This window comes from Pseudomonas sp. HP_08, assembly GCF_055284095.1.
Genome location: NZ_JBTOQC010000024.1, coordinates 1 through 45204, shown reverse-complemented (window position 1 = coordinate 45204; position 45204 = coordinate 1). Strand labels below are relative to the sequence as shown.

Sequence of the window (45204 nt, the reverse complement as noted above, 5' to 3'; positions counted from 1 at the left end):
CGCCGTTTTCACATCTAACTCGTTGATCTTCAAGGAGTTTTCAGTTTCTTCCGCGGCGGGAATGGTGCGCATTATAGAGCGCTGAGACGGGGCGTCAACACTTAATTTCAAAATGCTGTCACTTATCTTCGAACCTTTAATAAACGCGGGATTTTCCGAGCGATAAAAGGAACGCGCAGGATCAACAAGAAAGCGCCGAGGCACGTATAGAGAGCCCACTCCTCAAGATCGGCGCGAACAATCCACAGCATATGCAACAGGCCCAGGATCAGAATCACGTAGATCAACTGATGAAGCCTTCTCCAGCGACGCCCAAGACGACGCTGACTATAACGGTTGGAAGTCACCGCCAACGCCAGCAGTCCAAGCAAGGCCAGTGCCCCGACAATAATGTAGGGCCGCTGCACCAGCTCCACACCCAACTGCCCCCAATCCATACCCAGGATGAACAATGCATACAGCCCGAGGTGCAGCAGCGCATAAGCGAAACACCACAATCCCAATTGCCGGCGCACCGCCATGCACCCCGCCCACCCGGTCAAACGCTGCAGCGGTGTGACGCTCAATGTGATCAGCAGCAGGATCAGCGTGCCCAGCCCCAGCCGGTCCACCAACACCTTTCCCGGGTCCGGCCCCAAGGCAAAGATCCAGGCCTGATAAAGCCAAAACACCGGAAACGCCAACGCCGCCAGAAAAACGCTTACCCGCCATAGTCCGTAACGCATCAGTAATCCTTGCGTAGATCCATGCCGCTATATAAGGAAGCCACCTCTTCGGCGTAGCCATTGAACATGTCGGTCTGCCGCACATTGGGACTGAACAACCCGCTGGGCAAACGCCGCTCTCGCGCCTGGCTCCAGCGCGGGTGATCGACCTGCGGATTGACGTTGGCATAGAAGCCATATTCGTTGGCCGCAATGCTCTGCCAGGTTGTACTCGGCTGCTCGCTGACCAGGCTGATACGCACGATGGACTTCACGCCCTTGAAACCGTATTTCCACGGCACCACAAGACGCAGCGGAGCACCATTCTGGTTAGGCAACTCGCGGCCATACATGCCAACGGCAAGAATCGTCAGCGGATGCATCGCCTCATCCAGACGCAACCCTTCGACATAAGGCCAGTCGATGAGAGCAAAGCCGGAACGCTGGCCCGGCATGGACTGAGGATCCTTGAGGGTTTCAAAACGGATGTAGCGAGCCTTTGAGGTCGGCTCGACCTGCTTGAGCAGGTCAGCCAGCGGAAAACCGACCCAGGGAATGACCATCGACCAGGCCTCGACACAGCGCAGCCGGTAGATACGCTCTTCAAGCTGATAAGGCTTGATGAAATCTTCAAGCGCGTAGCGGCCAGGCTTACCCACCTCGCCATCGATGACCACGCTCCACGGTTCGGTTTTCAGGGCGCCTGCATTTTTCGCAGGGTCGCCCTTGTCGGTACCGAACTCGTAGAAGTTGTTGTAGTGGGTCGCATCCTTGTAAGGCGTGATCGCCTCACCCTTGACCGTCACTGCCTGCCAGCGGGTCGCGCCGAGCTTGTCGGCAAGCCAGGCCGGCGCCTTGCTTGGGTCTACGTCAGGATACAAGGAAGGATCTGCCGCGCTTGCCCATCGAGGCAAGGCAGCGATCGCCCCCGCAGCCAGCGAGCCGCCCAGCAATGAACGACGGGAAAGGTAGATGGATTCAGGTGTGACCTCCGACTCGCGAGAGTCGGAGGTCGAGGGAAGCTTGATCAGCATGATGACTCCACGGCTTCGGTGACGGGTTCACCAATAGACCTCTGGAGTATGCAGAAAATCAGATCACTTGCGACGACGCACACGTAACAGATATTGAGCAGGACCTGACAGCGCGTAGCCCAGGAAAATCAGCAGCAGGATACGCGGCGGATCACTGAATACCACGGCAAACACCAGAACCACGACAAGGATGGCAACAAATGGCACACGGCCTCTGAGGTCCAGCTCCTTGAAGCTGTTGTACTTGATGTTGCTCACCATCAGCATGCCCGCCGCAGCGACCAGCAGTGCCACCAGGAAAGACAGCTTGGATCCCTGGATACCGAAATCGCTGAAGGCCCAGACCGTGCCCGCCACTACGCCGGCCGCCGCAGGGCTGGCCAGACCAATGAAGTAGCGCTTGTCGGCCTTGCCTACCTGGGTATTGAAGCGCGCCAGACGCAATGCCGCGCCCGCCACATAGATGAAGGCAACCATCCAGCCGACCTTGCCCATGTCGCCCAAAGCCCAGCCGAATGCCAGCAAGGCAGGCGCAACACCAAAAGCCACCATGTCGGACAGCGAATCGTACTCGGCACCGAAGGCGCTCTGGGTATTGGTCATGCGCGCCACACGCCCGTCGAGACCGTCGAGCACCATGGCGACAAAAATGGCGATGGCGGCAAACGCAAAATACTTGCTGGCACCTGCCGCATCCCCGGCGCTAGCGGCGCTCTGGGCACTCATGGAGCTGATGATGGAATAAAAACCGGCAAACAGATTGGCCGTGGTAAACAGGTTCGGCAATAGATAGATGCCACGGTGGCGGACTTTGCGCCCTTCGGCATCATGCCCCTCTTCCACGTGCTCATCGATCGGTAGCAGGCTTTCGGCGTCGGGACCCTTGTGGGTCTCCTCGGGACGTTCGCTCATGAAAATTACCTTGCAGCAGTTTGAAAAAGTTGGACAGGTGTCTGCCACGAGGGTTCGCCGGCAAACGATGCAGCTTTATACCAGAACAGAGTGCCGTTGACCTTCCAACACCGACCACGCGGCTGAACAGACGACGTTTCCTACTGCCCATAACGAAAAAACGCGGCCCATTGGCCGCGTTTTTTCAGACAACCAAAAACTTAGTTCTTGGACTTGTCGACGATCTTGTTCGCCGAGATCCAAGGCATCATCGAGCGCAGTTGCTCGCCGATGATTTCGATGCCGTGGGCAGCGTTGTTACGACGCTTGGCGGTCATCGATGGGTAGTTGGTCGCGCCTTCGCTGATGAACATCTTCGCGTACTCGCCGTCCTGGATGCGCTTCAGAGCGTTGCGCATAGCCTTGCGGGATTCTTCGTTGATGACTTCAGGACCGGTCACGTACTCGCCGTATTCGGCGTTGTTGGAGATCGAGTAGTTCATGTTGGCGATACCGCCTTCGTACATGAGGTCAACGATCAGCTTCAGTTCGTGCAGGCACTCGAAGTAGGCCATTTCTGGCGCGTAGCCAGCTTCGACCAGCGTTTCGAAACCGGCTTTGACCAGCTCGACAGTACCGCCACACAGAACGGCTTGCTCGCCGAACAGGTCGGTTTCAGTCTCGTCCTTGAAGGTGGTTTCGATGATGCCGGTACGGCCGCCGCCCACGCCCGAGGCGTAAGACAGAGCGACGTTCTTGGCGTTGCCCGAAGCGTCCTGGTAGATGGCGATCAGGTCAGGAATACCGCCACCCTTGACGAACTCGGTACGCACGGTGTGGCCCGGGGCCTTCGGTGCGATCATGATCACGTCCAGGTCAGCGCGCGGCACGACCTGGTTGTAGTGGATGGCGAAGCCGTGCGAGAAGGCCAGGGTTGCGCCCTGCTTCAGGTTTGGCTCGACTTCCTGCTTGTACAGCTGGCCCTGGAACTCGTCCGGGGTCAGGATCATGACAACGTCGGCAGCAGCGACAGCAGAAGCAACGTCAGTCACTTTCAGGCCGTGGGCTTCAGCCTTGGCGACAGTGGCCGAACCTTTGCGCAGGCCGATAGTAACGTCAACGCCGGAGTCTTTCAGGTTGCACGCTTGAGCGTGGCCCTGGGAGCCGTAGCCGATGATCGCGACTTTCTTGCCCTGGATGATCGAAAGGTCACAGTCTTTGTCGTAGAAAACTTTCATGTAAATCCCCTGTTATCTTGGCCGTTCAGGCCACATTGCAAATTGATCAGATGCTCAGCACTTTGTCGCCGCGGGCAATACCCGTTACGCCACTGCGAACTGTTTCCAGGATAGCGGCGGTGCCGATGGCCTGAATGAAGCTGTCCAGCTTGTCACTGGTACCACTCAACTGCACGGTGTAGACGCTGGCCGTGACGTCGACGATCTGCCCGCGGAAAATATCCGTGGTGCGCTTGATCTCGGCCCGCTGTGCGCCAGTGGCCTTGACCTTGACCAGCATGAGTTCGCGCTCGATGTGCGCACTCTCGGACAGGTCGACCAGCTTGACCACTTCAACCAGCTTATTGAGGTTCTTGGTGATCTGCTCGATCACTTCATCGTGCCCCACGGTGGTCAGCGTCAGACGCGACAGGGTCGGGTCTTCGGTCGGCGCCACGGTCAGGCTTTCGATGTTGTAGTTACGCTGCGAAAACAGGCCGACGACACGCGACAGTGCGCCTGGTTCGTTTTCCAGCAGTAGCGAAATGATATGCCGCATGATTATGTCCGCTCCGTCTTGCTCAACCACATATCGCGCATCGAGCCATCCTTGATCTGCATCGGATAGACGTGCTCGCTCACATCGACCTGGATGTCGACGAATACCAGGCGATCCTTCATGGCGAAGGCTTCTTCGAGCTTGGGCTTGAGATCCTTGAGGTCGGTGACACGAATGCCGACGTGACCATAGGCTTCGACCAGCTTGACGAAATCAGGCAGCGATTCGACATAGGAATGCGAGTGACGACCGCCGTAGCTCATGTCTTGCCACTGGCGAACCATGCCCAGCACGCCGTTGTTGAGCAGGATGATCTTCACCGGCAAGCCGTATTGCAGGCAGGTGGACAGTTCCTGGATGTTCATCTGGATACTGCCTTCGCCGGTGACGCAGGCCACATCGGCGTCCGGGAAGTTCAGCTTGACGCCCATGGCCGCCGGAAAACCGAAGCCCATGGTGCCCAGGCCGCCGGAGTTGATCCAGCGGTTCGGCTTGTCGAAGCGGTAGTACTGAGCAGCGAACATCTGGTGCTGGCCCACATCGGAGGTGACATAGGCATCGCCCTTGGTCACTTCATGCAGGGTCTCGATGACTTTCTGCGGCTTGATGATGGTGCCGTCGCCACGGTCATACGGGAACAGGTCGCCACCGGCGCGCCATTCATCGATCTGCTTCCACCACGCGGCAACTGCGGCCTTGTCCGGAGCCTGACCGATTTCCTTGTACGTGGCGACCATGTCGGTCAGCACGCTTTCAACAGGGCCCACGATCGGCACGTCGGCCTTGATGGTCTTGGAAATCGATGCAGGGTCGATGTCGATGTGGATGATCTTGGCATTCGGGCAGAACTTGGCGGCACCGTTGATGACCCGGTCATCGAAACGTGCGCCGACGGCCAGGATCACATCGGTGTGGTGCATCACGACGTTTGCAGTGTAGCTGCCGTGCATGCCCAGCATGCCGACGAACTGACGGTCAGTGCCCGGATAGCAGCCCAGGCCCATCAGTGTGTTGGTAACCGGGGCATTGAGCAACTGCGCCAGCTCGGTCAGAGGTGCAGAACCGTTGCCTATGACCACGCCACCGCCGGCGTAGATCACCGGACGCTTGGCGGCCAGCAGCATTTCGACGGCCTTGCGGATCTGGCCCGAATGACCACGAACCGCCGGGCTGTAGGAGCGCAGCTTGACCTTTTTAGGGTAAACGTATTCGAACTTCTCGGCCGGGTTGGTCATGTCCTTTGGCAGGTCGACGACCACAGGGCCCGGACGGCCGGACTGTGCCAGATAGAAGGCCTTTTTCAGGACTTCAGGAATCTCGCTCGGGTGCTTGATCATGAAGCTGTGCTTCACGATCGGCCGGGAGATACCGATCATGTCGGTTTCCTGGAAGGCATCGGTGCCGACCAGCGTGCTAGGCACCTGACCGGAAATGACCACCATCGGGATCGAGTCCATGTAGGCAGTGGCAATACCGGTGATTGCGTTGGTCGCGCCAGGGCCTGACGTTACCAGGACTACGCCGGCCTTGCCGGTTGCACGTGCATAGCCATCGGCCATGTGCGTGGCAGCCTGCTCGTGACGGACCAGAATATGGCTGACCGCCGGCTCCTGGAACAACGCATCGTAAACATGCAGGAGCGCGCCACCAGGGTATCCATAAATATGCTTAACGCCTTCGTCACGCAGGAAGCGGACGACCATTTCAGCGCCAGATAAAAGCTCCACGTTGTTCACCTCTAAAACGCCAGAATACCGTCCATGGGTGGACGGGTCTTAATAGGTTTACTGCCAAGCAGAGCATGAGCGACGGTGGTCGCCGACTACGTCAGCACTGACTGAGCAAGTATTGGGATGTTCCTGAGTGTTGCGGAACGGTCCCACCCAGCGCGAGGTAACGCGTTGCGGGTGTTACAGGTCGACGCGGATGTGCGCCTCATGATCTACCGAGACGGTCTGCTTCTGGCAGTCCCCCTACAGCGAACTTTGAATTGTTGTGATTCGTCCCTCTCAAGTCAAGCAATCCGTAAGCTTTCTTGCATGTTTCGCGATTGCCCTGTCGCCACCCGGACGATCAAACAGCGATGTGATAGCTTTCGCCCAGCACTGTTATTTCAAGGAAGCCACATGCGCAGGATGATCCTTTCGCTCACCTTGTCGATGGCGATGGGCCTCAGCGCCCAGGCCGCGCAAATCTACAAGTGGGTCGACGCTCAAGGGGTGACGCATTTCGATGCCACGCCACCGGCCGGCCAGCAGATCGCGCCCGTAGACATCCAGAAACCACCGCTGTCAGGCTCTGTCGCCACCCAGCCGGCACCGGAGCCCGATGCGCGTCAGCGGGCCATCGACAACAAGGTCAAGCAGGAAGTCAGCGACGCGCAAGCGAAGCGCAATGCCATGTGCGAAGTCATGCGCACCAACCTCGCCCAACTGAAGAACAACCCGCGCGTACGGGTGCCCGCTGAAGGTGGCTTCAAACGCCTGAACGAGGAGGAGCGTCAGGCGAAAATCGCAGAAAGCCAAAAAGCGATTGCCGATTATTGCAACTGAGACCTCCTGCCCCGCGGAGGTCTCGCCGGCTCAGCCTGCCTTACCGATCAACTGATCGAACTGCTCCAGCAGGCTCAGCAGGTTGCGTGCCTGCTCGGGACGATCGACATAAACCATCTCGGCCATTTCCCGAATCCCGGAAACCCGTGGCAACGGCAGATCCTGCTCAAGGATGGCCTTCATCTTCGGCAGAAAGATCCACTGCAGCCACTGCTCGAAAGACAGGGTGTCGACACTGAACGGTTCCTGGCTGGCCAGCGCCTTGGCGTCGGGGGCGGCGCTTTCCCACCATCCCAGCCCACGCAACTCTCGCTCGATCAACAACAGGTGGTCAGCCAGCGCAGGTAGACGCGCATCCATTACAGGTTAACCCGGGCTTTCTGGCGTGCCTGCGCAGCGCCGGCAGCATCGCCCTGCTTCTCGCGAGACTGCGCGATGATTTCCCAAAGGCTGGCCTGCAAGCTCGGACGGCCATTGGCGTAAGTCAGGGCACGGCGCGACAGTTGCTCGGCCTGGGCCGCATCACCCTGGGCCAGACGCACCTGGGCCAGACGGTAAAGCACCTGCGGCTCACGTGGCGCCACGCGCTGGGCGCGCTCCAGGCTCGACGACGCGCCATTGAGGTCGCCACCGCTTTGCTGTTGCTGCGCCGTGGTCAGCAACGCCAGCACCGGACCATCGAGCTGTTCGTCAGCCGACAAGGCACCGCGATTGGCATTGGATGGAATCCCGGTCGGTGCCGAAGGCAGGCTGTAGCTGCTGGTGTTCAGCGGCGCGGTGTCAACCGGAGGCTGATACGCGGGCGCTGTATTGATCGGTGCCGAATCGACACTGAAAGGCGCTTGCGCCGCCGGTGCCGAGTAGGTCTGGATACTGCCACTGCCGCCGGGCACCATGACCGTCACCCCGGAATCGGCGGGAACAGCCTGCGGTTGCTGCACAGGTGCCGTATTGGCGCGATAGCCCGTATTGCGCGGCGCGCTCACGCGCTCGCTGCTGGACACCCTGGAGCCCGAGTCCACGACCGGGATCGAGCCTTGCTGCACACTGGCGCACCCGCTGAGCACAGCCAGGGCGGTTACAGCTGGAATCCACCACTTATTCACATCAAACCCTCTTCACTTAATTCAACCAGCCCTTGATCCAGTCCATGACCGGCTCATCAGCGGCGGGGCTACCACAGGTTGCACCCGGCACCGGTTCACTGCCGCGAATATACGGCATCTGGACAGCATTCGGGCAACTGGCATCGGAGCCTTGTCCGGTGCCGGCATCGACCCAGGCCTGCACCACGTTGTCCGGCATGGCCATGTCCAGCGGCAACGGCTCGGCCTTGCGCATGAAGCTGGTCCAGACCTGCAACGCACCACTGGCACCGGTAAACGGGGTCTGCCCGTTATCGTCGCGGCCCATCCACACCACCGCCAGCACGTCCTGGCTGAAGCCTGCAAACCAGCTGTCACGCGAGTCGTTACTGGTGCCGGTCTTGCCCGCCAGATTCAGCGTTTTAGGCAATACGTTATAGACCGACTGGCCCGTGCCTTCGCGCATGACACGCTGCATGGCGTTCTGCACCAGATAGATCGCGCCCGGATCGAAGCGCTGCTGAATCTGGAACGGATAACGCTTGAGCGGCTCGCCTTCAGCGGTCAGCACACTGCGAATACCGCGCATCGGCGTATTGAAACCACCGCTGGCAATAGTCTGATACATGGTTGCCACTTCAACGGGACTCAGCCCGCCAGCGCCCAGCAGCATCGACGGGTACGCCGGCCATTCGCGGGTCACGCCCAGCTTGTTCAGGGTCTTGAACACAGTCGGCACGCCCAGTTCAAGCCCCAGTTTGGCGGTCGACAGGTTGTAGGAGTGCGCCAGGCCCTGATACAGGAAGATATTGCCGTGCGCCTTGCGATCGTAATTCTGCGGTTTCCAGATTTGCCCGTCGGCGCCCTTGACCTGGAACGGCTCATCGGCCACCCAACTGGTCAGCGTGTACTTCTGCGGCTGCTCCAGTGCGGTCAGGTAGATCGCCGGCTTGACCAGCGAGCCGATCGGGCGCACTGCATCGATGGCACGGTTGAAACCTGCAAAACCGGCCTTGCGGCTGCCGAGCAGTGCCTGGACCTCACCGGTTTCCGGGTTGGTCACCACCATCGCGGCTTCGACCTCATCAGAGCCCTTGCGCCCCGCCAGACGCTTGAACGTTTCGTCCATGGCTGCCTGGGATTTCATCTGCAGGATCGGGTCGAAACTGGTGAAGATACGCAGCCCTTCCTCGGTCAAGTCTTCATCGCGATAGTCGTCGCGCAACTGACGCTTGACCAGGTCCATGAACGCCGGGAACGAGCTGTCGGCCAGGCTGCCGGTGCGCGTGACACCGAGCGGCATTTTCTTCGCGGCCTCGACCACATCGGCCGGCGCCACGCCTTGTTGTGCCAGCAGGTCGAGCACCAGGTTACGCCGCTCCAGCGCGCGCTCCGGGTTGCGGCGCGGGTTGTAGTAAGACGGCCCATTGACCAGACCGACCAGCAACGCCACCTGATGCAGCTTGAGTTCCGACAACGGCTGGCTGAAGAAATACTGGCTGGCCAGACCGAAGCCATGCACCGCACGCTGCCCGTCCTGCCCGACGAACACTTCGTTCAGGTAAGCCTCGAGAATTTCCTGCTTGCTGTAATGCAGCTCCAGCAGCAGCGACATCATGGCCTCGGTCAGCTTGCGCGACAGGCTGCGTTCAGGGGTCAGGAAGAAGTTTTTCACCAACTGCTGGGTCAGGGTACTGCCGCCCTGACGCATTTTTCCGGACGAGGCATTGACCCAGATAGCCCGGGCAATCGATTTGGGCGAAACACCGAAGTGGCTATAAAAGTCGCGGTCTTCTACCGCAATCAGCGTGTCGAGCAAATATGGCGGCGCCTGATCGAGCTTGATCAGGATCCGGTCTTCAAGATTCTTCGGGTACAAGCCGCCGACCAGCAGCGGCTCCAGCCGCGCTACGGCCAGCTTGGCACCATTGGCCGAAGACAGGTCGGCAACGAAATCACCCGAGAAGCGCACGCGGATCTGCTGTGCGGGGTCGGTGCCTTCATAAAACTGAAAGCCGCGGGTGTTCAAGTCGACCGTGTTGCCATTCACAGCGGCAGCGCCCGGCCCGTTGGCCACGCTTTCACGGCGATAACCCAGGGCATCGAGTTCGATCAAAAAATCGTCGCGACTGAGTTTCTGGCCAACGAACAACTCCAGAGGCCTGGCATAGACCTTGGCCGGAATCATCCAGCGCTTGCCGGAAAACTTTTCCTGGACCTGCGCATCGAGGTAAATGGCAAAGCCGGCGATGATCACCACACCGACGATGCTGAGCTTGAGTGCCCAGCCCAGCCAGGTGCGCAGACGGCCGGAAGAGGGCTTCTTGGGGGTACGGGAACTACGGGATCGAGTCATGGGCGCGGATTATACGCAGTTTAGGAGGGTCTGTTGAGGTTCAAGCGCGGTCGCGCCGGCGCCCGTTTTGCCGCGAGGCAAGGCGCGAGCCGCAAGGTTTGGTCATTCCAAATGAGCGGCGAGTAACGCAGTATCGCGGCAAAACGGGCCCGGCCCTTCGGGTTGCGTGCCAAATTTCGCCAGGCTGTGTTGGAGGACTTGAAAAGGGAGTAACCATTTTCTGCGTCCTCCGCCTAACCTGGCGAAATTTGGCCCAGCAACGCGTCTCGCGCTTGAATCTCAACAGCCCCTCAGGATCGACAGACGCTCAGGCGAGCGGTTTGCAGCATTACGCCGAGCAGCCATAATGGCCGGCCTGAGCCATTTATTTTCATATCATTCATCAAGGATCGACCGTGAGCCAGTCACTGATCGCAGCCCTGCAAAACCCTGGCCTTTTCCCTCATCCGGTAGAGGGTTTTCAGGTCATCGAAACACACATTTCGTGGGTACTGCTCACAGGCCCCTATGTTTACAAGATCAAGAAACCGATGAATTTCGGTTTTCTGGACTTCACCACACTGTCGGCTCGCAAGCACTTCTGTAACGAAGAGTTACGCCTGAACCAGCGCCTCACCGAAGGCCTGTACCTGGAAGTCATTGCGCTGACCGGCTCGGTCGAGGCGCCACAACTGGGCGGCGACGGCGAACCGATCGAATATGCCCTGAAAATGCGCCAGTTCCCGCAAAGCGGACTGCTCAGCACCCTGCAAGCCAATGGTGAATTGACCATAGGCCATATCGACGAGCTGGCCAGCCAGATCGCCCACTTCCACCTTTCGGCCCCGAAAGTCGGCGCCGAAAACGAGCTGGGCTCGCCTGACAGCGTCATGGCGCCGGTCACGCAAAACTTTGAACAGATTCGTCCTTTCCTTAGCGAGAAGTCCGACCTGCAACAGCTTGAAGCTCTCAAGGCCTGGGCAGAGTCGAGCTTTGAGCGGCTCAAGCCGCTGTTGGTTCAACGCAAGGCCGAGGGATTTATTCGCGAGTGCCATGGCGATATTCACTTGGGCAATGCTGCACTGATCGATGGCAAGGTGGTGTTGTTCGACTGCATCGAATTCAACGAACCCTTCCGCATGACCGATGTGTATGCCGACATCGGCTTTCTGGCCATGGACCTTGAAGACCGCGGCCTCAAGACCCTGTCGCGACGCCTGATCAGCCAGTACCTGGAGCTGACCGGCGATTATCAGGGCCTGGAACTGTTCAACTTCTACAAGGCCTATCGCGCGGTGGTGCGGGCCAAGATCGCCCTGTTCAGCCTGCCCGCCGAGGCCGATGGTGTGCAACGCGCCGCCGCGCTGCGCCAGTACCGCAACTACGCCAACCTGGCCGAAAGCTACAGCGCCATCCCCTCGCCTTTCCTGGCCATTACGCATGGCGTGTCGGCAGTGGGCAAGAGCCAGGTTGCTCAACGCCTGGTGCAGTCGCTGGGTGCCATTCGCCTGCGCTCGGACGTTGAACGCAAGCGTCTGTTCACCGACAGCGACAGTGCAGAGCGCTATGGCGCCGAAGCTCATGAAGCAACCTATGCCCGCCTGCACGAACTGGCTGGTGTGGTGTTGCGTGCCGGCTTCTCGGTCGTGCTCGACGCCACTTACCTCAAGCATGCACAGCGTCAGGCTGCCGCCCGCGTTGCGCAGGCCTATGGCGTTCCGTTCCTGATTCTGGACTGCGAAGCACCGCAGGCCGTGATTGAAGGCTGGCTGCAACAGCGCCAGACCGAGAACAACGATCCGTCCGAAGCCACGCTTGAAGTGGTACTCGCCCAGCAAGCCAGCCGCGAGCCGCTGAGCGCTGAAGAAACCCTGCTGAGCAAGGCTATCCGCACCGATCTGAGCAGCGATCTGGACACGCTGATCGAGAACCTGCACCAGCGCCTGCCGGGACTCTGAAAATCGCGAGGCCGTTAAGCGGGTGACGCTTCACGGCCTCGCAATAGTGGCGATATAATGGCGCCATAAATCCAACAGCCCCGAGAATCACCATGAGCCAGCCCAAGCAAATCGACTCACCGCTTTATGTGTTGCTGCGCAAGGATGATATCGAAGGCTTCAACCAGGAAAGGCCGTCCAAAGGCACCCTCGACATGCGCGGCGGTGACTTCCGTGGCCTGGACCTGCGCAATCTGGACACCACCGGTATCGACTTCACCGATGCCTACTTTCGCTCGGCAGACCTGCGCGGTCTGGACCTGCGCGACAACCCGCTCGAAGGCGCAAGCATCGCCCATGCGCAGATATCCGGTGCGTACTTTCCGCCGGAGCTGAGTGCGGACGAGATTCTGATGTCGGTGAATTTCGGTACGCGGCTGCGCTACCGCACCCGCTGAAAGCACTGCTGAAAAACGCTTCAAAAAGAACTGTTGACTTAGAAATGAGAATCGTTATGATTATCACAACTGGTCGCGAGACTGGTCGGTAACCTGAAAGACCTTGGTTCGGACTCTCAGATTATCTCCTCATCAGGCTAATCACGGTTTTTGACCCGGCTCTTTGCCGGGTCTTTTTTTGCCTGCTCAAAAGTCATTACCCTCAAGCAATCCCAAGCGCGCCAACGAATCGCCCAACAAGCTCGAAGCGCCAAGACGGACGCGCTGCGGCGAAATCCACTGCGCTCCGAAACGCTGCCTGGCCAGCGCCAGAAACGCCTGGGCATCGACCACCGTGCGTAAACCGCCGGCCACCTTGAACCCAACCTGCCCGCCGATCTCGGCAATCGACTCCAGCATGATCCGCGCCGCCTGCGGTGTGGCCGGTGCCACCAGCCGGCCGGTACAGGTCTTGATGAAATCGGCCCCCGCCGCAATCGCCGCACGCGAAGCGATGCGAATCAGTTGCGGGTCGCGCAAGTCGCCGGTTTCCAGGGTGATGGTGAGTGGCGCCCGGCTGGTGCATTCGGCTTTGCAGGCCGCGACCAGTTCAGGGCCAATACCTGTGTTACCGGACAACAGCGCCCTGAACGGATACACCACCTCTACCTCATCGGCGCCCGACAACAACACCGCGCGGGTTTCCTGCACCGCCTGTTCGACATTGGCCCGCCCCGAAGGAAAATTGACCAGCCCGATCACCCGCACCTGCCGCGCCTGCAAACGGTCGAGAGTCGCCCGCGCCAGGCACACGAAGTGCGGGTAGACACAAACACCCGCCACCGGCCCGACCGGGGTCAGGGCGCTGCGGCAAAGGCTGACAATGCGTTGTTCGGTGTCTTCCTGGTTAAAGGCCAGCAGTTCCAGCAGGCTTATTGCCTGATGCGCCAGTTGCTCGTCATCGACGCTCATTGCATGTGCACTCCACTGCGAAAATCAGTCGAGCACGACAATAGACCAGCCATGGCCGTCAGAATCAGGCGGACCGGAGTATGGGAATCAGGCTACAAACACTCAGGAAACATCCGAAGGACCGTTAACGCGCAATCACCAGCGGGTGGCCCGATTCCGGATGCGGCTGCACCAGCACCTCCAGCCCGAACACGATCTTGAGTGCGGCAGGTTGCAGCACCTCAGCCGCTGTGCCCGCCACATGAACCCGCCCCTCATGCAGTAACAGCAGCCGATCACAGTAACGCGCCGCCAGGTTCAGGTCGTGAAGAATGACCATGACCGCCGCCCCGCGCCCGGCAAAACCCCGCACAGCTTGCAGAATCGTCTGCTGATGCAAGGGATCGAGCATCGACGTCGGCTCATCGAGCAACAGCGTGCAATCGCTGCCGCCCGGCCAGAGTTGCGCCAGCACCCGCGCCAGATGCACGCGCTGGCGCTCGCCGCCCGACAGCGCCGTATACGCGCGCTCGGCCAGGTGCAGGGCATCGCCGGCCTGCAACGCTTCACGCACCACCTGCGCATCGTGCTCATGCCCGGTGGCATGGGGCAACCGGCCCATGCCGACCACCTCATCGACCCGAAAGGCAAAGTCCAGGGTCGACTGCTGCGGCAACACTGCCAGCCGCCGGGCACGCTCGCGGCCCTGCCATTGCGCCAGCGGCTTGTCGGCCAGCCAGACTTCACCCTGCGACAGCTTGAGTTCACCGCTCAGCGCGCCAAACAACGTGCTCTTGCCCGCCCCGTTGGGGCCCAGCACACCCAGCACCTGGCCGGGCTGTACCTGCAAGTCGATCCCGGCCAGCACACTGCGGCCACTGCGCAGCACATGAAGATTTTGCGCCCGCAGCATCAACGTGCTCCTCGCACCAACAGATACAAAAAGAACGGGCCGCCCAGCAAGGCGGTGACAATCCCGATCGGCAACTCGGCCGGCGCCAGCACCATGCGTGCGAACAGATCAGCGCACAACAACAGGGTCGCACCCGCCAGCGCCGAGGCCGGCAACAGTACGCGATGGTCCGGGCCGCTGAGCAGACGGATCAGGTGCGGCACAATCAGCCCGACAAACCCGATCAGTCCGGCCGCCGCCACCGCCGCGCCGACGCCAAGCGCGGTGCAGAACATCAGTTCACGCTTGAGCGACTGAACGTCCACGCCCAGATGGCGCGCTTCGGACTCACCGAGCAACAGCGCATTGAGCGCTCTGGCCCGACGCGGCAACCAGAAAATGATTGCCGCGCACACCGGCAGCAACGGCCAGAGCCGCGCATAGCTGGCGCCATTCAGGCTGCCCAGGTTCCAGAACGTCAGGGTGCGCAAGGTGGCGTCGTCTGCCAGATAGGTCAGCAGACCAATGACCGACGCCGACAGCGCCGTCAGGGCAATGCCTGCCAGCAGCATGGTCGCCACGCTGGTCTGGCCATTGCGCCGGCCCAGCCGGTAAACGATCGCCGTCACCAGCAGACCGCCCAGCACCGCGCAGATCGACAGTAGATAAGGCGCAATCACCGCTGGCACGTGGCCCCATAACGAGCCGCCCACAATGGCCAGCGCCGCCCCCAACGCCGCGCCACTGGAGACGCCAATCAAGCCTGGGTCTGCCAATGGATTGCGAAACAATCCCTGCATCGCGACACCGCACAACGCCAATACCGCGCCCACCGCCAGGCCGAGCAAGGTGCGCGGCAAGCGGATCTGGCCGATGATCAGCTCAGCCTGCCCCGTCTCTCCCGGCATGGCCCAGCCGCTCAGCGCGCGCAGCACATCGCCCAGCGGCAAGCTGACCGGCCCCAGCGCCAGCGACAGCCAGGTCGCGATCAGGCACAGGCCGATCAACAGCGCAAACAACGCCCGCGGTGGCAGCCCGCTCCTCATGGAAGAGGATGAACGCCGGGATACATAATTTCAGACACGCGCTGCAATTGCGCAGGCAAACGCGGGCCCAGACCGCCGACCAGCAGGGTTGGATCAAGCTCGAACAACCGGTTATTGCGCACCGCCGTCGTCGCCGCCAGCAGCGGATTTTCCTTGATCAGCGCCTCACGCGCCGCCTCGCCGCGCAAGGTCCGGTCGGCCACGATCAGCACCTGCGGGTCGAGCGCTGCCATGACCTCGGTCGAAAACACCTTGTAGCCTTCATGGGTCGCCAGATTACGCCCGCCGGCGCGGGTGATCAGCCAGTCGCCGGCCGTGCCCTTGCCGGCCACCATGGGCTTGCCGCCGCCCTGGCCGACCAGCAGCAGAACATTGGGAATCGCTTGCTGGGTACGGGCTTGAGCGACCCACTGTTGCTGGGTATCCAGTTGCTGTCGAAACGCAGCGTTCAGGCGCTCGGCCTGATCGGGCGCGCCGAGCAGTTTGCCCAGGCGCTGCAGGTTGTCTTGCAGATCGGCAAGATCCGCCTTTGCCGATAGCACTTCGACCCGCACGCCAGCAGCACGCAGTTGCTCCAGGACCGCCGGCGGGCCCATTTCTTCGGTGCCCGCCAAGGCATCGGGACGCAAACTGAGAATACCCTCGGCCGAGAGCTGACGCTGGTAGCCGATACGCGGCAGCGACTTGAGCGACTCGGGGTTCTGGCTGGTGGTGTCGACCCCGACCAGAGAGGGTTGCGCGCCCAGGGCGACGATCCACTCGCTCAGGGCGCCACCGGCACTGACCAGACGCTTGGGCGGCTCGTCGGCCTGGCTCATGGGGCTGATCAATACACTGGCGCACAGGGCGAGCAGCAAAGAACGCAGAGGCATGCAGGAATTCCTTTCGGGGAGAATCGGTGCAGCCACTGGCTATCAGGCTGCGAAGCCCTGACATTTGATAATTGTTTTCATTTGATGGTCAAGCGCCATGAACCACAACCTCTAGCGCGTAAGCTCTTGCACCCTCAAACGCCGCACGATACGCACCTCTTCAGCGTTGATGTCCACGCCATACGCCAGAATCTGCACGCCCGCCGCCCTCGCGTCGCGCAAGGCGGCCGCATACGCCGGGTCGATTTCTTCGGCCGGGCGCACCGCCTCGATGCCTGACAGGTTCACGCAATACAGCAAGGCTGCCCGCACTCCGTCACGCGCCAGGGCCGCCAGCTCGCGCAGGTGCCGGGCGCCGCGCTGAGTCACCGCATCCGGGAAGGCCGCTACCGCAGAGTCATCGAAGCCCAGCGTGACACTCTTGACCTCCAGATACAGATCGCCTTCAGGGTATTGCAGGCGAAAATCCACCCGGCTTTTTTCCACGCCATAAGGCACTTCACGCTTGAGCGCGGTAAAGCCATTGAGTTCGCTGATCACGCCCGCTTGCAGCGCCTCTTCGACCAGCGTATTGGCTCGCCCGGTATTGATACAGGCCAGCCGCCCTTGCGGGGTTTCGCTGATTTCCCAGGTGCCGGGTAATTTGCGTTTGGGGTCGTTGGAGCGGCTGAACCACACTCGCCCGCCGGGCATCATGCAATTGAGCATCGAGCCGGTATTGGGGCAATGAATGGTCAACCGTTCGCCGCTGTCGGTTTCGATATCGGCCAGAAAGCGCTTGTAACGCTGCAACAGACGACCGGTTTCGAGGGCAGGAGAAAAGCGCATCAGCCTTGCCAGCTCCGCAGACCACGGGCAATCCGCTCGACCGCCTGCTCCAGGCGCGGCAGGCTCTGGGTATAAGAGAAGCGCACATGATGGCCGGCCTTGTGGCGGCCAAAGTCCAGGCCCGGGGTAAAGGCGACGTGCTGTTCTTCAAGGAAATGTCGGCAGAACGCGAAGGCATCGTCGCCGAACGCGCTGATATCGGCATACAGATAGAACGCGCCTTCAGGCTCTACGGCGATGCCGAAGCCCAACTCGCGCAGCGCGGGCAACAGATAGTCGCGGCGCTGCCCGAATGCTTCGCGGCGCTCTTCGAGAATGTCCAGCGTGCGCGGCTCGAAACAGGCCAGCGCGGCGTACTGCGCCACGCTGGACGCACTGATGTAAAGATTTTGCGCAAGCTTTTCCAGCTCACCGACGGCCGCTGGCGGCGCTACCAGCCAACCCAGGCGCCAACCGGTCATGCCGAAATATTTGGAAAAACTATTAAGAACGAAGGCTTCATCGTCGACTTCCAGCACACTGCTGGCATCCACGCCGTAGGTCAGGCCGTGGTAAATCTCGTCCACCACCAGATGCCCGTTGTGCGCCTTGAGCGCGGTCGACAAACCCTGAAGCTCGTCGCGGCTGAGCAGCGTGCCGGTCGGGTTGGCCGGCGAGGCCACCAGGGCGCCGACGCTGTCCTGATTCCAGTGGCGGTCGACCAGTTGCGGCGTCAGTTGATAACGCTCTTCGAGACCCACCGGCACCAGTTGCGCGGCACCTTCGACCAGGCGCAAGAAGTGCCGGTTGCACGGGTAGCCAGGGTCGGCCAGCAGCCAGTGCTTGCCCGGATCGACCAGCAGGCTGCTGGCCAGCAGCAAGGCGCCGGAACCGCCGGGCGTCACCAGAATGCGCTGCGGGTCGATGTCCAGGCCGTGACGAGTAGCATAGAAACCGGCGATTGCCTGACGCAGCTCCGGCAGGCCTCGAGCGGCGGTGTAGCGGGTCTTGCCTGACGCCAGCGCGGCTTGCCCGGCCTCGATGATCGGTTGTGCGGTACTGAAGTCCGGCTCGCCGATTTCCAGATGAATCACATCGTGGCCCGCCGCCTGCAATTCATTGGCCCGCGCCAGCAGCGCCATGACATGAAAGGGTTCGATGGCGCGGCTGCGCTCACTGTAAGGCTGGACCATGATTTTCCTTCCTGGGGAGAGGCGATGAAAAGAGCTGAATTAAACAACAAAAAACAAACTACGACGTCCTGCAATGACTAGAGTTCATCTATGGCAGGTGGACTTTCAACGGACCGTTCACAGCAGGCGTCATGCTCGACAACCGGGAGTGGCGGACTCCGATTTGATCTGGTAAGTTCGCCGGCTTGCACCTGCAGGGCCGACGGGTGTCGGTGATGGAACATCCTGCGCAATAGATTAGAAAAGAGTGAGAGGCGGTCCATACATGCCCACCCCAGATAAGCAACAAAATCTAATCAGCGGCCTCGAACCCTACAAGGCGACACCGGGTGAAGAGTACATGGGCGAACCCATGCGCGCACACTTCACCAAGATCCTGAACAAGTGGAAACAGGACTTGATGGTGGAGGTCGACCGTACGGTCGACCACATGAAGGATGAAGCGGCCAACTTTCCAGACCCCGCCGATCGCGCCAGCCAGGAAGAAGAGTTCAGCCTTGAACTTCGCGCCCGCGACCGTGAGCGCAAGTTGATCAAAAAGATCGACAAGACGCTGCAATTGATCATCGACGAAGAATATGGCTGGTGTGAGTCCTGCGGTGTAGAGATCGGCATCCGCCGCCTCGAAGCCCGCCCGACGGCCGACCTGTGCATTGACTGCAAGACCCTTGCAGAGATCAAGGAAAAACAAGTCGGCAAGTAACTTTGCCGGGTTGACGTAAAAGACGCTTCGGCGTCTTTTTTGTTTTCCGTCTATTGGCCAGCCAGTAACATCGCCCTCATGAAAACCCCTTCCTATATCGGGCGCTTTGCGCCAACGCCCAGCGGCTACCTGCATTTCGGCTCACTGGTCGCAGCGCTGGCCTCTTATCTGGATGCCCGTGCGGCAGGCGGCCTGTGGCTGATGCGCATGGAAGACCTGGACCCGCCGCGCGAAGTCGCCGGCGCCCAGGCAGCGATTCTGCAGACCCTGGAAACCTATGGCTTTGAATGGGACGGCACCTGCGTTCGCCAAAGCGATCGCCATGAAGCCTATGCTCAGGTGATCCAGCGCTGGTTCAGCCATGGCCTGGCTTACACCTGTACCTGTTCGCGCAAACAACTGGAGCCGTTCAACGGTATTTATCCGGGCCTGTGTCGCAACCTGGGACACGCCCCGCAAGAGGGCGCCATTCGCCTGCGCGTGCCGGAAGTCGAATATCACTTTACCGACCGGGTTCAGGGCCTGGTGCGTCAGCACCTGGGGCGCGAAGCCGGTGACTTTGTCATTCGTCGTCGCGACGGGCTGTATGCCTATCAATTGGCCGTGGTCATCGACGATGCCTGGCAAGGCGTTACCGACATCGTGCGCGGCGCCGACCTGCTGGACTCCACGCCACGGCAACTGTATTTGCAGGAACTGCTCGGCGTGCCCCAACCGCGCTACCTGCACGTACCGCTGATCACCCAGCCGGACGGCCACAAACTCGGCAAATCCTACCGTTCGCCGCCACTGCCCGCCGACCAGGCCACGCCGTTACTGTTGCGGGCCTTGCGCGCACTGGGGCAACCGCTCGATGCGCACCTGGGTCATGCAACGCCACAAGAACTGCTGGCCCAGGCGACCCGCCAATGGAACAGCGATCTGATTCCCAAGGTGCCCGCCATCCCGGATGCCGAACTGGACCGGCTGCAATAGACTGATCCAGAGCGGTTGCCGCACACTGGATAAAACGTCGCTTGCAGGTTGCCGGGCATTGGTTAACATGCCGCACCTCACCCGCCCCACAACAGGGCAGGTCATCCAACGCACTGCGGCACAACCGGAGGCAGCATGTATATCTATCGGCTGGTCCTGCTCCTGGTGGTCGGCATCTACCTGTTCTCGCCGGCAATCATGGATTGGTGGATCGATGCAACAGGCGCCTGGTACCGCCCCTATATGTTGTGGCTGATCCTTATCGTGGTGACGTTCATTCTGCAAAGCCAGCGAGATGCCGATGAGCTTTAGCCTCACCTATATGCTGCTGGTCAGCGCCGGCTACCTGCTGGTGCTGTTCAGCGTGGCCTGGATCAGCGAACGCGGCCTGATCCCGCGCTGGATCATTCGTCATCCGCTGACCTACACCCTGTCGCTGGGCGTTTATGCCAGTTCCTGGGCGTTCTACGGCACCATCGGCCTGGCTTATCAATACGGCTACGGGTTTCTGTCCAGTTATCTGGGGGTTTCGGGCGCCTTTCTGCTGGCGCCGGTGCTGCTTTACCCGATCCTCAAGATCACCCGCACCTACCAGCTGTCGTCGCTGGCCGACCTGTTCGCGTTTCGCTTTCGCAGCACCTGGGCCGGCGCACTGACCACCATCTTCATGCTGATCGGCGTCTTGCCGTTGCTGGCCCTGCAAATCCAGGCGGTGGCCGACTCGATCGGCATCCTGACCGGCGAGCCGGTGCGCAACCGGGTCGCGATCGCCTTCTGTGCGCTGATCAGCCTGTTCACGATCTTCTTCGGCTCACGCCACATCGCCACCCGCGAAAAACACCAGGGCCTGGTGTTCGCCATTGCGTTCGAGTCGATCATCAAGCTGATCGCCCTCGGCGGCCTGGGTATCTATGCCCTGTACACGGTATTTGGCGGACCGTCGCAGCTGGAAATCTGGCTGCTGCAAAACCAGACCGCCCTCGCCTCGCTGCATACGCCGCTGCAAGAGGGCCCGTGGCGCACGCTGCTGCTGGTGTTCTTCGCCTCGGCCATCGTGATGCCGCACATGTACCACATGACCTTCACCGAAAACCTCAACCCGCGCTCGCTGGTCAGCGCCAGTTGGGGCCTGCCGCTGTACCTGCTGCTGCTCAGCCTGGCGGTGCCGCTGATTCTGTGGGCCGGCCTCAAGCTGGGCGCGCGCACCAGCCCGGAATACTTCACGCTGGGCATCGGCATGGCGGTGCAGAGCAAATCGCTGGCGCTGCTGGCGTACGTCGGCGGACTGTCGGCGGCCAGCGGCCTGATTATCGTCACCACCCTGGCGCTGTCGGGCATGGCCCTCAACCACCTGGTGCTGCCGCTGTACCAGCCGCCGGCCGAAGGCAATATCTACCGCTGGCTGAAATGGACCCGCCGCGGCCTGATCATCGCCATCATTGCCGCCGGCTACTGCTTCTACCTGATGCTCGGCGCCCAGCAAGACCTGGCCAACATGGGCATCGTCGCCTTTGTCGCCACCCTGCAATTTCTGCCGGGCGTGCTGTCGGTGCTGTACTGGCCGACCGCCAACCGCCGCGGCTTTATCGCCGGGATTCTGGCCGGCATCACGGTGTGGGTCTTCAGCATGCTGTTACCGCTGCTCGGTAACATGGAAGGCTTCTATATTCCGATGCTGAACATGATCTATGTGCTGGACGACACCAGTTGGCACATGGCAGCCATCGCCTCGCTGGCCGCCAACGTGCTGCTGTTTACCCTGGTGTCGCTGTTCACCAACGCCAGCCCCGAAGAAGTCAGCGCCGCCGAAGCCTGCGCGGTGGACAACGTGCGTCGCCCGCAACGTCGCGAACTGTTTGCCGCCTCCCCTCAGGAGTTCGCCACGCAACTGGCCAAACCGCTGGGCGCCAAGGCCGCGCAGAAGGAAGTCGAGCAAGCGCTGCGTGATCTTTACCTGGCCTTCGATGAACGCCGCCCTTATGCATTGCGCCGCCTGCGCGACCGCATAGAGGCCAACCTTTCCGGCCTGATGGGTCCCAGCGTGGCCCAGGACATGGTCGAAACCTTCCTGCCCTACAAGTCTGGCAACGAAAAGTACGTCACCGAAGACATTCACTTCATCGAAAGCCGGCTTGAGGACTACCACTCGCGCCTGACCGGGCTGGCCGCCGAGCTCGATGCGCTGCGCCGCTATCACCGGCAAACACTGCAAGAACTGCCGATGGGCGTGTGCTCGCTGGCCAAGGACCAGGAAATCCTGATGTGGAACCGCGCCATGGAAGAGCTGACCGCGATTCCGGCCCAGCATGTGATCGGCTCGCGGCTGAGCACTATCGCCGAACCGTGGAAAAGCCTGCTGCGCGATTTCATCAGCGAGCCGGATGAGCACCTGCACAAACAGAAACTGCAACTGGACGGCCAGACGCGCTGGCTCAACCTGCACAAGGCGGCCATCGACGAGCCACTCGCGCCAGGCAACAGCGGCCTGGTGCTGCTGGTCGAAGACCTGACCGATACGCAGATGCTCGAAGACAAACTGGTGCATTCCGAACGGCTGGCGAGTATCGGCCGTCTGGCCGCCGGCGTGGCCCACGAGATCGGCAACCCGATCACCGGCATCGCCTGCCTGGCGCAGAACCTGCGCGAAGAACGCGAAGAAGACCCGGAGCTGGCAGAAATCAGCAGCCAGATCGTCGAGCAGACCAAGCGTGTGTCGCGCATCGTGCAATCGCTGATGAGCTTTGCCCATGCCGGCGCCCACCAGCACAGCGACGAACCGGTGTGCCTGGCCGAAGTGGCGCAGGATGCCATCGGCCTGCTGGCCCTGAACCGGCGCAATTTCGAGGTGCAGTTCTACAACCTGTGCGACCCCGCGCACTGGGTCGATGGCGACCCGCAGCGTCTGGCCCAGGTACTGATCAACCTGCTCTCCAACGCCCGCGATGCATCAACACCCGGCAGCGCCGTGCGGGTCAAGAGCGAGGCGTCCGAACATACTGTGGACCTGATCGTCGAAGATGAAGGCAGCGGTATTTCCAAGGCAATCATGGACCGATTGTTCGAACCTTTCTTCACCACCAAGGACCCCGGTGAAGGAACCGGACTGGGCCTCGCTCTGGTCTATTCCATCGTTGAAGAGCATTATGGACAAATCACCATCGACAGCCCGGCCGATCCCGAACGGCAACGCGGCACCCGTATCAGGGTGACCTTACCGCGTAATGTCGACGCGACGTCCGCCGTGAACCGAGACCGTCGAGAGAACTGAATCAATGCCGCATATTCTGATCGTCGAAGACGAAACCATCATCCGCTCGGCCCTGCGCCGCCTGCTTGAACGCAACCAGTATCAAGTCAGCGAAGCCGGCTCGGTGCAGGAGGCTCAGGAACGCTTCAGCATCCCCTCGTTCGACCTGATCGTCAGCGACCTGCGTCTGCCCGGCGCCCCAGGCACCGAGCTGATCCGGCTCGGTGAAGGCAAGCCGGTGCTGATCATGACCAGCTACGCCAGCCTGCGCTCGGCGGTCGACTCGATGAAAATGGGCGCGGTGGACTACATCGCCAAGCCCTTCGACCACGATGAAATGCTCCAGGCCGTGGCCCGTATCCTGCGCGACCGCCAGAGCGCCCAGGGTCAGGCGCAACCGCCAGCCAGCGAACGCAGCAGCACCGGCAAGGCCAGTGGCGCTGCCGACAAGCCCGCTGCCGGCAACGCCAATGGCGAAATCGGCATCATCGGTTCCTGCCCGCCGATGCAGGACCTGTACGGCAAGATTCGCAAGGTCGCGCCCACCGACTCCAACGTGCTGGTACAGGGTGAATCCGGGACCGGTAAAGAGCTGGTCGCCCGCGCCCTGCACAATCTTTCGCGCCGCGCCAAGGCACCGATGATCTCGGTCAACTGCGCGGCCATTCCAGAAAGCCTGATCGAATCCGAATTGTTCGGCCATGAAAAAGGCGCGTTCACCGGCGCCAGCGCCGGACGTGCGGGGCTGGTCGAAGCGGCTGACGGCGGCACCCTGTTTCTCGACGAAATCGGCGAACTGCCGCTTGAGGCCCAGGCGCGGCTGCTGCGCGTATTGCAGGAAGGCGAAATTCGCCGCGTCGGCTCGGTGCAGTCGCAAAAGGTCGATGTACGCCTGATCGCCGCGACCCACCGCGACCTCAAGACCCTGGCCAAGAACGGCGAATTCCGTGAAGACCTTTATTACCGCCTGCACGTCATCGCCCTCAAGCTGCCGGCGCTGCGTGAACGCGGCAGCGATGTACTCGAAATCGCCCGTGCATTCCTGACCCGCCAAAGCGTCAAGGCCGGCCGGCCGGATATGAAGTTCGGCGCCGATGCCGAACAGGCCATCCGCCAATACAGCTGGCCGGGCAATGTGCGCGAACTCGAAAACGCCGTGGAGCGTTCGGTGATTCTCAGCGAGAGCGCAGAAATAACCGCCGACTATCTGGGCATCGATATCGAGCTGGCGCCGATCGAAGACGAAGAATTCATCGGCCTGGCGCCACTGACCAACAGCGTCAACGGCACCAATCACGAACCGAGCGAAGATTTGTCCCTGGAAGATTACTTCCAGCACTTCGTCCTGGAACATCAGGACCACATGACCGAGACAGAGCTGGCCCGCAAGCTGGGGGTCAGCCGCAAATGCCTGTGGGAACGGCGCCAGCGCCTGGGCATTCCGCGCCGCAAGGGTGTTGCGAACGAAACGTGACCGTTTTTCCGGTAACAGTTCCCTGAGCGAAGCAAAAAACGTTACCGGTGCATTGCCAGACGTAACAAAAGCCGGGGTTTACGGTAACGAAACCCCGGCTTTTTTTCGCCCCTGCAAAGGACACAGGCCGTAAACCCCAGTGTTTACGGGGCTTTGCAAAAGTTGGCACAGGTTCTGCTATATGCTTAGTACAAGAAAAATAAAAACCTGATCCACCCACACAATAAAAACAAGACGAATCGACTCACGCATAACAAGAACAACACGGCGGAGGCGCAGCTAACTGATTCTTTTGGAGAGGTGTTGTATTTGGGGCTTGCCCCGCAACCAGGCTGAGAACAACAAAAACTACCCCAAGGTAGCGCCTGAACTGGTTGGATCGACTGATCATTGCACTACAGCGGCCAAAGCAATCCGTTTGCTCTTTACTCTCGGTTGAGAGGTTCACAGGCAAAAAGCTTGTGATTGGGCACCCAACAAAAACAAGAGCCCGCACTCATAATAAAAATAAAGAGCACACACTTTGGGGGAGCTTCGGCTCCCCCAGTAGCATCTGGCGTTCCGAAGCAAGCCTTCTACCCCGCGCCAATCCCTGCCCAGATCTCCCCCGCGACGACGCTTCCTACACCATTGCACGATCAAATGCTAGAATCCCCGCCCATCATGCGGTCATTCCCTGTTTTGGCCGAATATTCCTTCAAACAGTGCATCCCATGCTGAAGAAGTTGTTCCAGTCAATCCGTACCCCGCTGCGCACGCCGCAGCAACACATACGTTCCACGCCGATCGTGCTCAACAGCAACCAGCACTCGCTGCAACGTACCCAATTCAGCCGTCATGCGGTGAATATCGTCGAGCGCCTGCAAACGGCGGGCTACCAGGCTTACCTGGTCGGTGGTTGCGTGCGCGACATGCTGCTGCAGATCAATCCCAAGGATTTCGACGTCGCCACCAGCGCCACGCCCGAGCAGATCCGTGCAGAATTTCGCAATGCGCGCATCATCGGCCGGCGCTTCAAGCTGGTTCACATCCATTTCGGGCGTGAAATCATTGAAGTGGCGACCTTCCGCGCCAATCACTCGCAAGACGATGAAGACGAAGACAGCAACCAGTCCTCGCACAACGCCAGTGGCCGGATTCTGCGCGACAACGTCTATGGCACCCTCGAAGAGGACGCCCAGCGCCGCGACTTCACCATCAACGCCCTGTATTACGATCCGGTCACCGAGCGCATTCTCGACTACGCCAATGGCGTGGACGATATCCGCAATCGGCTGATCCGCCTGATCGGTGATCCGCAGCAGCGCTATAAAGAAGACCCGGTGCGCATGCTGCGTGCGGTGCGCTTCGCGGCCAAGCTCAATTTCGGTATCGAAAAGCAGACAGTGCTGCCGATCCGCCCGCTGGCACCGATGCTGCGCGATATTCCGGCGGCACGCCTGTTCGAAGAAAACCTCAAGCTGTTCCTGTCAGGGCACGCCGAGATGACCTTCGAGATGCTGGTCGACCTTGAACTGTTCGACTCGCTGTTCCCGGCCACCGCCAAGGCGCTGGAATACAACCCGACCTACACCCACACGCTGATCAGCCAGGCGCTGGCCAACACCGACCTGCGTGTGCGCCAGGAAAAACCGGTGACTCCGGCCTTCCTGTTCGCCGCCCTGCTCTGGCCGGCATTGCCAGCCAAGGTCCTGCGCCTGCAAGAACGTGGCGCGCCGCCGCTGGCCGCCATGAACGAAGCCTCGCACGACCTGATCATCGAGCAGTGCCGCAGCATCGCCATTCCCAAGCGCTTCACCTTGCCGATCCGCGAAATCTGGGACATGCAAGAGCGCCTGCCACGCCGCGCCGGCAAACGCGCCGACCTGTTGCTCGACCATCCGCGCTTCCGCGCTGCCTACGACTTCCTGCTGCTGCGCGAAAGCGCCGGCGAGCAGACCGACGGTCTTGGCGACTGGTGGACCCGCTACCAGGACTGCAACGACAGCCAGCGCCGCGACATGATCCGCGACCTGGGCAACAAGGAAGAAGCCGGCACCGGCCCACGCAAGCGCCGCCGCAGCAACTCCAAACGCAAGGCCGGCGCCGACGGTGCAGGCGTATTCGATGACTGAACGCACCTACATCGGCCTGGGCAGTAACCTCGCCGAGCCGGCCGCGCAATTGCGCAATGCGCTGGCGGCCATGCAGCAATTGCCCGGCAGCCGTTTAGCCGCGGCCTCGTCGTTCTATGTCAGCGACTCGCTGCTGCCCGGCCAGCCACGTTATACCAATGCCGTGGCGGCGCTGGACACCGACCTTGCGCCGCTGGAGCTGCTCGATGCCTTGCAAGCCATCGAGCTGGATCAAGGCCGTGAACGCCTCGAACGCTGGGGACCGCGTACGCTGGACCTGGATATCCTGCTGTTCGGCGAGCACCTGATCGACGTGCCGCGCCTGCAGGTTCCGCACTACCACATGCAGGCCCGCGCCTTCGTGCTCTACCCGCTGGCCGAGCTGGCACCTGACCTGCAACTGCCCGACGGGCGCCTTCTGAGCCAGTTGCTGGCTGACTGTCCCTTCGTTGGACTTGAGCGCCTGCCAGCCGCGCTGTAACCGTCGCGTGTCACCCGTTACCCCGGCAATCGGGCCTGGGTAACAACCGCAATTGACTTCATGCCCCTCCCTCACGAATATAGGCCTCCCGCCACCAACCCCGTTGGTGCATGGGCGCGAAACAGGCCTTTGCGAAACACCGCGATGCGACGGTGTGCCTGCTTTCAGGCGTTGCTTGCACAGGGCGCTTCTAAAAACGCAGGTAGTTTTTAGAAGCGCCCTAAACGGCTCTTGGCGCCTGGTGATGGAGGAAATTTACATGCCGGTTACAACCGTTACGTCGCTGCAGGCTCTCAAACTCAAGGGTGAAAAAATCACCATGCTGACCTGCTATGACGCAACTTTCGCCCATACCGCCAGCACTGCGGGCGTCGAGGTGCTGCTGGTCGGCGACTCGCTGGGCATGGTCTTGCAAGGGCATGACAGCACCTTGCCGGTCAGCACCGCCGACATGGCCTATCACGTAGCCTGCGTCAAACGCGGCAATCGGGGCTCACTGATCATTGCCGACCTGCCGTTCATGGCCAACGCCACCGTGGAACACACCTTGCTCAACAGCGCTACGCTGATGCAGGCAGGCGCGCACATGGTCAAGGTCGAGGGCACCGCGTGGCTGGCCGACTCCATTCGCCAACTGACCGACCGTGGCATTCCGGTGTGCGCACACATGGGCCTGACCCCGCAGACCGTCAACGTGCTCGGTGGCTATAAGGTGCAGGGCCGGCTCGAAGCCCAGGCCCGGCAGATGCGTGCCGACGCCATTACGCTTGAACAGGCCGGTGCCGCGATGATTCTGCTGGAATGCGTGCCCGGCGAGCTGGCTGAGGAAATCACCCATGCCGTGAAGATTCCGGTCATCGGCATCGGTGCCGGCAACGCCACCGATGGCCAGGTGCTGGTGCTGCACGACATGCTCGGCCTGTCGATCAGCGGCAGGATGGCCAAGTTCGTCAGGAACTTCATGATCGGCCAGCCGGATATCCAGTCGGCCATCCAGGCGTACGTCAGCGCCGTCAAAGACTCAAGCTTCCCCGCTCCTGAACACGGATTCTCGGCATGAACACAGTACACACCGTCCAGGACCTGCGCGCCGCCGTGGCCCAGGCTCGTCAGGCAGGCAAGCGCATTGCGCTGGTCCCGACCATGGGCAACCTGCACAGCGGCCACACCACACTGGTGAGCCGCGCCGGCGAACAGGCTGACTTTGTGGTGGCGAGCATTTTCGTCAACCCGTTGCAGTTCGGCCCCAACGAAGACCTGGCGACCTACCCGCGCACCCTGACCGCCGACCAGGAAAAACTTCAGCAAGCCGGCTGCCACCTGCTGTTCACCCCAGGTGTTGCCGACATGTACCCCAACGGCATGGACGACCAGACCCGCGTCAGCGTCCCGCACCTGTCCGAAGGCCTGTGCGGCGCCAGTCGTCCGGGGCACTTCGAAGGCGTGGCGACCGTGGTCAGCAAGCTGTTCAACATGGTTCAGCCCGATGTCGCCGTGTTCGGTGAAAAAGACTTTCAGCAACTGGCTGTGATCCGTGCACTGGTGCGTGATCTGAACATGCCGATCCAGATCATTGGCGAGCCTACCGTGCGCGCCGCCGACGGTCTGGCGCTGTCGTCGCGCAATGGTTACCTGAGCGATGAACAACGCGCCATTGCGCCTGTGCTATATCAAGTCATTACACAGATCGGCGATGCACTGCGCGGCGGCGAGAAAACCTTCGCCTCCTTGTTGAACACCGGTAAACAGACACTTGAAAGCGCAGGCTTTCGCGTCGATTATCTGGAGGTTCGTCAGGCAGGCAGCCTGCGACCGGCAACCTTTGACGATCGCGATCTGGTCATCATTGCGGCGGCCTATCTGGGCAAGACCCGGCTGATCGATAACCTGCACCTGAACAATGTTTAATGTCTGATGGCAGGGTGCAGATGAACCAAACCCATGCCCGCACTGCCTTACCGATACAAATCGCCGGTGCAGACCGGCGAGACCATGGAGCGACAAGCCCGGACATCGATGTACACAGGAATGTCGAGCCCAGAACCCGCCGCGCAGTACGCGGCTTTAAAATGTCCACCGGCCGTTCAAGCTAAAGGAATCCCCCAGCGATGGCGTACTACCGCAATCCTTCCGATGTGACCGCTCTGCCCGCTTGGCAGGCGTTGAGCCAACACCGCCAGGCCATGCAGGATTTCAGCATGCGCGAGGCGTTTGCAGCCGATCCGCAACGCTTCAGTCAGTTCACCCTCAGCAGTTGCGGCCTGTTTCTCGACTATTCCAAAAACCTCATCACCCACGAAACCCGCGACCTGCTGGTTGCGCTGGCCAACGACGCCGGCCTTAAAGAGGCCATCAAGGCGCAGTTCGAAGGCGAGCTGGTCAACTCCTCCGAAGGTCGCCCGGCGCTGCACACCGCCCTGCGCCGCCCGGTGGGCGACAAGCTGCTGGTCAACGGCACCAACATCATGCCCGACGTGCACAAGGTGCTGAGCCAGATGACCGAGCTGGTCGGCCGCATCCATGATGGCCTGTGGCGCGGCTACACCGAAAAGCCGATCACCGACGTGGTCAACATCGGCATCGGTGGTTCGTTCCTCGGCCCTGAGCTGGTGTCCGAAGCACTGCTGGCCTACACCCACAAAGGTGTGCGCTGCCATTACCTGGCCAATATCGATGGCAGCGAATTCCACGAGCTGTCGCAGACCATTCGTGCCGAAACCACGTTGTTCATCGTTTCGTCGAAATCGTTCAACACCCTCGAAACCCTGAAGAACGCACAGGCCGCACGCGCCTGGTACCTGGCGCAAGGCGGCTCGGAAGCCGAACTGCATCGCCACTTCATTGCGGTGTCGAGCAACAACGCCGCCGCCGTGGCCTTCGGTATCCGTGAAGAAAACATCTTCCCGATGTGGGACTGGGTCGGCGGGCGTTACTCGCTGTGGTCGGCCATCGGCCTGCCAATCGCCCTGGCCATCGGCATGTCCAACTTCAAGGAACTGCTGTCGGGTGCCTACACCATGGACCAGCATTTCCTCAACGCGCCGTTCGAGCAGAACATGCCGGTGCTGTTGGGCCTGCTGGGTGTGTGGTACGGCAACTTCTGGGGCGCGCAAAGCCACGCGATCCTGCCGTACGACCACTACCTGCGCAACATCACCAAACACCTGCAACAACTGGACATGGAATCCAACGGCAAGAGCGTGCGCCAGGACGGCAGCCCGGTGGCCACCGACACCGGCCCGGTCATCTGGGGCGGCGTAGGCTGCAACGGCCAGCACGCCTACCACCAGTTGCTGCACCAGGGCACGCAGTTGATTCCGGCCGACTTCATCGTGCCGATCGTCAGCTTCAACCCGGTCTCCGACCACCATCAGTGGCTGTACGCCAACTGCCTGTCGCAAAGCCAGGCCCTGATGCTGGGCAAGACCCGCCCGGAAGCCGAGGCCGAATTGCGCGCCAATGGCCTGGACGAAGACCAGGTGCAGAAACTGGCACCGCACAAAGTCATCCCCGGCAACCGCCCGAGCAACACCCTGGTGGTCGAACGCATCAGCCCGCGTCGTCTGGGCGCACTGGTAGCGATGTACGAACACAAAGTCTTCGTGCAAAGCGTGATATGGGGCATCAATGCCTTCGACCAATGGGGCGTCGAGCTGGGCAAGGAACTGGGCAAAGGCGTGTACCAGCGCTTGACCGGCGGCGTTGAAGAAGAGGCCGAAGACGCCTCGACTCAAGGCCTGATCAACTACTTCCGCGGCCGTCATCGCGGCTGATGTAAATCACCTTGTGGGAGGGAGCTCTGCTCGCGATAACGCCATTAAAACCGGCACACAGGCTGCGTCTTTACCGCAGCAATCGCCAGCAGGGCTGCCTGCCACAAACGGTTGAACCCTCTTTACGTCGCATGACTCCTATTCTTGTACGCACCTCAAGAACAAGGAAAACGTCATGTTCGATATCAGCGAATTCCCCAAAGCCGATGCCGTGCGCCGTGCAGCTCGCCTGAGTCCTGACGATTACCAACGTCTATACCGTCAATCGGTAGAACAACCCGAACACTTCTGGGCCGAACAGGCCACTGCCTTTCTTGATTGGGATGCACCCTGGACCCAGGTCTGCCAAAGCGACCTGCGCACCGGCGAAGCCCAGTGGTTCAAGGGCGGCAAGCTCAACGTCAGCTACAACTGCATCGACCGCCACCTGGCCAGGCGCGGCGATCAGATCGCGATTATCTGGGAAGGCGACAATCCCACCGAATCGGCTGAAATCACCTACAAAAAACTGCATCACAACGTTGCTCGCCTGGCCAATGCGCTCAAGCAGCGCGGGGTGAAAAAAGGCGACCGGGTGTGCATCTACATGCCGATGATCCCCGAAGCCGCCTACGCCATGCTCGCCTGCGCGCGCATCGGCGCCGTGCATTCGGTGGTGTTCGGCGGTTTCTCGCCCGAAGCGCTGCGCGACCGGATTCTGGATGCCGATTGCCACACCGTGATCACCGCCGATGAAGGCGTGCGCGGCGGCAAGTACATTCCGCTGAAGAGCAACGTCGACAAGGCCCTGAAAAGCTGCCCGAACGTCAGCACCGTGCTGGTGGTCGAGCGTACCCAGGGCGAGATCGACTGGGTCAAGGACCGCGACCTCTGGTATCACGAAGCCGTGCACGGCGTCAGCGATGATTGCCCACCCGAGCCGATGGACGCCGAAGACCCGTTGTTCATCCTCTACACCTCCGGCAGCACCGGCAAACCCAAGGGTGTGATGCACACCACCGGCGGTTATCTGCTGCACGCGGCGCTGACCCATCACCACGTCTTCGATTATCAGGACGGCGAAATCTACTGGTGCACCGCCGACGTCGGCTGGGTCACCGGCCACAGCTATATCGTCTACGGGCCGCTGGCCAACGGCGCGACCACGCTGGTGTTCGAAGGCGTGCCCAATTACCCCGACAGCTCGCGGTTCTGGCAGGTGATCGACAAGCACCAGGTGAACATCTTCTACACCGCGCCCACCGCCCTGCGCGCCTTGATGCGTGAAGGCCCAGGCCCGCTGCAGAACACCTCACGCGCCAGCCTGCGCGTGCTCGGCAGCGTCGGCGAGCCGATCAACCCGGAAGCCTGGGAGTGGTATTTCCATCAGGTCGGCCAACAGCGTTGCCCGATTGTCGACACCTGGTGGCAGACCGAGACCGGCGGCATCATGCTCAGCCCGCTGGTGGGCGACAGCCGCATCAAACCCGGCTGCGCCACCCGCCCGCTATTTGGCGTGCAACCGGTGCTGCTCGATGAACACGGCAAGGAAATCGAAGGCCCCGGCAGCGGCCTGCTGGCCATCAAGGCCAGTTGGCCGGGGCAGATCCGCAGCGTGTACGGCGACCCGCAACGGATGATCGACACTTACTTCAAACCCTACGCCGGCTACTACTTCACCGGCGACGGCGCACGCCGCGACGAAGACGGCGATTACTGGATCACCGGCAGAGTCGACGATGTGATCAACGTGTCCGGCCACCGCATCGGCACCGCCGAAGTCGAAAGTGCGCTGGTGCTGCACGACAACATCGCCGAAGCCGCTGTGGTCGGTTATCCACATGACGTCAAAGGCATGGGCATCTACGCCTTTGTCACGCCGATCAATGGGGTCGAACCCAGCGATGAATTGAAGAAAGAACTGCTCGCGCACGTCAGTACAGAAATCGGCAGCTTCGCCAAACCGGAACTGATCCAGTGGGCGCCCGCGTTGCCCAAGACGCGCTCAGGCAAAATCATGCGCCGCATCCTGCGCAAGATCGCCTGCAACGAACTGGACAGCCTGGGCGACACCTCAACCCTGGCCGACCCTGCGGTGGTGGACGACCTGATCGACAAACGCCTGAATCGCTGACACCGCCCCCGTAGGAGCGCGCTTGCCCGCGACTGGGCGCGAAGCGGTCATAAAAATTGATGAACCGCTGCAAATTTACGACTGCTAACGCACTCGGTCGCGGGCAAGCGCGCTCCTACGCAGGTATGCTTCAGAGCCGTGCAGTCCCTGATAAAAGCCAATGGAATTCATTCGTCGCCGTATCGAAACCCAGGTCCTGAGCCTCACCGGCCTGGCCCTGGGCCAACTGGACCTGGAAAACCCCAAGGGCGATCCCGGACTTTTCGGCCCGCAATCGGTGTGCTGGAGGGTCAACAGCGACTTCACCAGCATGCTGATCGGCGGCATCGGCGCCCTGATGCTGCAAACCCTGCACCCGCTGGCGCTCGCCGGGGTCTGGGACCATTCCAGCTTTCGCCATGACATGCTCGGCCGCCTGCGGCGCACCGGGCAGTTCATTTCCGGCACCACGTTCGGCTCGACCCACGACGCCCAATGGCTGATCGACAAGGTGCGCACCATTCACCTGCAAGTCACCGGCACTGCCCCCGACGGGCGGCCTTATGCGGCAAGCGATCCGGCGTTGCTGACCTGGGTGCATGTTGCCGAAGTCAGCAGCTTCATGGCTGCGCATCTGCGCTACGTCAACCCGCACCTGTCGCGCGCCGAGCAAGACGCCTATTTCACCGAGACCGCGCATGTCGCCGAACAACTGGGCGCCAGCAACGTGCCGCACAGCGCGCAAGCCATCGACGACTACTTGCAGGCGATCCGCAGCGAGCTGGTGTGCACCGAGCGCAGCCATGAAGTGGTGCGCCTGCTGCTCGAAGAACCGGCGCCCAATCGCCTGGTCAAGCCGTTCGGTGCGCTGATGATGCAGGCCGGCATCGACCTGCTGCCCGACTGGGCCAGCCAGATGCTGGCTATTGAACAGGGCCGGACCAAACGCACCCTGATTCGTGCCGGCGTCAACCGGGTCGCGCCGGTGCTGCGCTGGGCGGTGCGCAATGGTTCGGCGAACCGGGCACGACGGCGCATGGGCGTGGAATGATGGATCAGGCCATTGCACAAATCTTCTAGATTCTGGGCTGTCTGCTGACGCGACAATACGCTCCCGACCCACAGGCAACCGCACATGGCCACCGACCACTGGATCACCCTCAAGCTGGATGCCGAAACCGGTATCGAGACGATCCGTGCCCACTTCACCGGCCACGCCTACGACCCGCACTGGCACGACAGCTACCTGATCGGCATCACCGAACAGGGCGTGCAACAGTTCAACTGCCGCCGCCAGCTGCACAGCAGCACACCCGGCCAGGCATTCATGCTTGAACCCGGCGAAATCCACGACGGCCACGCCCCGACACCCGGCGGCTTCACCTACTCGATGCTGTACCTGCAACCGCACTGGCTCGACGCGCAGATGCGCGCGCTGTTCGAAGACGCTCCCGCGCGCAGCCTGCCTGGCTTCAGCCAGACCCTGGCCTGCGAACCCGCATTGGTTCAGCACATCGCCAACGCCTTTGCCGCGCTGCACCACCAAGACCTGCGCATCGTGCGTCACGCCGCCCTTGATGCCTTGCTCGAAACGCTGTCCGCCACGCTGCACTGGCGACCGCTTGGCCTTGAGCATCCTCGCCTTCCACAAGTGGCCATCAAGGCGCGTGAATACCTGCACGCCCATGTCGAGCAAGACATTGGCCTCGACGATCTGGCCAGCGCCTGTGGCGTCGACCGCTTTCGCCTGTCGCGGGCCTTCAAGGCCGCGTACGGCCTGGCGCCGCACGCCTATCTGGTGCAACTGCGCCTGAGCCTGGCGCGCAAACTGCTGCACCAGGGCCTGACGCCTGCCGATGTCGCCGCCGCCCTCGGCTTTGCCGACCAGAGCCATCTGGGCCGCTGGTTCCGCCGCGCCTACGGCCTGAGCCCGGCGCGCTATCGCAGCCATTGCACAAACCTTCCAGACCGCTGAGCCACCGGCACCGACAATCGCAGCCAGCCTTCATGGAGCCTGCCGATGTCCCAGTACCTGCCCTTTGTCGTATTCGCCTTTGTCGCCTCGATCACACCCGGCCCGACCAACATTCTGGTGCTCAGCCACAGCGCCCTGCACGGCCTGAACGCCGCACTGCGCATCACCCTCGGCGCCTGCGCAGGCGCGGCCCTGATCGTTTTACTGGTCGGCCTGGGCCTGGGCGAAATGCTGCAAAGCCAGCCATGGCTACAGACCGCGATGGCCTGGCTGGGCGTGGCCTGGATCAGCCGGCTGGCCTGGCAACTGTGGCGCAGCACGGCCGCGTCCCTGACGCCGGACACCGCCAGCCAGCCCATCGGCGCCTGGAGCGGCGCCAGCCTGCAAGCGATCAACCCCAAGACCTGGATCATGGCGCTGGCGGTGATCAGCGTATTTGCCGGCAGTCAGGCCAGCGCCAGTGAATACGGGCTGTATGCGGGGATCTTCTTTCTGGTCGCCATCCCGTGCCTGACGGTGTGGGCCTTGGTCGGGCGCGGCGCGGTGCGGCTGCTGACCTCCGCGCGGGCGATGCAGCGCTTCAACCGGGCGATGGCGCTGTTGCTGCTGATATCCGCATGGGCCAGTTTGTTGCAGACCACGTAAGCTGACACGGACCTGTGGGAGGCAGCTCTGCTGGCGATTACTGCACAACAGACACAACAGAACCTGAAGGTTACACATCATCACGATGAGGGCTAAGGTCTGCGCGTCGCTGTAAATCCAGCGACCGGGCGTCGCGGCCCGCTATTCAAGTTGGCGCACAAGCGCCCAGTTCTATTGCTGGCGCTCCAGAAATCAATTGGAGCTACCCACCATGAACATCCTCATCCCTATATCCCGCTGCATCCGCCATATGCACCTCCCCCGTGTTCTGGAACCGTGTCCGGCTTACATCGCCTCAATGTAGCCGAAGCATTCCCTGACAAAACGGGATCGCGGGCACCCTATGAGTAGCCGCGACAGGAATCTGCATTTCAGGCCCACAAGGCCGGCGGAAAAATCATGAAAACTCAAAACGGCGCATCAGCGCCAACAGCATCGGCTTGCCTGAAAAAAGCCATCGACTCACTGCCAAACCTTGCACCTCGCCCGGAATACGCCATCGATCACACCGGCAAACGGCGCGGAAACATGACCGCCATCGCCTGGTACGGCCAAAGCCATTCAGGAAAAGGCGCCTTGTGGCTGTGCCGTTGCGAGTGCGGGTTATTCGAATGTCGACGGCCGGGCAATTGGGGGACCAAGCCACACCCTGAAGATATGTGCGACGCCTGCCTGCGCGCCAAAGGCCCCAACGCAAGGCAAACCGCTCAAGCCCGCTTACAGTGCTGGACCGAAAGCCTGCGCAACCTCGGCCTGACGCACACCGAAATAGCCCTGATCCAGACACTCGGTATCGATATAGAAATCCAGGGCAAGACCACAGCAGAAGTCCGCGAGCAAATCGCCAAGGGAACGCCAATGAGTTAACGCCAGCGCCCACAGTGCTGTGTCAGTGACACAGCACTGTCGCCCAGCAAAAGCGGCCTCATGCAGGAACGCGCTCTGCCGGAATGCCGGACCACCGTGACCGGCTACGCTAGCAGTCTTAATTTTCAGAGCCATAAGCAGATTTGCAATCCGCCCATGGCTCAGCTATTCAGGCAGCAAAATTTCCCACGCTCAGGAATAGCGAGTAATGAAACGGATAACGACGCTGTGGGTGCTGCCGATAATCATCAGCCTGTCGGGCTGCATTACCCCGCGCATCAAGATGCCATGGGATGTAGAGCCTTATAACCCTTATAGCGCCGGCTACCATTCGGGCTGTGAAGCCAAGCGCAAGGGAGGCCAATACGACAGCAGCAACGAGAAGATCCCGGCCCGCTACCAGGCCGAGTATTCCCTGGGTTTCTCCGATGGCTACGCGCTGTGCGAGTACGGCACGAAGGAAAGCACCTCCTCGATCACATCGTTCCCCCCCAAAAACGACGACAAACAGAACGATAAATACCAGACGAAAGCGCAGAAGGATTGCAAGGAAAAGCGCCGGCTGTGCTTTCCTGGTCGCTGAAGCCGGAAACTGCATTTACGGCTCAAGCCCCCTCAACCGCTCCACTCTGCGCATCGCGCCGCCCATGCCGTCGCGCCATCACAATCCCGATAAACGAAATCACCAGCGCCAAGCCAATCGTCGACGTAATCTCCGCCCGATGCTCCGGCGTAATCATCATCACCACCAACGCCGCCGAGATAAAAATGATCACCGCATACGTCAGCCATGGAAACAGCCACATCGGCAGCGCGATTTCAGCGTTCTGCCGGGTCAGCATCCGGCGCATGCGCAACTGCGAGACCGCAATCACCAGATACACCAGCAACGCAATAGCCCCGGAACTGGCCAGCAGAAACTCGAACAACCCGGCAGGCGCGAAATAACTGACCACCGTAATCACCGCCCCCAGAATCGTACTGGCAAACACCGCCGTACGCGGTACACCGACCTTTGATGTCACCCGCACAGCGGCCGGCGCCTCACCGCGCTTGCCCAACGAATACAGCATGCGTGAAGAGATATAGATCGAAGAGTTCATGCAACTGCCGACCGCGACCAGTACCACGACATCGACCAGAAACTTGGCGAAGGGAATGTTCATGATCTCCAGCGCCCGCTGATAAGAACCCACCACCGCCAGTTGCGGGTCGTTCCACGGCACCACCGAGATAATCACGAACACCGAAAGGATATAAAACACACCAATGCGCCAGATCACCGAGCGCGTCGCCCGGGCAATGTTCTTCGCCGGGTGACTGGATTCCGCCGCCGCGATAGTCACCGCCTCAGTGCCGATAAAACTGAACATCACCGTGATGAACGCACCGATCACCGCCGAATAACCATTCGGCGCAAAACCGCCGTGGTTCTCCATCAACTTGCTCAAGCCACTGACTTCACGCCCCGGCAACCAACCCAGCAACACGGCAAAACCCAGGCTGATAAAACCGATAATCGCCGCGACCTTGAACAACGCAAACCAGAACTCGAACTCACCGTACTTGGCGACACTGAACAAGTTGGTGGCCGCCAGCAAAATGATCGACAGCAACGCAAACAACCAGGCATCGACCTGTGGAAACCATTGATTAAGCACATGCCCCGCCGCCAGCGCCTCGATGGGAATCACCAACACCCAGAACCACCAGTACAACCAACCAATGGTAAACCCCGCCCACGGCCCAATGGCTTGATCGGCATACGTGGAGAACGACCCGGTGTCCGGATTGGCGACCGCCATCTCCCCAAGCATGCGCATCACCAGCACCACCAACAGGCCGGAACAGGCGTAGGAAAGAATCGTGGCCGGCCCTGCCGCGGCGATGGCATGCCCGGAGCCGACAAACAGACCGGCGCCGATAATGCCGGCAATCGAGAGCATCGTGACGTGACGCGGTTTGAAGCCTTGCGCCAATTGACCACTGGAATCGGGGCTGATCATCGTGCTTGTTCTTCTCTTTTTCTGACGGCAAGTGCTAATTGCACACTCTGGAGGCGGCGCACCTTACACGCTGTTGCACACTCACACCACGCCAGCGCACGCCGATGAAAAACGCATCGCCACCTTACCGTTGGGGTGCCTACGGTTAATTGCCCGAGGACGTCGCGTACCGAACTCAATCGCGACATGAGATTGCGCACCACAAAAAAATGGCCGGGGCTTACGCCGCGACCACAAAGGTGAGGTGGAACGAAGAGAAGAAGCTAAAAGCTGTCAGGCAAACACGAAATACTTACGCACGGTCTCGACCACTTCCCAGGTGCCTTTCATGCCCACTTCGACGATGAACTTATCACCGGCCTTCAAGTGAATCGGCTCCTGACCATCAGGGGTGATGATGCAATAGCCTTCCTGGAAATCGCAGTATTCCCACTTCACATACTCGACGCGCCATTTACCCGGCGTACAGATCCAGGTACCCATGATCTTTGAGCCGTCATCGGAGGTGTAGGCGTTGAGGTTAACGGTGTGCGGCTCGCCTTCGATGCGCTCCCATTTGCAGGCATCGACAACGGGGAGTGGGGTGGTGTCGCGCAGGACGGTGATTGGGGGGTTGCTCATGGAGAAGGGCCTGGGTGATGGAGAATTGTCACCGCAGGGTATGGGGTTGGGGTGTAAGGGTAATGTCTGGGGTCGACATTCAATATTCCGTTAACGCCAAAGCATGCGCATCGGAAAATGCAAAGAGCCCGTAAGATTACGGGCTCCTTGTAAAATCTTGAGGAATTAGGTTTCTCAATGAAAGACAGCTAACCCTAAAAGCGCAAACAGATTACTTACACAGAATGGGTTGGCTGTCTTGAGCTGTCAGGCAACCGCTGCCAGTTTTGGCCCAAGTCAATGCACCACCACCAGCGTTATCCGGGACGAGTACCAGAGTGGATTTTTCATTAATGGCAGCCGTAGGGGTGACCGTAATTGTCCCGTCTTTAACCCCAACACTCTTTACATAGGTTGTGGCTTGAGTATCAGGAATACCGTTGGTGGCTAAATCACAACCCGTTTTCGATCCTTTATCAGCAATGCAGGCAGCCACGGCAGCCTGGTAAGTATTACCTACCGATACAACCTCTGAAAAGCGAGCTTTGGTTGTGTAATCTTTGTATTGAGGAATCGCAACAGCGGCCAAGATACCAACGATGGCTACGACGATCATCAGTTCGATCAGAGTAAAACCTTTCTGTGCATTCATAACTACTTCTCCCAGGCGTCAATTTTAAGGGCCTTACCGAAAGCTAGAGCACAGAGCATGCCAAGACACACGCCGTGAAAAACCTCGAGACGGGATGTGGACGACTCTCAAAAAGCTTTCAAGGCTGAGTATAAACTGACAAATTTTGTCACATACTACATCCTCATTTGGCAGCACAGCCCGACTGCGCTATAACCGACCTAATGTCTGTGTCTGGTGGTTTTATGTCTGATGTCGTCCTTAGCGGTCTGGCCAAGCAATTGGTCGTAGCCGAGTTGTTAACCGAAAAAGCGGCCCAACAGGCCTACCAACAGGCACGCCGCGACAAGGTCTCGCTCGTCACCTATCTGGTCCAAAATCGCCTGGTACATAGCCTGACGCTGGCTGAAGTAGCTTCCGATCAATTCGGTGTACCTTTTTTTGACCTTGCCAGCCTCGACAAGGAAATTCAGCCGAAGGGGCTGGTCAGCGAAAAGCTGGTACGCCAGCACCACGCTCTGCCTCTTTGGCGGCGTGGCAACAAACTTTTCATCGGTGTCTCAGACCCTACCAATCACCAAGCTGTCACTGATATCCAGTTCAGTACAGGGCTCAACACCGAAGCTATTCTGGTCGAAGACGACAAGCTAGCCAGCGCCATCGACAAGTTCTTCGATACCGGTACAGGTATGGGAGACATGTCTGATGTGGACCTGGGCCTGGATATTGAGCCGGTCGATACATCCAAGGAAACCTCCCTTAACGCCAAGGATGACGCCGACGATGCGCCGGTAGTGCGGTTCGTCAACAAGATGCTACTGGATGCCATTCGCATGGGGTCTTCGGACTTGCACTTTGAACCCTATGAAAAAGTCTTTCGGGTCCGCTTTCGCACTGACGGCATTCTGCATGAAGCCGCCAGGCCACCGATCCACTTGGCTGGACGTATTGCAGCACGCCTGAAGGTCATGGCCAGCCTCGATATTTCGGAGCGACGCAAACCTCAAGACGGCCGCGTCAAACTGAGGATTTCAAATAACAAGGCCATCGACTTTCGAATGAACACCTTGCCCACACTGTGGGGCGAGAAGATTGTGATGCGGATTCTTGACCCTACCAGTGCCCAGATGGGTATTGATGCGTTGGGTTATGAGCCGGAACAGAAAGTTTTATATCTGGAAGCGCTGAAACAACCCCAAGGCATGATTCTGGTCACAGGCCCTACCGGTTCCGGTAAAACCGTATCGCTGTACACCGGTCTGAATATCCTCAATACCGTGAATATCAATATTTCAACGGCTGAGGATCCGGTGGAAATAAACCTGGAAGGCATCAATCAGGTCAACGTAAACCCACGCCAAGGCATGGACTTCACCCAAGCACTTCGCGCCTTCCTGCGTCAGGATCCCGACGTAATCATGGTGGGTGAGATCCGTGACCTGGAAACTGCCGAGATTGCCATCAAGGCCTCACAGACCGGCCACCTGGTATTGTCCACACTGCACACCAATAGCGCGGCAGAAACCCTGACCCGCCTGCACCATATGGGGGTAGCGGCGTTTAACATCGCCACTGCCATTAACCTGATCATTGCTCAGCGTTTGGCGCGAAAATTATGCCCTCACTGCAAGAAGGAAGTTGAAATCCCGCACGAAACTCTACTCAAGGAAGGTTTTCCCGAGGCTCGCCTAGGCACGTTCAAACTGTATACGCCAACAGGCTGTGATAACTGCAATGGGGGTTACAAGGGCCGCGTTGGTATCTACGAAGTGGTGAAGAAAACGCCACAACTCGAACGAATCATCATGGAAGAAGGAAATTCCCTGGATATTTCCGAACAGATGCGTAAAGACGGCTTCAATGACCTGCGTGCGTCGGGCCTGATAAAAGCCATGCAAGGCATTACCAGCCTGGAAGAAGTCAACCGGGTTACCAAGGATTAAGCATGGCCAACAAAGTAGCTAAAGTCAGTCTGTTCACATGGGAAGGGATTGATCGTAAGGGCGCCAAGGTCAGCGGCGAGTTGAGCGGCCATAATCTTGCTTTGATCAAAGCACAGCTCCGAAAGCAAGGCATAAATCCGACCAAGGTACGCAAAAAAGCGGTTTCGATTTTCGGCAAGGGCAAGAAGATCAAACCGCTGGATATCGCCTTTTTCTCGCGCCAGATGGCGACCATGATGAAAGCTGGCGTGCCGCTGCTGCAATCCTTCGATATCATCAGCGAAGGTACAGATAAACCGGCCATGCGCGTTTTGGTCAACGACTTGAAACAGCAAGTTGCCTCGGGCAACAGCTTCGCTACAGCACTGAGAGGTAAACCTGATTATTTCGATGACTTGTTTTGCAACCTGGTAGATGCCGGTGAGCAAGCCGGTGCTTTGGAAAGCCTGCTGGACCGCGTGGCCACCTACAAAGAGAAAACCGAAGCACTTAAGGCCAAGATCAAAAAGGCGATGACCTATCCCATTGCTGTACTGATTGTAGCGACTATTGTTTCGCTGATCCTGTTGATCAAGGTAGTGCCGCAATTTCAGTCCGTATTCGCCAGCTTCGGCGCTGACCTACCGGCGTTCACCTTAATGGTCATAGGCCTATCCGAGATTGTTCAGGAATGGTGGCTTGTCATAATAGGCATCTTTGTTGCGGGAACGTTTTTTTTTAAACGAGCCTACAAGCAATCACAAAAGTTTCGCGACAGCGTCGACCGCTTTCTATTAAAACTGCCTCTCATTGGCCCATTGATCTTCAAATCCTCAGTCGCCCGCTATGCACGCACTCTAGCTACTACTTTTGCAGCAGGCGTGCCGCTAGTGGAAGCCTTGGATTCAGTCGCGGGTGCCACCGGCAACGTCGTGTTCAAAAATGCGGTCAACAAGGTCAAACAGGACGTTGCCACCGGCATGCAACTCAATTTCTCCATGCGCTCTACCGGCGTTTTTCCAACACTGGCCATACAAATGACTGCTATCGGCGAGGAGTCCGGCGCACTGGACTCCATGCTTGACAAGGTTGCCACCTTTTATGAAGACGAGGTCGACAATATGGTCAGCAATCTGACAACCCTGATGGAGCCGATGATTATGGCTGTATTGGGCGTGATTGTAGGTGGCCTCGTGATCGCCATGTATCTGCCTATCTTCAAGCTCGGCGGTGCCGTCTGACATGCCATTGCTCGACTTTTTGGCCGCCTCACCAACAGCCCTGATCACCACCACCCTGATCCTGGGCCTCCTAATCGGCAGCTTCCTCAACGTAGTCATCCACCGCCTCCCCAAAATGATGCTCACAGACTGGAAAACCCAGTCCCGCGAAATCCTGGAACTCCCGCCAGAGCTCCAACCCAAACCCTACAACCTGATCCTCCCCCACTCCCACTGCCCCCACTGCAACCACCAGATCCGCGCCTGGGAAAACCTCCCGGTCATCAGTTGGCTATTCCTCAAAGGCCGCTGCTCCAGCTGCCAGACCCCGATCAGCAAACGCTACCCACTCATCGAGCTCACCTGCGGCCTGCTGTCAGCCTTCATCGCCTGGCATTTCGGCTTCGGCTGGCAGACCGCAACGATGCTGGTCCTGACCTGGGGCTTGCTGGCGATGAGCATGATCGATGTCGATCATCAGCTTCTGCCCGACTCGCTGGTCTTGCCGCTGTTATGGCTGGGCCTGATCGTCAACAGTTTCGGCATTTTCACCTCGCTTACCGATGCGTTGTGGGGTGCGGTGCTGGGTTATCTTTCGTTGTGGTCGGTGTTCTGGCTGTTCAAGCTGGTGACCGGCAAAGAGGGCATGGGCTATGGCGACTTCAAGCTGTTGGCGATGCTCGGTGCCTGGGGCGGTTGGCAGGTGTTGCCGTTGACCATCTTGCTGTCGTCAGTGGTCGGTGCGGTGTTGGGCGTGATTTTGCTGCGCGTGCGCCGGCTTGAAGGCGGGGCGCCGATGCCCTTTGGTCCTTATCTGGCGATTGCGGGGTGGATCGCTTTGCTGTGGGGTGGTCAAATAACCGACTCTTATCTGCAGTTTGCCGGTTTTAAATGACTCACCCTGTTGAAAAACCCTGGATTCTTGGCCTGACCGGCGGCATTGGCAGCGGCAAAAGTGCCGCTGCGCAGTGCTTTATCGACTTGGGCGTGCATACCGTGGATGCCGATCACGCCGCGCGCTGGGTGGTCGAGCCTGGGCGGCCGGCGCTGGCGCAGATCGCCGAGCATTTCGGGCCTGGCGTGTTGCAGGCCAATGGCGAGCTGGACCGCGCGGCATTACGTGCCCTGATCTTTGCCGATCCTGAACAGCGTCGCTGGCTGGAAGCGTTGCTGCATCCGCTGATCCGTCAGGAAATCGCCGATCATCTGGCCAAAGCGACGTCGCCTTACGCGATTCTGGTGTCGCCGCTGCTGATCGAGTCGGGGCAATACAAGACGACGCAGCGCGTGCTGGTGATCGATGTCCCGCCCGAGCTGCAACTGGCGCGTACCGTGCAGCGTGACGGTGTAAGTCAGGCGCAGGTCGAGGCCATTCTCAAGGTGCAGGCGCCGCGTGAAGAGCGTTTGCGACATGCCGACGATGTGTTGGTCAATGATCGCGACCCGGCCTGGCTGAAGCAGGAAGTCGAGCGGCTGCACCATTTTTATCTGTCTTTGTCTGGAGGCCCGTCATGAGCCAAGCCACTATCGTCCAATGCCCTACCTGCGGCGCACCCGTGGAATGGAGCGCCGCCACGCCGACCCGGCCGTTCTGTTCGGATCGCTGCAAATTGATTGATCTGGGCGCGTGGGCGTCGGAAGAACACAAGATTCCGGTCAGCCCGGATGCTGAAGACGACCTGTTTTCAGAAGAGCTGGAAAGGCCGTATCGCGAGCATTGATGACGATATTCACCGCACCACCGTGTAGGAGCGCGCTTGCCCGCGACCGGCCGCGCAGCAGTCGTAAATTTGTGGAGTTCATCAATTTTTATGGCCGCTTTGCGCCCAATCGCGGGCAAGCGCGCTCCTACGGTCTGATCTGCACCCCAAAAGTTGGACACCCATCTGACTTCTTGGGGTGTTTTTTCATGGGCAAGTACTCTACGCAGTTCAAAATCACAGCGGTCAAGGACTACATCGATGGCA

The 45204-nt window shown here is 60.1% G+C and carries 43 protein-coding genes; 25 read left to right on the top strand and 18 right to left on the bottom strand.

Translation table 11 applies throughout. The features are described 5' to 3' along the window. Window positions 1-122: 122 nt before the first annotated feature. From msrQ to ACYAS9_RS21170, 6 genes are all read right to left on the bottom strand, one after another. Window positions 123-725, bottom strand: a complete 603-nt coding sequence (gene msrQ / locus ACYAS9_RS21195; RefSeq protein ID WP_463570269.1) for a protein-methionine-sulfoxide reductase heme-binding subunit MsrQ — start codon at window positions 723-725, stop codon at window positions 123-125. Then, on the bottom strand, window positions 725-1738 hold the full coding sequence (msrP, locus tag ACYAS9_RS21190; protein WP_463570268.1) for a protein-methionine-sulfoxide reductase catalytic subunit MsrP: 1014 nt from the start codon (window positions 1736-1738) through the stop codon (window positions 725-727). The genes msrQ and msrP overlap by 1 nt, the downstream gene beginning before the upstream one ends. 63 nt (window positions 1739-1801) lie before the next feature. Then, a complete protein-coding gene (gene pssA / locus ACYAS9_RS21185) occupies window positions 1802-2650 on the bottom strand; it encodes a CDP-diacylglycerol--serine O-phosphatidyltransferase (protein ID WP_463570267.1) in 849 nt (282 codons plus the stop codon). 200 nt (window positions 2651-2850) lie between these two features. After that, window positions 2851-3867 (bottom strand): ketol-acid reductoisomerase, encoded by a 1017-nt coding sequence (gene ilvC / locus ACYAS9_RS21180; protein WP_459743832.1) that lies wholly within the window; start codon window positions 3865-3867, stop codon window positions 2851-2853. A gap of 46 nt (window positions 3868-3913) precedes the next feature. Then, entirely contained in the window at window positions 3914-4405 is a 492-nt protein-coding gene (ilvN, locus tag ACYAS9_RS21175) for an acetolactate synthase small subunit (protein WP_025258538.1), read from the bottom strand. A 2-nt stretch (window positions 4406-4407) separates the two neighbouring features. Then, a complete protein-coding gene (locus ACYAS9_RS21170) occupies window positions 4408-6132 on the bottom strand; it encodes an acetolactate synthase 3 large subunit (RefSeq protein ID WP_463570266.1) in 1725 nt (574 codons plus the stop codon). Window positions 6133-6531: 399 nt separating this feature from the next. Between ACYAS9_RS21170 and ACYAS9_RS21165 the strand changes: the two genes are divergently transcribed. Beyond that, complete coding sequence (locus ACYAS9_RS21165; RefSeq protein ID WP_463570265.1) at window positions 6532-6957, top strand: DUF4124 domain-containing protein; 426 nt, start codon at window positions 6532-6534, stop codon at window positions 6955-6957. Between the two features lie 30 nt (window positions 6958-6987). Here the strand turns inward: ACYAS9_RS21165 and ACYAS9_RS21160 are convergent, their stop codons facing one another. From ACYAS9_RS21160 to mrcB, 3 genes are read right to left on the bottom strand one after another with little or no spacing between them, the layout of a single operon-like run. Next, window positions 6988-7317: a YqcC family protein gene (locus tag ACYAS9_RS21160; RefSeq protein WP_463570264.1), complete on the bottom strand. Its 330-nt coding sequence runs from the start codon at window positions 7315-7317 to the stop codon at window positions 6988-6990. Beyond that, window positions 7317-8063, bottom strand: a complete 747-nt coding sequence (locus ACYAS9_RS21155) for a tetratricopeptide repeat protein (protein ID WP_463570263.1) — start codon at window positions 8061-8063, stop codon at window positions 7317-7319. Before ACYAS9_RS21155 ends, ACYAS9_RS21160 begins: the two co-directional genes overlap by 1 nt. Before the next feature lie 16 nt (window positions 8064-8079). Continuing rightward, the gene (gene mrcB, locus ACYAS9_RS21150; protein ID WP_463570262.1) at window positions 8080-10398 is read right to left on the bottom strand and encodes a penicillin-binding protein 1B; all 2319 of its coding nucleotides are present in this window, start codon (window positions 10396-10398) and stop codon (window positions 8080-8082) included. A 395-nt stretch (window positions 10399-10793) separates the two neighbouring features. Here mrcB and ACYAS9_RS21145 point away from each other — a divergent pair, with 395 nt between their 5' ends. Then, window positions 10794-12335, top strand: a complete 1542-nt coding sequence (locus ACYAS9_RS21145; protein ID WP_463570261.1) for a bifunctional aminoglycoside phosphotransferase/ATP-binding protein — start codon at window positions 10794-10796, stop codon at window positions 12333-12335. Window positions 12336-12427: 92 nt separating this feature from the next. Beyond that, entirely contained in the window at window positions 12428-12772 is a 345-nt protein-coding gene (locus tag ACYAS9_RS21140; protein WP_463570260.1) for a pentapeptide repeat-containing protein, read from the top strand. A gap of 186 nt (window positions 12773-12958) precedes the next feature. Here ACYAS9_RS21140 and deoC read toward each other — a convergent pair whose 3' ends face one another. From deoC to ACYAS9_RS21110, 6 genes are all read right to left on the bottom strand, one after another. Continuing rightward, window positions 12959-13723 (bottom strand): deoxyribose-phosphate aldolase, encoded by a 765-nt coding sequence (gene deoC, locus ACYAS9_RS21135; RefSeq protein ID WP_463570259.1) that lies wholly within the window; start codon window positions 13721-13723, stop codon window positions 12959-12961. A 124-nt stretch (window positions 13724-13847) separates the two neighbouring features. Continuing rightward, window positions 13848-14615 carry a heme ABC transporter ATP-binding protein gene (locus ACYAS9_RS21130; protein ID WP_463570258.1) on the bottom strand — a complete coding sequence of 256 codons (768 nt, stop codon included), beginning with the start codon at window positions 14613-14615 and terminating at the stop codon, window positions 13848-13850. Continuing rightward, on the bottom strand, window positions 14615-15586 hold the full coding sequence (locus tag ACYAS9_RS21125; protein WP_463570270.1) for a FecCD family ABC transporter permease: 972 nt from the start codon (window positions 15584-15586) through the stop codon (window positions 14615-14617). Before ACYAS9_RS21125 ends, ACYAS9_RS21130 begins: the two co-directional genes overlap by 1 nt. Before the next feature lie 50 nt (window positions 15587-15636). Next, window positions 15637-16512: a heme/hemin ABC transporter substrate-binding protein gene (locus tag ACYAS9_RS21120; protein WP_463570257.1), complete on the bottom strand. Its 876-nt coding sequence runs from the start codon at window positions 16510-16512 to the stop codon at window positions 15637-15639. A 111-nt stretch (window positions 16513-16623) separates the two neighbouring features. Then, on the bottom strand, window positions 16624-17340 hold the full coding sequence (gene sfsA, locus ACYAS9_RS21115; protein WP_463570256.1) for a DNA/RNA nuclease SfsA: 717 nt from the start codon (window positions 17338-17340) through the stop codon (window positions 16624-16626). Further along, window positions 17340-18512, bottom strand: coding sequence for a pyridoxal phosphate-dependent aminotransferase (locus tag ACYAS9_RS21110; protein ID WP_463570255.1), 1173 nt, complete (start codon window positions 18510-18512; stop codon window positions 17340-17342). Before ACYAS9_RS21110 ends, sfsA begins: the two co-directional genes overlap by 1 nt. Before the next feature lie 265 nt (window positions 18513-18777). On the opposite strand from ACYAS9_RS21110, the gene dksA reads away from it, so the two are divergent. From dksA to ACYAS9_RS21030, 16 genes are all read left to right on the top strand, one after another. Continuing rightward, entirely contained in the window at window positions 18778-19215 is a 438-nt protein-coding gene (dksA, locus tag ACYAS9_RS21105; protein ID WP_463570254.1) for an RNA polymerase-binding protein DksA, read from the top strand. 78 nt (window positions 19216-19293) lie between these two features. After that, a complete protein-coding gene (gene gluQRS, locus ACYAS9_RS21100) occupies window positions 19294-20190 on the top strand; it encodes a tRNA glutamyl-Q(34) synthetase GluQRS (RefSeq protein WP_463570253.1) in 897 nt (298 codons plus the stop codon). 135 nt (window positions 20191-20325) lie between these two features. After that, window positions 20326-20502 (top strand): hypothetical protein, encoded by a 177-nt coding sequence (locus ACYAS9_RS21095; RefSeq protein ID WP_002552060.1) that lies wholly within the window; start codon window positions 20326-20328, stop codon window positions 20500-20502. Further along, window positions 20486-23458 carry a sensor histidine kinase gene (locus ACYAS9_RS21090; protein ID WP_463570252.1) on the top strand — a complete coding sequence of 991 codons (2973 nt, stop codon included), beginning with the start codon at window positions 20486-20488 and terminating at the stop codon, window positions 23456-23458. Before ACYAS9_RS21095 ends, ACYAS9_RS21090 begins: the two co-directional genes overlap by 17 nt. A gap of 4 nt (window positions 23459-23462) precedes the next feature. Continuing rightward, a complete protein-coding gene (locus ACYAS9_RS21085) occupies window positions 23463-24911 on the top strand; it encodes a sigma-54-dependent transcriptional regulator (RefSeq protein WP_463570251.1) in 1449 nt (482 codons plus the stop codon). Between the two features lie 713 nt (window positions 24912-25624). Then, on the top strand, window positions 25625-27025 hold the full coding sequence (locus tag ACYAS9_RS21080) for a polynucleotide adenylyltransferase PcnB (protein WP_463570250.1): 1401 nt from the start codon (window positions 25625-25627) through the stop codon (window positions 27023-27025). Next, window positions 27018-27506, top strand: a complete 489-nt coding sequence (folK, locus tag ACYAS9_RS21075) for a 2-amino-4-hydroxy-6-hydroxymethyldihydropteridine diphosphokinase (protein WP_463570249.1) — start codon at window positions 27018-27020, stop codon at window positions 27504-27506. Before ACYAS9_RS21080 ends, folK begins: the two co-directional genes overlap by 8 nt. A gap of 259 nt (window positions 27507-27765) precedes the next feature. Continuing rightward, window positions 27766-28566, top strand: coding sequence for a 3-methyl-2-oxobutanoate hydroxymethyltransferase (panB, locus tag ACYAS9_RS21070; RefSeq protein ID WP_463570248.1), 801 nt, complete (start codon window positions 27766-27768; stop codon window positions 28564-28566). Then, window positions 28563-29414 carry a pantoate--beta-alanine ligase gene (gene panC / locus ACYAS9_RS21065; RefSeq protein ID WP_463570247.1) on the top strand — a complete coding sequence of 284 codons (852 nt, stop codon included), beginning with the start codon at window positions 28563-28565 and terminating at the stop codon, window positions 29412-29414. Before panB ends, panC begins: the two co-directional genes overlap by 4 nt. 200 nt (window positions 29415-29614) lie before the next feature. Continuing rightward, a complete protein-coding gene (pgi, locus tag ACYAS9_RS21060) occupies window positions 29615-31279 on the top strand; it encodes a glucose-6-phosphate isomerase (RefSeq protein WP_463570246.1) in 1665 nt (554 codons plus the stop codon). 175 nt (window positions 31280-31454) lie between these two features. Beyond that, window positions 31455-33392, top strand: a complete 1938-nt coding sequence (gene acs / locus ACYAS9_RS21055) for an acetate--CoA ligase (protein WP_463570245.1) — start codon at window positions 31455-31457, stop codon at window positions 33390-33392. Between the two features lie 160 nt (window positions 33393-33552). Continuing rightward, window positions 33553-34422 carry an oxygenase MpaB family protein gene (locus tag ACYAS9_RS21050; RefSeq protein ID WP_463570244.1) on the top strand — a complete coding sequence of 290 codons (870 nt, stop codon included), beginning with the start codon at window positions 33553-33555 and terminating at the stop codon, window positions 34420-34422. An 84-nt stretch (window positions 34423-34506) separates the two neighbouring features. After that, complete coding sequence (locus tag ACYAS9_RS21045; protein ID WP_463570243.1) at window positions 34507-35346, top strand: AraC family transcriptional regulator; 840 nt, start codon at window positions 34507-34509, stop codon at window positions 35344-35346. Between the two features lie 45 nt (window positions 35347-35391). Beyond that, window positions 35392-35991, top strand: coding sequence for a LysE family translocator (locus ACYAS9_RS21040; RefSeq protein ID WP_463570242.1), 600 nt, complete (start codon window positions 35392-35394; stop codon window positions 35989-35991). Window positions 35992-36390: 399 nt separating this feature from the next. Beyond that, entirely contained in the window at window positions 36391-36858 is a 468-nt protein-coding gene (locus tag ACYAS9_RS21035) for a hypothetical protein (RefSeq protein ID WP_463570241.1), read from the top strand. Between the two features lie 208 nt (window positions 36859-37066). After that, a complete protein-coding gene (locus ACYAS9_RS21030) occupies window positions 37067-37441 on the top strand; it encodes a hypothetical protein (protein WP_463570240.1) in 375 nt (124 codons plus the stop codon). Between the two features lie 22 nt (window positions 37442-37463). Here the strand turns inward: ACYAS9_RS21030 and gabP are convergent, their stop codons facing one another. The 3 genes from gabP to ACYAS9_RS21015 all read right to left on the bottom strand — a co-directional run bounded on the left by gabP (window position 37464) and on the right by ACYAS9_RS21015 (window position 40116). Beyond that, a complete protein-coding gene (gene gabP, locus ACYAS9_RS21025) occupies window positions 37464-38864 on the bottom strand; it encodes a GABA permease (RefSeq protein WP_463570239.1) in 1401 nt (466 codons plus the stop codon). A gap of 273 nt (window positions 38865-39137) precedes the next feature. Then, entirely contained in the window at window positions 39138-39485 is a 348-nt protein-coding gene (locus ACYAS9_RS21020) for a cupin domain-containing protein (protein WP_463570238.1), read from the bottom strand. Window positions 39486-39696: 211 nt separating this feature from the next. Beyond that, on the bottom strand, window positions 39697-40116 hold the full coding sequence (locus ACYAS9_RS21015) for a pilin (RefSeq protein ID WP_463570237.1): 420 nt from the start codon (window positions 40114-40116) through the stop codon (window positions 39697-39699). 224 nt (window positions 40117-40340) lie between these two features. Here ACYAS9_RS21015 and pilB point away from each other — a divergent pair, with 224 nt between their 5' ends. The 6 genes from pilB to ACYAS9_RS20985 all read left to right on the top strand — a co-directional run. Further along, window positions 40341-42038 carry a type IV-A pilus assembly ATPase PilB gene (pilB, locus tag ACYAS9_RS21010; protein WP_463570236.1) on the top strand — a complete coding sequence of 566 codons (1698 nt, stop codon included), beginning with the start codon at window positions 40341-40343 and terminating at the stop codon, window positions 42036-42038. A 2-nt stretch (window positions 42039-42040) separates the two neighbouring features. Continuing rightward, entirely contained in the window at window positions 42041-43258 is a 1218-nt protein-coding gene (locus tag ACYAS9_RS21005; protein WP_463570235.1) for a type II secretion system F family protein, read from the top strand. A gap of 1 nt (window position 43259) precedes the next feature. After that, window positions 43260-44132, top strand: coding sequence for a prepilin peptidase (locus tag ACYAS9_RS21000; protein ID WP_463570234.1), 873 nt, complete (start codon window positions 43260-43262; stop codon window positions 44130-44132). Then, window positions 44129-44752 carry a dephospho-CoA kinase gene (gene coaE / locus ACYAS9_RS20995; protein WP_463570233.1) on the top strand — a complete coding sequence of 208 codons (624 nt, stop codon included), beginning with the start codon at window positions 44129-44131 and terminating at the stop codon, window positions 44750-44752. Before ACYAS9_RS21000 ends, coaE begins: the two co-directional genes overlap by 4 nt. Next, complete coding sequence (yacG, locus tag ACYAS9_RS20990) at window positions 44749-44958, top strand: DNA gyrase inhibitor YacG (RefSeq protein WP_459743780.1); 210 nt, start codon at window positions 44749-44751, stop codon at window positions 44956-44958. Before coaE ends, yacG begins: the two co-directional genes overlap by 4 nt. After that, a partial coding sequence (locus tag ACYAS9_RS20985; protein ID WP_463570232.1) for a hypothetical protein occupies window positions 44958-45204 on the top strand: 247 nt, incomplete at its 3' end. The genes yacG and ACYAS9_RS20985, both read left to right, overlap by 1 nt.

Coding starts and splice junctions, on each gene's coding strand:
- msrQ (WP_463570269.1), bottom strand. CDS start 725: ATGCGTTACGGACTATGGCGGGTAAGCGTTTTTCTGGCGGCGTTGGCG.
- msrP (WP_463570268.1), bottom strand. CDS start 1,738: ATGCTGATCAAGCTTCCCTCGACCTCCGACTCTCGCGAGTCGGAGGTC.
- pssA (WP_463570267.1), bottom strand. CDS start 2,650: ATGAGCGAACGTCCCGAGGAGACCCACAAGGGTCCCGACGCCGAAAGC.
- ilvC (WP_459743832.1), bottom strand. CDS start 3,867: ATGAAAGTTTTCTACGACAAAGACTGTGACCTTTCGATCATCCAGGGC.
- ilvN (WP_025258538.1), bottom strand. CDS start 4,405: ATGCGGCATATCATTTCGCTACTGCTGGAAAACGAACCAGGCGCACTG.
- ACYAS9_RS21165 (WP_463570265.1), top strand. CDS start 6,532: ATGCGCAGGATGATCCTTTCGCTCACCTTGTCGATGGCGATGGGCCTC.
- ACYAS9_RS21160 (WP_463570264.1), bottom strand. CDS start 7,317: ATGGATGCGCGTCTACCTGCGCTGGCTGACCACCTGTTGTTGATCGAG.
- mrcB (WP_463570262.1), bottom strand. CDS start 10,398: ATGACTCGATCCCGTAGTTCCCGTACCCCCAAGAAGCCCTCTTCCGGC.
- ACYAS9_RS21140 (WP_463570260.1), top strand. CDS start 12,428: ATGAGCCAGCCCAAGCAAATCGACTCACCGCTTTATGTGTTGCTGCGC.
- deoC (WP_463570259.1), bottom strand. CDS start 13,723: ATGAGCGTCGATGACGAGCAACTGGCGCATCAGGCAATAAGCCTGCTG.
- ACYAS9_RS21130 (WP_463570258.1), bottom strand. CDS start 14,615: ATGCTGCGGGCGCAAAATCTTCATGTGCTGCGCAGTGGCCGCAGTGTG.
- ACYAS9_RS21120 (WP_463570257.1), bottom strand. CDS start 16,512: ATGCCTCTGCGTTCTTTGCTGCTCGCCCTGTGCGCCAGTGTATTGATC.
- sfsA (WP_463570256.1), bottom strand. CDS start 17,340: ATGCGCTTTTCTCCTGCCCTCGAAACCGGTCGTCTGTTGCAGCGTTAC.
- ACYAS9_RS21110 (WP_463570255.1), bottom strand. CDS start 18,512: ATGGTCCAGCCTTACAGTGAGCGCAGCCGCGCCATCGAACCCTTTCAT.
- dksA (WP_463570254.1), top strand. CDS start 18,778: ATGCCCACCCCAGATAAGCAACAAAATCTAATCAGCGGCCTCGAACCC.
- gluQRS (WP_463570253.1), top strand. CDS start 19,294: ATGAAAACCCCTTCCTATATCGGGCGCTTTGCGCCAACGCCCAGCGGC.
- ACYAS9_RS21095 (WP_002552060.1), top strand. CDS start 20,326: ATGTATATCTATCGGCTGGTCCTGCTCCTGGTGGTCGGCATCTACCTG.
- ACYAS9_RS21090 (WP_463570252.1), top strand. CDS start 20,486: ATGCCGATGAGCTTTAGCCTCACCTATATGCTGCTGGTCAGCGCCGGC.
- ACYAS9_RS21085 (WP_463570251.1), top strand. CDS start 23,463: ATGCCGCATATTCTGATCGTCGAAGACGAAACCATCATCCGCTCGGCC.
- ACYAS9_RS21080 (WP_463570250.1), top strand. CDS start 25,625: ATGCTGAAGAAGTTGTTCCAGTCAATCCGTACCCCGCTGCGCACGCCG.
- folK (WP_463570249.1), top strand. CDS start 27,018: ATGACTGAACGCACCTACATCGGCCTGGGCAGTAACCTCGCCGAGCCG.
- panB (WP_463570248.1), top strand. CDS start 27,766: ATGCCGGTTACAACCGTTACGTCGCTGCAGGCTCTCAAACTCAAGGGT.
- panC (WP_463570247.1), top strand. CDS start 28,563: ATGAACACAGTACACACCGTCCAGGACCTGCGCGCCGCCGTGGCCCAG.
- pgi (WP_463570246.1), top strand. CDS start 29,615: ATGGCGTACTACCGCAATCCTTCCGATGTGACCGCTCTGCCCGCTTGG.
- acs (WP_463570245.1), top strand. CDS start 31,455: ATGTTCGATATCAGCGAATTCCCCAAAGCCGATGCCGTGCGCCGTGCA.
- ACYAS9_RS21050 (WP_463570244.1), top strand. CDS start 33,553: ATGGAATTCATTCGTCGCCGTATCGAAACCCAGGTCCTGAGCCTCACC.
- ACYAS9_RS21045 (WP_463570243.1), top strand. CDS start 34,507: ATGGCCACCGACCACTGGATCACCCTCAAGCTGGATGCCGAAACCGGT.
- ACYAS9_RS21040 (WP_463570242.1), top strand. CDS start 35,392: ATGTCCCAGTACCTGCCCTTTGTCGTATTCGCCTTTGTCGCCTCGATC.
- ACYAS9_RS21035 (WP_463570241.1), top strand. CDS start 36,391: ATGAAAACTCAAAACGGCGCATCAGCGCCAACAGCATCGGCTTGCCTG.
- ACYAS9_RS21030 (WP_463570240.1), top strand. CDS start 37,067: ATGAAACGGATAACGACGCTGTGGGTGCTGCCGATAATCATCAGCCTG.
- gabP (WP_463570239.1), bottom strand. CDS start 38,864: ATGATCAGCCCCGATTCCAGTGGTCAATTGGCGCAAGGCTTCAAACCG.
- ACYAS9_RS21020 (WP_463570238.1), bottom strand. CDS start 39,485: ATGAGCAACCCCCCAATCACCGTCCTGCGCGACACCACCCCACTCCCC.
- ACYAS9_RS21015 (WP_463570237.1), bottom strand. CDS start 40,116: ATGAATGCACAGAAAGGTTTTACTCTGATCGAACTGATGATCGTCGTA.
- pilB (WP_463570236.1), top strand. CDS start 40,341: ATGTCTGATGTCGTCCTTAGCGGTCTGGCCAAGCAATTGGTCGTAGCC.
- ACYAS9_RS21005 (WP_463570235.1), top strand. CDS start 42,041: ATGGCCAACAAAGTAGCTAAAGTCAGTCTGTTCACATGGGAAGGGATT.
- ACYAS9_RS21000 (WP_463570234.1), top strand. CDS start 43,260: ATGCCATTGCTCGACTTTTTGGCCGCCTCACCAACAGCCCTGATCACC.
- coaE (WP_463570233.1), top strand. CDS start 44,129: ATGACTCACCCTGTTGAAAAACCCTGGATTCTTGGCCTGACCGGCGGC.
- yacG (WP_459743780.1), top strand. CDS start 44,749: ATGAGCCAAGCCACTATCGTCCAATGCCCTACCTGCGGCGCACCCGTG.